40 protein-coding genes are annotated in these 45,926 nt (G+C 73.0%); 22 read left to right on the forward strand and 18 right to left on the reverse strand.

The genetic code is table 11. The features are described from left to right. A partial coding sequence (locus ACFVS9_RS25035; protein WP_389935594.1) for a hypothetical protein occupies window positions 1-253 on the reverse strand: 253 nt, incomplete at its 3' end. Here ACFVS9_RS25035 and ACFVS9_RS25040 point away from each other — a divergent pair. The 6 genes from ACFVS9_RS25040 (at window position 252) to mug (ending at window position 6,751) form a co-directional block, all read left to right on the forward strand. After that, window positions 252-671 (forward strand): GNAT family N-acetyltransferase, encoded by a 420-nt coding sequence (locus ACFVS9_RS25040; protein ID WP_389935597.1) that lies wholly within the window; start codon window positions 252-254, stop codon window positions 669-671. The two genes, ACFVS9_RS25035 and ACFVS9_RS25040, sit on opposite strands and share 2 nt — an antisense overlap. A gap of 209 nt (window positions 672-880) precedes the next feature. Further along, window positions 881-2,218 carry a hemolysin family protein gene (locus tag ACFVS9_RS25045; RefSeq protein WP_389935600.1) on the forward strand — a complete coding sequence of 446 codons (1,338 nt, stop codon included), beginning with the start codon at window positions 881-883 and terminating at the stop codon, window positions 2,216-2,218. After that, entirely contained in the window at window positions 2,215-3,234 is a 1,020-nt protein-coding gene (locus tag ACFVS9_RS25050) for a hemolysin family protein (protein ID WP_383114711.1), read from the forward strand. Before ACFVS9_RS25045 ends, ACFVS9_RS25050 begins: the two co-directional genes overlap by 4 nt. Before the next feature lie 261 nt (window positions 3,235-3,495). Continuing rightward, window positions 3,496-4,332 (forward strand): SGNH/GDSL hydrolase family protein, encoded by an 837-nt coding sequence (locus ACFVS9_RS25055; protein ID WP_383114710.1) that lies wholly within the window; start codon window positions 3,496-3,498, stop codon window positions 4,330-4,332. A 396-nt stretch (window positions 4,333-4,728) separates the two neighbouring features. After that, complete coding sequence (purB, locus tag ACFVS9_RS25060; protein WP_389935603.1) at window positions 4,729-6,171, forward strand: adenylosuccinate lyase; 1,443 nt, start codon at window positions 4,729-4,731, stop codon at window positions 6,169-6,171. A gap of 19 nt (window positions 6,172-6,190) precedes the next feature. Next, window positions 6,191-6,751, forward strand: coding sequence for a G/U mismatch-specific DNA glycosylase (gene mug / locus ACFVS9_RS25065; protein ID WP_383114708.1), 561 nt, complete (start codon window positions 6,191-6,193; stop codon window positions 6,749-6,751). Between the two features lie 78 nt (window positions 6,752-6,829). On the opposite strand, the gene ACFVS9_RS25070 is transcribed toward mug, so the two are convergent. Then, a complete protein-coding gene (locus ACFVS9_RS25070) occupies window positions 6,830-7,267 on the reverse strand; it encodes a hypothetical protein (RefSeq protein ID WP_383114707.1) in 438 nt (145 codons plus the stop codon). Between the two features lie 855 nt (window positions 7,268-8,122). On the opposite strand from ACFVS9_RS25070, the gene ACFVS9_RS25075 reads away from it, so the two are divergent. Then, window positions 8,123-9,280 (forward strand): ROK family protein, encoded by a 1,158-nt coding sequence (locus ACFVS9_RS25075; RefSeq protein WP_383114706.1) that lies wholly within the window; start codon window positions 8,123-8,125, stop codon window positions 9,278-9,280. Between the two features lie 340 nt (window positions 9,281-9,620). On the opposite strand, the gene ACFVS9_RS25080 is transcribed toward ACFVS9_RS25075, so the two are convergent. Together ACFVS9_RS25080 and ACFVS9_RS25085 are read right to left on the reverse strand one after the other, a co-directional pair. After that, complete coding sequence (locus ACFVS9_RS25080; protein WP_389935607.1) at window positions 9,621-10,388, reverse strand: GntR family transcriptional regulator; 768 nt, start codon at window positions 10,386-10,388, stop codon at window positions 9,621-9,623. 450 nt (window positions 10,389-10,838) lie between these two features. Then, complete coding sequence (locus ACFVS9_RS25085; RefSeq protein WP_389935610.1) at window positions 10,839-11,723, reverse strand: RNA polymerase sigma-70 factor; 885 nt, start codon at window positions 11,721-11,723, stop codon at window positions 10,839-10,841. 185 nt (window positions 11,724-11,908) lie between these two features. Here ACFVS9_RS25085 and ACFVS9_RS25090 point away from each other — a divergent pair, with 185 nt between their 5' ends. The 3 genes from ACFVS9_RS25090 to ACFVS9_RS25100 all read left to right on the forward strand — a co-directional run bounded on the left by ACFVS9_RS25090 (window position 11,909) and on the right by ACFVS9_RS25100 (window position 16,163). Then, on the forward strand, window positions 11,909-12,742 hold the full coding sequence (locus ACFVS9_RS25090) for an alpha/beta fold hydrolase (protein WP_389935613.1): 834 nt from the start codon (window positions 11,909-11,911) through the stop codon (window positions 12,740-12,742). Window positions 12,743-12,960: 218 nt separating this feature from the next. Then, window positions 12,961-14,541: an alkaline phosphatase D family protein gene (locus tag ACFVS9_RS25095; protein ID WP_389935616.1), complete on the forward strand. Its 1,581-nt coding sequence runs from the start codon at window positions 12,961-12,963 to the stop codon at window positions 14,539-14,541. A 215-nt stretch (window positions 14,542-14,756) separates the two neighbouring features. Then, window positions 14,757-16,163: a GNAT family N-acetyltransferase gene (locus ACFVS9_RS25100; protein ID WP_383114747.1), complete on the forward strand. Its 1,407-nt coding sequence runs from the start codon at window positions 14,757-14,759 to the stop codon at window positions 16,161-16,163. Window positions 16,164-16,178: 15 nt separating this feature from the next. On the opposite strand, the gene ACFVS9_RS25105 is transcribed toward ACFVS9_RS25100, so the two are convergent. Continuing rightward, on the reverse strand, window positions 16,179-17,453 hold the full coding sequence (locus ACFVS9_RS25105) for a trans-sulfuration enzyme family protein (RefSeq protein ID WP_389935619.1): 1,275 nt from the start codon (window positions 17,451-17,453) through the stop codon (window positions 16,179-16,181). A gap of 59 nt (window positions 17,454-17,512) precedes the next feature. On the opposite strand from ACFVS9_RS25105, the gene ACFVS9_RS25110 reads away from it, so the two are divergent. From ACFVS9_RS25110 to ACFVS9_RS25120, 3 genes are all read left to right on the forward strand, one after another. After that, on the forward strand, window positions 17,513-18,043 hold the full coding sequence (locus ACFVS9_RS25110) for an Lrp/AsnC family transcriptional regulator (protein WP_383114700.1): 531 nt from the start codon (window positions 17,513-17,515) through the stop codon (window positions 18,041-18,043). A gap of 69 nt (window positions 18,044-18,112) precedes the next feature. After that, window positions 18,113-19,801: a DUF885 domain-containing protein gene (locus tag ACFVS9_RS25115; RefSeq protein WP_389935623.1), complete on the forward strand. Its 1,689-nt coding sequence runs from the start codon at window positions 18,113-18,115 to the stop codon at window positions 19,799-19,801. A 90-nt stretch (window positions 19,802-19,891) separates the two neighbouring features. Beyond that, window positions 19,892-20,758: an ATP-grasp domain-containing protein gene (locus ACFVS9_RS25120; protein WP_389935626.1), complete on the forward strand. Its 867-nt coding sequence runs from the start codon at window positions 19,892-19,894 to the stop codon at window positions 20,756-20,758. Window positions 20,759-20,881: 123 nt separating this feature from the next. Here ACFVS9_RS25120 and ACFVS9_RS25125 read toward each other — a convergent pair whose 3' ends face one another. Next, complete coding sequence (locus tag ACFVS9_RS25125; protein WP_389935628.1) at window positions 20,882-21,352, reverse strand: rhodanese-like domain-containing protein; 471 nt, start codon at window positions 21,350-21,352, stop codon at window positions 20,882-20,884. Between the two features lie 94 nt (window positions 21,353-21,446). Here ACFVS9_RS25125 and ACFVS9_RS25130 point away from each other — a divergent pair, with 94 nt between their 5' ends. Then, window positions 21,447-21,893, forward strand: coding sequence for an Lrp/AsnC family transcriptional regulator (locus ACFVS9_RS25130; RefSeq protein ID WP_383114696.1), 447 nt, complete (start codon window positions 21,447-21,449; stop codon window positions 21,891-21,893). Here ACFVS9_RS25130 and ACFVS9_RS25135 read toward each other — a convergent pair. The 3 genes from ACFVS9_RS25135 to ACFVS9_RS25145 form a co-directional block, all read right to left on the reverse strand. Beyond that, entirely contained in the window at window positions 21,883-24,927 is a 3,045-nt protein-coding gene (locus ACFVS9_RS25135) for an AAA family ATPase (protein ID WP_389935631.1), read from the reverse strand. The genes ACFVS9_RS25130 and ACFVS9_RS25135 overlap by 11 nt on opposite strands. Then, window positions 24,924-26,090: an exonuclease SbcCD subunit D gene (locus ACFVS9_RS25140; RefSeq protein ID WP_389935634.1), complete on the reverse strand. Its 1,167-nt coding sequence runs from the start codon at window positions 26,088-26,090 to the stop codon at window positions 24,924-24,926. Before ACFVS9_RS25140 ends, ACFVS9_RS25135 begins: the two co-directional genes overlap by 4 nt. Before the next feature lie 174 nt (window positions 26,091-26,264). Then, the gene (locus ACFVS9_RS25145; RefSeq protein ID WP_383114693.1) at window positions 26,265-26,891 is read right to left on the reverse strand and encodes a YigZ family protein; all 627 of its coding nucleotides are present in this window, start codon (window positions 26,889-26,891) and stop codon (window positions 26,265-26,267) included. Window positions 26,892-26,973: 82 nt separating this feature from the next. On the opposite strand from ACFVS9_RS25145, the gene ACFVS9_RS25150 reads away from it, so the two are divergent. After that, window positions 26,974-27,390, forward strand: a complete 417-nt coding sequence (locus tag ACFVS9_RS25150) for a CoA-binding protein (RefSeq protein WP_383114692.1) — start codon at window positions 26,974-26,976, stop codon at window positions 27,388-27,390. Between the two features lie 106 nt (window positions 27,391-27,496). Next, window positions 27,497-28,306 carry an aminoglycoside N(3)-acetyltransferase gene (locus tag ACFVS9_RS25155; RefSeq protein ID WP_389935638.1) on the forward strand — a complete coding sequence of 270 codons (810 nt, stop codon included), beginning with the start codon at window positions 27,497-27,499 and terminating at the stop codon, window positions 28,304-28,306. Window positions 28,307-28,584: 278 nt separating this feature from the next. Here the strand turns inward: ACFVS9_RS25155 and ACFVS9_RS25160 are convergent, their stop codons facing one another. Further along, window positions 28,585-29,139 carry a YbaK/EbsC family protein gene (locus tag ACFVS9_RS25160; RefSeq protein WP_389935641.1) on the reverse strand — a complete coding sequence of 185 codons (555 nt, stop codon included), beginning with the start codon at window positions 29,137-29,139 and terminating at the stop codon, window positions 28,585-28,587. A gap of 31 nt (window positions 29,140-29,170) precedes the next feature. Beyond that, the gene (locus tag ACFVS9_RS25165) at window positions 29,171-29,755 is read right to left on the reverse strand and encodes a helix-turn-helix domain-containing protein (protein WP_389935644.1); all 585 of its coding nucleotides are present in this window, start codon (window positions 29,753-29,755) and stop codon (window positions 29,171-29,173) included. A 92-nt stretch (window positions 29,756-29,847) separates the two neighbouring features. On the opposite strand from ACFVS9_RS25165, the gene ACFVS9_RS25170 reads away from it, so the two are divergent. Further along, window positions 29,848-30,714, forward strand: a complete 867-nt coding sequence (locus ACFVS9_RS25170) for an EamA family transporter (protein WP_389935647.1) — start codon at window positions 29,848-29,850, stop codon at window positions 30,712-30,714. A 118-nt stretch (window positions 30,715-30,832) separates the two neighbouring features. Here the strand turns inward: ACFVS9_RS25170 and ACFVS9_RS25175 are convergent, their stop codons facing one another. Then, window positions 30,833-31,585, reverse strand: coding sequence for an acyltransferase (locus tag ACFVS9_RS25175; RefSeq protein WP_389935650.1), 753 nt, complete (start codon window positions 31,583-31,585; stop codon window positions 30,833-30,835). Window positions 31,586-31,733: 148 nt separating this feature from the next. Between ACFVS9_RS25175 and ACFVS9_RS25180 the strand changes: the two genes are divergently transcribed. Next, on the forward strand, window positions 31,734-32,267 hold the full coding sequence (locus tag ACFVS9_RS25180; protein ID WP_383114686.1) for a gamma carbonic anhydrase family protein: 534 nt from the start codon (window positions 31,734-31,736) through the stop codon (window positions 32,265-32,267). 66 nt (window positions 32,268-32,333) lie between these two features. Here ACFVS9_RS25180 and ACFVS9_RS25185 read toward each other — a convergent pair whose 3' ends face one another. Together ACFVS9_RS25185 and ACFVS9_RS25190 are read right to left on the reverse strand one after the other, a co-directional pair. After that, window positions 32,334-32,996 (reverse strand): DedA family protein, encoded by a 663-nt coding sequence (locus ACFVS9_RS25185; RefSeq protein WP_389935653.1) that lies wholly within the window; start codon window positions 32,994-32,996, stop codon window positions 32,334-32,336. Between the two features lie 134 nt (window positions 32,997-33,130). Beyond that, a complete protein-coding gene (locus tag ACFVS9_RS25190) occupies window positions 33,131-33,568 on the reverse strand; it encodes a DUF4442 domain-containing protein (RefSeq protein WP_383114746.1) in 438 nt (145 codons plus the stop codon). A gap of 109 nt (window positions 33,569-33,677) precedes the next feature. On the opposite strand from ACFVS9_RS25190, the gene ACFVS9_RS25195 reads away from it, so the two are divergent. Then, window positions 33,678-34,721 carry a hypothetical protein gene (locus ACFVS9_RS25195; RefSeq protein WP_389935656.1) on the forward strand — a complete coding sequence of 348 codons (1,044 nt, stop codon included), beginning with the start codon at window positions 33,678-33,680 and terminating at the stop codon, window positions 34,719-34,721. Between the two features lie 67 nt (window positions 34,722-34,788). After that, a complete protein-coding gene (locus tag ACFVS9_RS25200; protein ID WP_389935658.1) occupies window positions 34,789-36,099 on the forward strand; it encodes an MFS transporter in 1,311 nt (436 codons plus the stop codon). Here ACFVS9_RS25200 and ACFVS9_RS25205 read toward each other — a convergent pair. The 3 genes from ACFVS9_RS25205 to tuf all read right to left on the reverse strand — a co-directional run bounded on the left by ACFVS9_RS25205 (window position 36,061) and on the right by tuf (window position 39,041). Next, window positions 36,061-36,906: a spermidine synthase gene (locus ACFVS9_RS25205; protein ID WP_383114682.1), complete on the reverse strand. Its 846-nt coding sequence runs from the start codon at window positions 36,904-36,906 to the stop codon at window positions 36,061-36,063. The two genes, ACFVS9_RS25200 and ACFVS9_RS25205, sit on opposite strands and share 39 nt — an antisense overlap. A gap of 40 nt (window positions 36,907-36,946) precedes the next feature. Continuing rightward, a complete protein-coding gene (locus ACFVS9_RS25210; RefSeq protein ID WP_389935661.1) occupies window positions 36,947-37,801 on the reverse strand; it encodes a patatin-like phospholipase family protein in 855 nt (284 codons plus the stop codon). A gap of 70 nt (window positions 37,802-37,871) precedes the next feature. Continuing rightward, on the reverse strand, window positions 37,872-39,041 hold the full coding sequence (gene tuf, locus ACFVS9_RS25215; protein ID WP_383119016.1) for an elongation factor Tu: 1,170 nt from the start codon (window positions 39,039-39,041) through the stop codon (window positions 37,872-37,874). Window positions 39,042-39,635: 594 nt separating this feature from the next. Here tuf and ACFVS9_RS25220 point away from each other — a divergent pair. Together ACFVS9_RS25220 and ACFVS9_RS25225 are read left to right on the forward strand one after the other, a co-directional pair. After that, on the forward strand, window positions 39,636-40,382 hold the full coding sequence (locus tag ACFVS9_RS25220; protein WP_389935664.1) for a TVP38/TMEM64 family protein: 747 nt from the start codon (window positions 39,636-39,638) through the stop codon (window positions 40,380-40,382). A gap of 204 nt (window positions 40,383-40,586) precedes the next feature. Continuing rightward, window positions 40,587-41,459, forward strand: coding sequence for an undecaprenyl-diphosphate phosphatase (locus ACFVS9_RS25225; RefSeq protein WP_383119014.1), 873 nt, complete (start codon window positions 40,587-40,589; stop codon window positions 41,457-41,459). A 70-nt stretch (window positions 41,460-41,529) separates the two neighbouring features. Here ACFVS9_RS25225 and ACFVS9_RS25230 read toward each other — a convergent pair whose 3' ends face one another. Continuing rightward, the gene (locus ACFVS9_RS25230; protein ID WP_389935667.1) at window positions 41,530-45,642 is read right to left on the reverse strand and encodes a molybdopterin-dependent oxidoreductase; all 4,113 of its coding nucleotides are present in this window, start codon (window positions 45,640-45,642) and stop codon (window positions 41,530-41,532) included. Window positions 45,643-45,926 lie beyond the last annotated feature (284 nt).

Genomic DNA, 45,926 nt, shown 5'->3' on the forward strand with positions numbered 1-45,926 from the left:
GCGGGTCCAGCGGGTCCAGCGGGTCCAGCGGGTCCAGCGGGTCCAGCGGGTCCAGCGGGTCCAGCGGGTCCAGCGGGTCCAGCGGGTCCAGCGGGTCCAGCGGGTCCAGCGGGTCCAGCGGGTCCAGCGGGTCCAGCGGGTCCAGCGGGTCCAGCGGGCGGATCGTAGGGCGTGCGGGCGGGCCGCGTACCGGGAGACGCGGGCCCGGAATGTGGTCGCCCGCCCGGCGAGCTCTCTGGTTGGCTCTGCCCATGACCGATCTCGACATCCGCTGCGCCGGCCTCACGGACATCGGCGCCGTACTGCGATTCTGGCGCGAGGCGGCGGAGGGCACCAGCATCACCGACGACCACGACGGGGTCGCCCGGCTGATCTCACGGGACCCCGAGGCGCTGCTCCTCGCGGAACGCGACGGCCGGATCGCCGGTACCGTGATAGCCGGTTTCGACGGGTGGCGGTGCTCCGCGTACCGGCTGGCCGTACACCCCGACTGCCGCCGGCAGGGAATCGCCGCTGCGCTGATGGACGCCGCCGAGCGACGGTTCCTCGCCCTGGGCGGGCGCCGGATCGACGCCATGGTCCTGGAGTCCAACGCGCAGGCGCATCACACATGGGGCGCGGCTGGCTACCATCGCGAGGACCACTGGCGGCGCTGGATCAAGTCCCTGTGAACCCGACCCGAACCGCCAGGAGCCGTCGACCCACCGCAAAGCCGCACGCCGGACGAGGTTTTTTGCCGGTCCTTTACTATGGATCCTCGACCGTCCGACCCTTTCGAAAGGTGTGAGCGTCCGCCCATGGGCGAGCCCCCCAGTAGTCGACACCGCCGACATCGCGCGATCCCCCTGCCCCTGCCCGACCACGGGGCGGAGGTGAACCGATGACCGAAGTGCTCCTGCTCGTCGTGGCGCTGCTGCTCTCCCTCGCCTGCGGTGCCTTCGTCGCGGCCGAGTTCTCCCTGACCACCGTGGAGCGCGGCGACCTCGAACGGGCCGTCGAGCGAGGCGACCGGGGCGCGGCGGGAGCGCTCAAGGCCGTACGGAGCCTGACCTACCAGCTCTCCGGCGCACAGCTCGGCATCACCGTCACCAACCTGGTCGTGGGCATGCTCTCCGAGCCGTCCATCTCCAAGCTGATCCAGGGGCCCGTGGAAGCGACCGGGCTGTCACCCGGCGTGTCCTCCTCACTCTCTCTCGTGATCGGCACGGCGCTGTCCACCGTGGTCCTGATGGTGGTCGGTGAGCTCGTCCCGAAGAACTGGGCGATCTCCTCGCCCCTGGCCGTCGCCCGGACGGTCGCCGCACCCCAGCGCGTGTTCACCGCGGTCTTCCGGCCGTTCATCAGCCACCTCAACAACACCGCCAACCGGATCGTGCGGCGCTTCGGCCTCGAGCCGGCCGAGGAGCTCGCCTCCGCGCGCAGCCCGCAGGAACTGGTCGCTCTCGCACGCCACTCCGCGAAGGAGGGCGCACTCGAAGCGGACACCGCGGAACTCTTCGTACGCACCCTCAACCTGTCCGAACTGACCGCGGAGAACGTGATGACCCCCCGCGTCCAGGTCACCGCCCTCGAGGTGCAGGCGACCGCCGAGGACGTCGCGAACGCCACCCGGGCGACCGGTCTCTCCCGCTTCCCCGTCTACCGGGGCAGCCTGGACACGGTCGTCGGCGTCGCGCACATCAAGGACGTGCTGGCCGTTCCCGCGGAGCAGCGGCCCCGGAAGCGGGTCTCGGACATGCTCCGCGAGCCGCTGCTCGTGCCGGAGACCCTCACCGTGGACCGGCTGCTGGACCGGCTCTCCGGAAAGCTGGCCATGGCCGTCGTCATCGACGAGTACGGCGGCACGGCGGGGGTCGTGACGCTGGAGGACATCGTGGAGGAGGTCGTCGGCGAGGTGCGCGACGAACACGATCCGCACGAGACCCCCGACCTGGCCCCCGCGGGCGAGGATGCGGACGGGCGCACGCTGTGGTCCGCCGACGGGGCGGCCCGCACGGACCAGCTCCGCACCATCGGGCTGCGTGTGCCCGACGGACCGTACGAGACACTGGCCGGGCTCATCGCCACGGAGGTCGGCCGCATTCCGGTGGTCGGCGACACGGTCGAGCTCACGGGCTGGCGGATCGACGTGGTGGACGCTTCGGGGCACCGCGCCGCGCGTGCGCTGCTGCACGCGCCGCTTCCCGGCAGCGACGAGCCTGCGGAGGATGAACGATGACCGCCGTACAGCTCTTCATCGGCCTGCTGACCCTGGTCGTCAACGCCTTCTTCGTCGGCGCGGAGTTCGCGCTGATCTCCGTACGCCGCAGCCAGATCGAGCCCGCGGCGGAAGCCGGGGACCGACGGGCGCGCAGCGTCATCTGGGGCCTCGAGCACGTTTCCGCGCTCCTCGCGGCGGCCCAGCTGGGCATCACGCTCTGCACCCTGGTGCTGGGTATCGTCGCCGAGCCCGCCATCGCCCACCTGCTGGAGCCGGTCTTCGACTCGGTGGGGGTGCCGCACGGGCTGGTGCACCCGATCTCGTTCGTCATCGCCCTGACCGTGGCGACGTACCTGCACATGCTCCTCGGCGAGATGGTGCCGAAGAACATCGCGCTCGCCGAGCCCGCCCGCACCGCGCTGCTGCTCGGCCCGCCGCTGGTGACGCTCGCAAGGGCGCTGAAGCCGGTGATCTTCGCGATCAACGCCTTCGCGAACACACTGCTCAAGCTCCTGCGGGTGGAGGTCAAGGACGAGGTCTCCGCGACCTTCTCCGACGACGAACTGGCACGCCTCGTCAAGGACGCCGAGGACTCCGGGCTCGTCGACGACCGCTCCGCGGACCGGCTGCGCCACGCGCTGGAACTGGGCCGCCGACCGGTGCGGGACGTACTCCTGCCGGTCGACCGGGTGATGTACACCAGGGTCGGCACGACTCCGGAGGAGCTGGAGCGGCTCTCGCACGAGTCCGGCTTCTCGCGCTTCCCGGTGATGGACAGCGAGCAGCGCATCATCGGCTACCTCCACGTGAAGGACGCGCTGGACGCCACGCCGCGTGACCTGCCCTTCCCCGTGACGGCCCTGCGGCCGATCGCGCGGGTGCGGGCGGCGACGCCGCTGGACGACGTGCTGACCGCGCTGCGGCGCAGTCGTACGCATCTGGCGGCCGTGCTCGACGAGGACGGCAGGCTGGCGGGCATGATCACGATGGAGGACGTACTGCGTGAGCTGGTCGGCAGGAGCCAGACCCGCTGACCTGACGTCGGCGTTCCGGGGACACCGGGCGTGAGAAGAGGGGCGCGGCCACTGCCGTGCCCCTCTTCATGTGCGCGCCCCGGTCCCCTCGGCCCCGCCGTGCGGGGCGCCCGGTGCGTACGACGCACACGCCTCGAACCAGGGGAGCTTCGTGCGTTTCGACTCCGGCCGGCAGCGCTGTACGGGCAGCGGTCGCCCCTGGACCCTCATCGCCGGGGACTCCGTACGGGGAGCGTCCGTCGCGGTACGATCGGCAACGCCATGGAAATGAATGCCTCCTACACCAGTCTCGTCGCGGTCGGCGACTCGTTCACCGAGGGCATGTCGGATCTGCTGCCCGACGGTTCCTACCGCGGCTGGGCCGATGTCCTGGCCGCCCGCCTCGCGGCCCGCACGCCCGGATTCCGGTACGCCAATCTCGCGGTCCGAGGAAAGCTCATCGGCCAGATCGTCGACGAGCAGGTCACGGTCGCCGCGGCACTGCGACCGGATGTGATCACACTCGTCGGCGGGCTCAACGACACGCTGCGCCCGAAGTGCGACATGGGTATGGTCCGCGGCCGGCTCGAGGAAGCGGTGGAGCGTCTCGCTCCGGCGTGCAAGACCCTGGTACTGATGCGCAGCCCCGGCCGCGACGGCCCGGTGATGGAACGCTTCCGGCCGCGCATGGAGGAACTGTTCTCCCTGGTCGGCGACCTGGCCGGGCGGCACGGCGCACTGGTGACCGACCTGTACGGCGCGCCGTCGCTCGGCGATCCACGGATGTGGGACGTAGACCGGCTGCACCTGACGGCCGAGGGACACCGCAGAGTCGCGGAGGCGGTCTGGCAGACACTCGGTCTGCCCGCGGAGAGCGACTGGCAGACCCCGATGCCCGTGTCGGCACCCGCGCGGTGGACGCGGCGACGGATCGACGACGCCCGCTTCGCCCGGCAGCACCTGATGCCCTGGATCGGACGGCGCCTGACCGGGCGCTCCTCCGGCGACGGCCGGGCCGGCGCCCAGTTCGACGCGGGGCTGGGGAAGGCGTTCTGGATCACTCCCGAGGACGGTTCGGCCCCCGGGCCGGTGGCAGGCTGGCGTCGGCTGGAGGGCTGACCCCTTCCGCTGCCCCCACCCGCACGCGGAGTCTTGACCTCCTTCCTCCGGGTCGGAGGCAGGACGCGGCTGCCGCACCCGGCTGGTGCGGCGAGGGGGACAGCACCGTCCGGCCGGCACCGGCGTCCTCGGGCCGGGTCCCGGATCCGCACTGCGGCAGGCGCCGAACCCGGACCGGGCTGGATCGGGCCGGCCGGCCATGGCTCGGACCGGAGCCGGGCGCAGGCCGGCGCACGGACCGAGGCCTGGCGCCGGCAGGTCAGGCACGTTCGGGTCAGGCCTGGTCGGCCCCCGCACGGCCCGCCACGTCGGTCGGCACGGGACCGCGGCCTCGTAGGAAGCCACATACCGGACGGCGGCGCGGACCTGCAGAAACCGCCAGTAGAATCGGGACACGTGACTGCTGTGTCTGCGAAGCCTCGCATCCCCAATGTCCTGGCCGGCCGCTATGCCTCCACGGAGCTGGCCGTCCTCTGGTCCCCCGAGCAGAAGGTGAAGCTGGAACGTCAGCTGTGGCTGGCGGTGCTGCGCGCTCAGAAGGACCTCGGGATCGAGGTGCCCGACGCGGCGCTGGCCGACTACGAGCGGGTGATCGACCAGGTCGACCTCGCCTCGATCGCCGAGCGTGAGAAGGTCACCCGGCACGACGTGAAGGCCCGGATCGAGGAGTTCAACGCCCTCGCCGGTCACGAGCAGGTCCACAAGGGCATGACGTCCCGGGACCTGACGGAGAACGTCGAGCAGCTCCAGATCCGGCTCTCCCTCGAACTGATGCGTGACCGCACGGTGGCGGTCCTCGCGCGGCTGGGCAAGCTCGCGGCGGAGTACGGCGAGCTGGTCATGGCGGGGCGTTCGCACAACGTCGCCGCGCAGGCGACGACGCTCGGCAAGCGCTTCGCCACCGCGGCGGACGAGCTCCTGGTGGCGTACGGGCGGCTGGAGGACCTCCTGGGCCGCTACCCGTTGCGTGGCATCAAGGGGCCCGTCGGCACCGCGCAGGACATGCTGGACCTGCTCGGAGGCGACGCGGGCAAGCTCGCCGACCTGGAGCAGCGCATCGCCGGGCACCTCGGCTTCGCCCACGCCTTCACCTCCGTCGGCCAGGTCTACCCCCGCTCCCTCGACTACGACGTGGTGACCTCGCTGGTGCAGCTGGCCGCCGCGCCCTCCTCCGTCGCCAAGACGATCCGGCTGATGGCCGGACACGAGCTGGTCACCGAGGGCTTCAAGCCGGGCCAGGTCGGCTCGTCCGCGATGCCGCACAAGATGAACACCCGTTCCTGCGAGCGCGTCAACGGCCTGATGGTCATCCTGCGTGGTTACGCGTCGATGACGGGCGAGCTGGCGGGCGACCAGTGGAACGAGGGCGACGTGTCCTGCTCCGTGGTCCGACGGGTCGCGCTGCCGGACGCCTTCTTCGCGTTCGACGGTCTGCTGGAAACCTTCCTCACGGTGCTGGACGAGTTCGGGGCGTTCCCCGCGGTCGTGGCGCGTGAGCTGGACCGCTACCTCCCCTTCCTCGCCACGACCAAGGTGCTGATGGGCGCCGTACGGGCCGGGGTCGGCCGTGAGGTCGCGCACGAGGCGATCAAGGAGAACGCGGTCGCTTCGGCTCTCGCCATGCGGGAGCAGGGCGCGGAGCGGAACGAGCTGCTGGACAAGCTGGCCGCCGACGAGCGGATCCCGCTCGGCCGTGAGGAGCTCGACGCCCTGATGGCGGACAAGCTCTCGTTCACGGGCGCGGCGGGCGACCAGGTGGCCGCCCTGGTCTCCAGGATCGAGGAGATCACCAAGCAGCACCCGGAAGCCGCCGCATACGCCCCCGGCTCCATCCTCTGAGGGCGGGCTCCGCTTCCGGATGACGCCTGAAGAGCTCCTGGCCGCCCGTGACCACGTCATACCCGACGTGGTCACGGGCGGTCTGCGCGTACTGTTCTGCGGAATCAATCCGAGCCTCATGTCCGCCGCCACAGGGCACCATTTCGCCCATCCGGGCAATCGGTTCTGGCCGGTGCTGCATCGCTCGGGCTTCACCCCCAGGCAGTTGAAACCCTCGGAGCAGGACGAGCTCCCCGGCTACGGACTGGGCATCACCAATGTGGTGGCCAGGGCCACGGCTCGCGCGGACGAGCTGACCCCCGATGAGTTCCGTGAGGGCGGCAGGGTGCTGTCGGCCAAGGTGGCGGAGCTGAGGCCCCTCTGGCTGGCGGTCGTGGGTATCACCGCCTACCGCAGCGCGTTCGGTGAACGCGGTGCGCGGATCGGAGCCCAGGAACGGACCGTCGGCGGAGCCCGTGTCTGGGCGCTGCCCAATCCCAGCGGCCTGAACGCGCACTGGACCGTGAGCACCATGGCGGACGAGTACGCCCGCCTGCTGGCGGCGGCCGGCCAGGACGACGCTCGGCGCGCCTCGCGGTAGCCCGCGGGGCCGAGGGCGGGCTTCCCGCGGAATCCGGAGGGTGCCGGCACGGTGCACGGACGCCGTCCTCGCGGACACCTACGGCGGGTCCACCACGGTGACCAGGGCGCCCAGTTCACAGCCGGGACCGTCGTCCTCCTCGTAGAGCACGAGGGCGACCCACCGCCCCTCCGTCCGCCACAGGGGGAGGTGTTCACAGCTCGCGACAGGTTCGTCCCAGGGTTCGGCTATCGCCTCGCCCGCGATCATCCGTGCCTGTGCGCTCCACAGGCTGATCAGCTGGGGTTCCCCCCATCGCAGGGTGAGCAGGGCGAGGAGGGCGTCGTGTTCCGCCCTGCACCGCGCCCGGCGTTCGAGGCGGTCGGCCTGGTCGCGGTCACCGCATTCCTCCTCTCCCAGGAGAAGCGCCGTGTGGTATCCCGGTCCGCTGGTTCCCGAGCCCGACGGAACACGTTCCAGAGGGAATTCCCTGGTGCGCATCCCGTCGATGAGCCGGAGGTACTGTGCGGTGGTCATACCGTCAGTAAACCTTCCCCCACTGACACATGGCGGCCGATCGAGCCCCTGCGGGCTCGCTTCCGGAGTTCACCGGCAGCCCGTCTCCTGACCTCGTGGCCCTCCGAGCGGTGGACACCCGCGATGTCGCTTCAGGCGTCTCTCCTCCACAGGGTCCGCCCACCCGCGAGAAAGCGCGACCACCTTCCATGACGCGATGACTGGAGCGCCAACTCCCCCTTCTTGTAAGGCAGATACCGGGTGCTTCGTGTTGATCGTCTCCCCTCACGAAGGAGACGATCAGCAAGAGGGGGATGCGCACGCTGAGCACGGGGATCGCACCGCGCAGAAGCGCCGGCGTCCCTGCGGCGAACAGGGCGATCAACGCGTAGAAGGCGGGGGACGGCTGCTCGTACGCGGGGTCGCTCGCGTTCGCCCCCGGCCGGCCGGTGGCGAACGCGAGCACGGACGCAGCCACAGCCACAGCCAGCGTCACGGAAAGGACCGCTCGGTGCGAGCACACGACGGACCGTGCGCGCGGTGCGGCTGACGGCGGGGGGCGGGACGCTGCTCTTCCCCACCGCGGTCCGGCATCTCGCCGCCGGGTACGGCACGAGCGGGGCGCGGCCGCGGTGGACCGGGCGGCGCTCCCGGACCGCGCGGCAGCGACGCTCCCGTCTGGTGGCACGGGGTTTGTCCGACGCGGAGATCGCCGCCTGCGCGTCCGGCTGCGGCGCTCCGCGCCGACCCGTGTCACGTGCGCCCCGCGCCTGCTCCGGCACGCGTTCCGGTTGCCTCTCTCCAGGTGCCGGTCGCCGCCGTGGGGGGCAACGAGTACGATCCGGCAGACATGCGCGCGACCTGGGAGGACACACGGTGGGCCGGCTGACCGGTGGGGACCCGTCTCTGCTGCGGAGAATCAATTCCGCGGTGGTGCTGCACGCCCTGCGAGGGGCGGATTCGCCCACGCTCACGGACCTGACCCGGATCACAGGTCTGTCACGTCCCACGGTGGAAGGCGTTGTCGAAGGGCTCTTCGGGGCGGGGCTCGTGGTGGAGGCCCTGCCTGACGAGAGCGGGGCCAGGCGCCAGGGCCGCCCCGCCAGACGCTTCAGGTTCCGTGCCGAGGCCGGATATCTGCTGGGCGTCGAGATCGGCTCGCACCGCGTCTCCGCCCTGCTGTCCGGTCTGGACGGCAGGATCGTGGGTGCGGGGTCACGCGATGTCTCGGAGTCGGCGTGTGCGGACGACAGGCTCGACCAGGTCAGAGCGGTGATCGCCGACGTGCTCCGGCGTACCGGGGTGGCGCGCAGCAGCCTGCGGGCCGTCGGGGTCGGCAGCCCCGGGATCGTCGAGGCCGACGGCACCGTACGCCTGGGCACGGCTCTGCCGGACTGGACGGGGCTGGCGCTCGGCGAGCGGCTACGGCGTTCCTTCCGCTGCCCCGTCCTGGTGGAGAACGACGCGAACGCCGCTGCGGTGGCCGAACACTGGAAGGGTGCGGCGACCGAGTCCGACGACATCGTCTTCGTTCTGGCGGGCCTGAGTCCCGGCGCGGGTTCACTGATCGGCGGGCGGCTGCACCGCGGCTTCGGCGGCGCGGCCGGGGAGATCGGCGCACTGCACCTCCTGGGCCGCGACGTCACACCGGAGCACCTGCTCTCCACGACGGACACCCCGCTCGACCCCTTGGACGAGCGGGCCGTCGCAGCGGTCTTCGCCCAGGCAAGAGGGGGCGAGGCGGGGGCACAGGCCGCCGTCGCCCGTTTCATCCAGCGGCTGGTGCACGATGTCGCGGCTCTGGTACTGGCGCTCGACCCGGAACTCGTCGTGATCGGGGGGTGGGCGGCCGGGCTGGACGGTGTCCTCGACCCGCTCCGCGACGAACTGGCCCGCTACTGCCTCCGGCCGCCCAGGGTGACGCTGTCGCTCCTCGGGGAGGCGGCCGTGGCCACCGGCGCGCTGAGACTGGCGCTGGATCACGTGGAGGAGCAGCTCTTCGCCGTGGAGGGAACGGTGACGGCCCGCCGCTGACCGCGAGGGGCCCGTCCGCACCGGAGATCTCCGGAACCGGACAGTGGTAGCCGCCAGGGCTTTCCGCGGAAATCTCGGCGAGGGCACCGCCCGGACACCGGGCCCCCTGGAGCCCACGCCCCGGAACAGCTCCCAGGGTTACGGCCACCCGGAACAGCTCCCAGGCCGGCGGCTCCCCGGGGCAGGAGTTCGGCTCCCCGGGGCAAGGGCTCGCGACGCAGGGTGCGGAGGGACGGTGGCGACCGCCCGGGCGGGGGCCCGCGCGGCCAAGCGGGAACCGGAGCTCCCGGGGCAGCGCCCCGAGGCGTCGGGCGTCAGGGCTGCCGGTCACCCCCGGCGTTCAGGAGGCCTTGCGCTCCTGCTCGTCGTGGCTGATCTCCAGGTCGCCGGAGTCACCGAAGGTGAGCCGGCACGTATCGGCCCGGTAGGTGGCGACCGAGACGGCTGCCGTACCTGCGTCAGCGAGATACCGCGTGGTGACCACGAGTACGGGGGCGCCGGGGAGCCGGTCGAGTTCCTTGGCGTCGTCGGCGCGGGCGGAGCCGAGTTCGACCGAGCGGTCCTGTCCGTCGAGGGCGTGACGGTGCAGTTCCCTCAGGACGCTCCGCGCCCGGGCCGGCCCCGACGGCGCTTCGATGGCGGAGAGTTCCGGCACGGAGGACGTCGGAACGTACAGCAGTTCGGCCGCGACGGCCTGCCCGTGGGCGACGCGGATACGGCGTACGACGTGCACGGGCTCCGCGGCGTCGATGTCCAGCATGGCGGCCACGGGGCCGGGCGCGGTCGCCGTCGCGCATTCGACGGGCTGCCACGCCTCGTCCGGCTCGCCACCCGCCCAGCCGTGCCGCGCACCTGCGACGGCCACACCGACCCGGGGCGGGGCGACGGTCGTGCCCACGCCACGGCGGCGCTGGAGCCTTCCTTCGAGCTCGAGTTGCTCCAGTGCCTGACGGAGCGTCGCCCGGGCGACGCCGAAGCGCGACGCGAGCTCCCGCTCGTTGGGCAGCACCTCGCCCACCGCGAAGTCCGAGTCGAGCGCCTCACTCAGCACGGTCTTGAGGTGCCAGTACTTCGGCTCCTGCACCGATTCCAGCTGCGTGGTCCCCACCCTGTCCTCCGCATCCGCCCGGTGGCTTGTTTTCCGCGACGTTATTTATTAAAGGTTCCTGCCTTATCGTTCAGACCTTAGGACGGCGAACCACCTTGGTCAAGACCAATCCTCGCCCAGTGACGCAGCGGAACGACCCACTGCCGCAGAGCGTTCACGGGACGTTCGCGTGACGGTGAGCCCAGGCAACACAAAGCCCCCGAGGGACGCGGAGTGCTACGGCGGGGCACCGGGTCGCGCGAGGTACACCGTCCTGCCGAAAAACACCGGGACCTGCCGAGGGACGCGCGGTGCCGCCGAGGGACACCGGGTGCCGCTGGCGCGCGCCGGCTCCCACCCGCGCACCTGCCCCGAAGGCCCGTGGCACAAGGGCCCATGGCCTGGCGACCGCTGCCCGCGAGGCGCGGAGCCAGGACGCGAAGAGGCCCCCGTGAACCGAACCGGGAATCCCTAACCCGCGCGCACCCCCGCCAGCTTGTCCGGGTTGCGGATGACGTAGACGCACCGGATGACCCCGCCGTCGACCTCGGTCTGGAAGACGGTGTCCGCCTTCCCGTCCACGTCGAACACCAGGGCGGGACCGCCGTTGAGCTCCAGGACCCGGACCTCGAAGGGGGAGGGCCAGTCCTGGGCCACGGCGAAGAGGAAGCGGCCGACCTTGTCCGCGGTCTCGATGATCCGGCGCGGCGCCTTCGCCTTGCCTCCGCTGTCGCTGACGAGGCGCGCGTCGGGAGCGAGCAGGGCCAGGAGTTGCTCCAGGTCCCCGCCCGAAGCGGCCGCGAGGAACCGTTCGGTGAGGTCGCGCCGCACGGCCGGGTCCACGTCGTACCGGGGCCTGCGCTCCTCCACGTGGCGTTTGGCGCGGCCGGCGAGCTGCCGTACCGCCGCCTCGGACCGGTCGAGGGCGGCGCCGATCTCCGCGTAGGGGAAACCGAAGGCCTCGCGCAGGACGAAGACCGCGCGCTCCAGCGGCGAGAGGGTTTCGAGGACGACGAGCACGGCCATGGACACGGAGTCCGCGAGCACCGCGCGTTCCGCGGAGTCGGGGGCGGCCGGGCCGAATTCGGTGATCACCGGTTCGGGCAGCCAGGGCCCCACGTAGGCCTCGCGCCGGGACCGCAGATGGCGCAGCCTGTCGATGGCCAGACGCGTCGTGACGCGCACGAGGAAGGCGCGTGGCTCGCGGACGTCGTCCCGGTCGGCCGACGACCAGCGCAGCCATGCCTCCTGCACCACGTCCTCGGAGTCGGCGACGCGGCCGAGCATGCGGTAGGCGACGCCGGTCAGGAAGGGCCGGTGTTCTTCGAAGAGGTCGGTCACGGTGTCGGCAGTCACTTTCCCATCCCAGCCGACGCACCTGAGCGTGTCCAGCGGGAATCACGCTGTCCCCCTTGAACTCCAAGCTACCCGGTAGTAGTCATTGTTGACGGGGCGTCTCGTTCGGGTGCGCCCCGTCCGGTCCTCTCCGCCGAGCGTCCAACCGGCCGTCCTCGCGCGGCCGACTCGTCCCGAGGAGCAGCATGGCCATCACCACGGTCCCGTTCGCGGCCGGATCCCCCGTCGGCCGGTACTCGGTCGATGTCGCCCATGAACGGACGGGTTCGGGTGAGCCGTTGGTCCTGCTGCACGGGATCGGTCACCACCGTCAGGCGTGGGACCCGGTCCTGCGCATCCTGGCGGCCGAACGGGACGTCATAGCCGTGGACCTGCCCGGCTTCGGAGCCTCACCGGCGTTGCCGTACGGGCTCACCCCCGACCTCCGGACCACGGTGGGGGTGCTCGGATCGCTCTTCGACGCACTGGGCGTGGTGAGACCGCACGTCGCGGGGAACTCCCTGGGCGGCCTGCTGGCGCTGGAGTTGGGCCGCCGGCGGATGGTCCGGTCGGTGACGGCGCTGTCCCCCGGCGGGTTCTGGACGCGTGGCGAGCGTCGCTACGCGTTCGGCGTGCTGCGGGCGATGCGCGGAGCCGCCCTCGCGATGCCGATGCCGCTGGTGGAGGGGCTTTCACGGAGCGTTCCCGGCCGCGCCGTCCTGACGAGCACCATCTACGCCCGGCCCGGGCGCCGTTCACCTGACGCGGTCGTGTCGGAGACCGTGGCCCTGCGCGAGGCCACCGGTTTCCGTCGGACTCTCGACGCCGGTCTGACCGTCGCGTTCACCGACGACGTGCCGGACGTGCCGGTCACCATCGCCTGGGGTACCGAGGACCGGCTGCTCCCGCGTCGGCAGGGTGTCAGGGCCAAGCATCTGATCCCGGGGGCCCGGCTCGTCCGCCTCCCCGGCTGCGGTCACGTACCGATGAGCGACGACCCCGCCGCGGTGGCGCGGGTCATCCTCGACACGAGCCGCTGACGCGCCACCGCCATCCCACGCCGGAACCGGAATACGCGCGCCCGGCCGGGCACCGGGGCGGGCGGCACGACGGGCGGGAACGGGACAGGCACGGCCGACCCCGCTGTTCATCTGCGGTTGGCGTGCGCGCCGCCGCCGGGGACTAGGTATGGGTGCGCACATCAAGCCCGTACCGACCCGCTGTTCCGGCGGGCCCGTTCGTCCTCGGAGGCGCATCGATGTCCGACCGTCCGTTCGTACCTGCCCCGGGGCGCCGCACCGTGCTGCGCGGCTCGCTCCTCGCCTCGGCCGCGGTCGCCGTGCCCGCGGCGGTCACCGCCGCACCCGCCTTCGCGCTGTCCGGCCGCCCGAGCGCGTCGTGGGGTGTGCAGGTCGGTGACGTGACGGCGTCGTCCGCCCTGGTGTGGGTACGTTCGGACAGGCCCGCCCGGATGGTGATGGAGACCTCCGCGACCGAGTCGTTCCGCCGCGCCCGCGCCTGGCACGGCCCACTGATCGGTGCCGGGACGGACTTCACGGGGACGACCCCCCTCCACGGACTGCCGGCGGGCGAGCAGGTGCACTACCGGGTCACGCTCGCCGACCCGCACGACCCCCGCCGCACCGGCCGGCCGGTGTACGGGACCTTCCGCACCGCTCCGGCCAGGCGCCGCGACGGGGTGCGCTTCCTCTGGTCCGGTGACATCGCGGGGCAGGGATGGGGCATCAACCCCGACATAGGCGGCTACCGGGTCTACGACGAGATGCGCCGCCTGGACCCGGACTTCTTCCTGTGCAGCGGGGACAACATCTACGCGGACGGGGTGATCGAACCCAGCGTCACGCTGCCCGACGGGCGTGTCTGGCGCAACATCACGACCCCGGAGAAGTCGAAGGTCGCCGAGACCCTGGACGAGTACCGCGGGAACTTCCGCTACAACCTGCTCGACGAGAACCTGCGGACGTTCAACGCGCAGGTTCCCTCCCTGGTCCAGTGGGACGACCACGAGGTGCGCAACAACTGGTACCCGGGCCAGATCCTCGACGACGCCCGGTACACCGAGAAGAACGTCGACCTGCTGGCGGCCCGGTCGATGCGGGCGTTCCGCGAGTACTTCCCGGTCTCGACGCTGCGGGGCGCCCCGGGCGAGCGGCGGGTGCACCGGGTGGTGCGGCACGGTCCGCTGCTCGACGTCTTCGTGCTGGACATGCGGTCCTTCCGCAACGCCAACTCCCCCGGCCGCCAGCCCGACGACACCACCGGCATCCTCGGCGCGGAGCAGTTGGACTGGCTCAAGCGGGAACTCTCGCGGTCGCGTGCCGTGTGGAAGGTGATCGCCGCCGACATGCCGCTCGGGCTGGTCGTCCCGGACGGCGCCACGGACTACGAGGCGGTCGCCCAGGGCGATCCGGGCGCGCCGCTGGGGCGGGAGCTTCAGATCGCCGAACTGCTGCGCCACATCAAGCACCGGAGCATCACCGGTACCGTCTGGCTCACGGCCGACGTGCACTACACCTCCGCCCAGCACTACGCGCCCGAGCGTGCGGCGTTCAAGGACTTCGCACCGTTCTGGGAGTTCGTCTCGGGCCCGCTGGCGGCGGGCGGCTTCCCCGCGAACGCCCTGGACGGCACGTTCGGCCCGGAGCAGGCCTTCGTACGGGCGCCGGACCGGGCGAACGTGTCCCCCATGGAGCAGCCTCAGTTCTTCGGGGAGGTGGACATCGACGGCGGGAGCGGGGAGCTCACGGTGCGGCTCCGGGCACAGGGCGGCACCGTCCTGTTCAGCAAGGTGCTCCAGCCGGGGCGCACGGGGCAGTGAGCCCGGGGGCCGGGGCAGGGGCAGGCCTCCGGGGCGGGGCCCGGACCACAGGGGCGGGCAGAGGCCCCGCGCGGGTACGAAGGCGAGGGAACAGGGGACGAATGGACAGCCCAGGGAAATGGTGCTGAAGACGACCAGATCCACACGTAACCCATCAGTCACAATGCGTTCGTGATCAGGCAACACCGTTGCGTCACAGTGAGGGCATGACTGATGTGACATCCGCGAAGAGTGCCCGCCGTCCGCACCACTGGCGGCGGGACCTGATCGAGCTGGCAGCCCTGTTCACGGCCGTCGCCGTGGCCGACGCGATCGCCAACCTGATCGGGCACCAGCCCGACGGCCCCTATCTGCTCGTGGCCTCGGCCGTGGCCCTGGTCGCCACGGCCGCCTTCCACACCTGGTGGGCACGGAGGCACAGCCACGCGCCACCTCCTGATTCCGATACCGGTGCCGGGACGGAGGCTCCCCCCGCCGGCGCCGAGGAGGCCGTGGAAACGGTGCTGTGGCGGATGCGTACGACCGTGCGGGACGCCCCCGGCACCCTGGCGGCCCTCTGCATCGCCCTCGCCCGCCACCGGATCGACATCCTGACCCTTCAGACCCATCCGCTGGCCGACGGCACGGTGGACGAGTTCCTGCTGCGCGCCCCGGCCGCGCTGCCCGCGCAGCAGCTGACCCGGGAGATCTCCGCCGCCGGCGGCAGCGCGACGTGGATCGAGCGGGCGGACGCCCACGACCTGGTGGACACCCCCACCCGGGTCCTCGGACTGGCCACCCGGACGGCGCTGGACGCGGCCGAGCTCCCGCTGGCCCTGCGCCAGCTCCTGGGCCGGTGCACCATCCACTCGCTGCCCGCCCTGTCGGTCACCGGCCGCCCCACCGGGGAGAGCGCTCCGGTGGAGGGCGTCCTGGAGGACACCGTGATGAGGCTCCGCGATCCGTCGGGCGGAGTCATCACCGTCGAACGCCCCCACCTGCCCTTCACCCCGACGGAGTTCGCCCGCGCCCGGGCCCTGGTCGAGCTCGACGCACGGCTCGGCCCGCGCGTGCCGCGCGGTGAGGACGTCCTCACCCTGCCGGAGGGCAAGGAGATCACGGTGCGCCGCGCCGACCATGACGATCTCGACGCGGCGCTGGCCATGCACGACCGCTGCTCCGAGCGCACCCTCGGCCTGCGGTACCACGGTCCGGTCCGTGACGCCGACCGGTATCTGGACCACCTGCTGAGCCCCCGCTTCGGCCGCACACTCGCCGTGCAGACGGCCTCCGGCCGGCTGGTGGCTCTCGGCCATCTGCTCTGGGACGGCGACGAGACCGAGGTCGCCCTCCTGGTCGAGGACGACTGGCAGCGCCGCGGCATCGGTTCCGAACTCCTCGGCCGGCTCGTGGCCCTCGCCGTCGAGGCCGGGTGCGAGAGCGTGTACGCGGTGACCCAGGCCCACAACACGGGGATGGTGGCGGCCATGCGGGCGCTCTCGCTCCCCCTCGACTACCAGATCGAGGAGGGCACCCTGGTCATCACCGCCCGGCTGTCGCAGGCTCCCGCGCAGCAGCCCGTGCCGTCGACGGACCCGGTGACCCGGTCGGGCGCGCCGGGTCCGTCCCGGCCGCTCCCGTAGGTCCGGGGCCCGGGGTCAGGCCGGACCGGGCTGGACCGGGGCGTGTGCCCGGCGTGATCCGGACGGGAGCACGTGGTCGCCCCGTCCGGTGGGTTCCTCCTCACCGGACCGGGCGGCCGGAGCGGCGCCTCCGTCGCCGAGCGCCAGGCACAGGTCCGCCCAGAGGTCCTCGACGTCCTCCAGGCCGACCGACATGCGCAGCAGCCGGTCACCGACGCCGGCGGCCCTCCGGTCTCCCTCACCCACGATGCGGTGGCTGATGGAGGCCGGATGCTGGATGAGCGTGTCCACGCTGCCGAGGCTCACGGCGGGCGTGATCAGCCGGACGGCGGCGATGATCCTGTGGGGGTCCCCGTACACCTCGAAGGACACCATCGCGCCGCCCACCTCCGGGTAGTGCACCCGCGCGACGCGGGGGTCGGCCGAGAGCCGCCGGGCCAGCTCGGCGGCGGAGGCCGACGCCGCCCGGACCCGTACGGGCAGGGTGGACAGGCCGCGCAGCAGCAGGTAGCCGGCCATGGGGTGCAGGACGCCCCCGGTGGCGAACCGCACCTGCCGCAGGGTCGCGGCGAACTCCTCGTCACAGGCGACGACACCGCCCATCACGTCACCGTGACCGCCCAGGTACTTCGTGGCGCTGTGCAGCACGATCCGGGCACCGTCCTCGATCGGCCGCTGCAGTACGGGCGTGGCGAAGGTGCTGTCGACGAGGAGCGGCACGGAGCCGCAGGAGTGCGCCACCGCCCGGACGTCGATCTCGGCCAGGGTCGGGTTGGCCGGGGTCTCGACCATCACCAGGCCGGTGTCCGGGCGGATCGCGTCGGCGATGCCCGCCGGGTCCGTCCAGGTCACCTCCGTGCCCAGCAGGCCCGCGCCCAGCAGGTGGTCGCTACAGCCGTAGAGCGGCCGCACGGCGACGACGTGGCGCAGCCCCAGGCTCGCGCGGGCCAGCAGGACGGCGGTGAGCGCCGCCATTCCGCTCGCGAAGGCGACCGCGCTCCCGGCACCTTCCAGCCGGGCCAGCGCCGTCTCGAAGCGCGCGGTCGTCGGGTTGTCCAGCCGTGCGTAGACGGGCGGGCCGTCGGGCCTGGCTCCGGTGGCCGCGAAGGCGTCGATGCGCGCGGCCTCGCCCCGGGAGTCGTACGAGGGATAGGTGGTGGACAGATCGATCGGCGCGGCGTGCAGTCCGAGAGAGGGGAGATCGTCGCGTCCGGCGTGCACGGCTTCGGTGGCGAGCGCTCTGGACCGGAAGGGGGGCTGGGATGTCAGCGAGGTGGCTTCGGTGTCCATGCCACCAGCCTGAACAACCACCGGCTCCTGGCACCGGTTTGCCGTGCTACGTTCGCCCGATGTCTGAATCCGTCGCTCTGGATCCGGTCGATCTGCACATTCTGCGCCTCCTTCAGAACGATGCCCGGACGACCTACCGTGAGCTCGCCGCCGAGGTCGGGGTGGCGCCGTCCACCTGCCTGGACCGCGTGGCGCGGCTGCGCCGGTCCGGGGTGATCCTCGGGCACCGGCTGCGGCTCGATCCTGCGCGGCTCGGCCGGGGTCTCGAGGCGCTCCTGCTGGTCCAGGTGCGGCCGCACCGCAGGGAGCTCATCGGTCCGTTCGTCGAGCGGATCAGGGCACTCCCGGAGTCCCGGGCGTTCTTCCACCTCACCGGGCCCGACGACTACCTGGTGCACGTGGCGGTCTCCGATCCGACGGATCTCCAGCGGCTGGTGCTGGACGAGTTCACCTCACGGCGCGAGGTGGCGCGCGTGGAGACCCGGCTGATCTTCCAGCAGTGGGAGTGCGGCCCGCTGATGCCGCCCTCGGCGGGCACGGGGAACGCGGCCGACGGCCCGGAGACGCGTCGCTCCTCCCCCACGCCGTGACAGGTCCTCGCGCGGCCGAAGTCCTGTGCCCCCGTGACGGGACGGCCTCCGGCGTTAGAGGATGTCCACATGTCAGACACATCGAGCAGCGCACTGCCGCGCCAGGTCGCCGACGCCTACGTCGACGCTTACATCGAACTCGACCCGATCACCGGTACCTACCTCGGTGTCGCGGAAAGCTCCCGCCGGCTGCCCGATTTCTCGCCGGCCGGCCAGGAGGCCTCGGCCGCTCTCATCCGCTCCACCCTCCGGCAGCTCGACGCCGCGGAGCGGGTCCCGGGTGCGGACGCGGACGAGGAGAGGCGTTGCGCGCGACTGCTGCGGGAGCGCCTGACGGCCGAACTCGCCGTCCATGACGCCGAGGAGGGGCTGCGGGCCGTCTCCAACATCCATTCCCCGGCACACAGCCTTCGTGATGTGTTCACGGCCACGCCGACGGCGACGGACGACGACTGGGCCGCGATCGTGGACCGCCTGCGGGCGGTACCCGCCGCGCTGGAGGGGTACCGTGCCTCGCTCGCGCTCGGTCTGGATCGGAAGCTGTACGGCGGCCCCCGCCCCACGGCGACGTTCGTCGGCCAGCTGGGCGCCTGGGCGGGGGAGGACGGGGACCCCGGCTTCTTCCAGGACTTCGTGACCGACGGCCCGGACGCGCTGCGCGCGGAGCTCGACGAGGCGGCCGGGCAGGCCGCCGCCGCCCTGGTGTCGCTGCGGGACTGGCTGAGGGACGTGTACGCCCCCGCGATCGAGGGCGCTCCCGACACCGTGGGCCGGGAGCGCTACGCCCGCTGGGCGCGCCACTTCAACGGCACGGACCTGGATCTCGACGAGGCGTACGCCTACGGCTGGTCCGAGTACCACCGGCTGCTGGCCGAGATGAGGACCGAGGCGGACAAGATCGTGCCGGGCGCGGGCCCCTGGGAGGCGCTCGCCCATCTCGACGTGCACGGCAGGCACATCGAGGGCGTGGAGGAGGTCAGGGTCTGGCTCCAGGGCCTGATGGACGAGGCCATCGAGGCGCTCGACGGCACCCACTTCGAACTCGCCGAGCGGGTGCGGACGGTGGAGTCCCGGATCGCTCCGGCGGGCGGCGCCGCCGCTCCGTACTACACCGGCCCTTCCGAGGACTTCTCGCGGCCCGGCCGCACCTGGCTGCCCACCATGGGCGAGACCCGCTTCCCTGTGTACGACCTGGTGTCCACGTGGTACCACGAGGGCGTTCCGGGCCATCACCTGCAGATCGCGCAGTGGACGCACGTCGCCGACAGCCTCTCGCGCTACCAGGCATCGGTCGGCCAGGTCAGCGCCAACGCGGAGGGCTGGGCGCTGTACGCGGAGCGGCTCATGGACGAGCTGGGCTTCCTGCCCGACGCGGAGCGCCGCCTCGGGTATCTGGACGCGCAGATGATGCGTGCCTGCCGGGTGATCGTCGACATCGGCATGCACCTGGAGCTGGAGATCCCCGCCGACTCGTCGTTCCACCCGGGTGAGCGGTGGACGCCTGAACTGGCCGAGGAGTTCTTCGGTGCCCACAGCGGCCGGCCCGCCGACTTCGTGGAGAGCGAGCTGACCCGCTATCTGTCGATGCCGGGGCAGGCCATCGGTTACAAGCTGGGCGAGCGGGCCTGGCTGCTGGGCCGGGAGAACGCCCGGAAGGCCCACGGCGACGCGTTCGACCTCAAGGCCTGGCACATGGCTGCCCTGTCGCAGGGGTCGCTCGGCCTGGACGACCTGGTGGACGAGCTGTCCAGGCTCTGACCGGGCTGCGGCCGGGGCCGGTGTGCGCGGGTGCGCTCACCGGTCCCGGCCCGCCGCTCCTCCCCGCCGGCTCTCCGAGGGACGTGCCGCATGACTCCGCCCGGTTTCCTGTTCTGCCGCGATCCGCTGCGTCCGCGCCGGCCCGACTCCCTCTTCGCAGCCGAGGAGGCGGCGGTCCGGCGCGCCGGTGCGCGGACCGTACTGACCGATCACGACGCGCTGCTCGCCGGGGACACGGAGACCGCCGTCGGGCGGGTGCCCCGGGACTCGGGGGCGTACTGGTACCGGGGCTGGATGGTGCCGTCCGGCCGTTACGCGGAGCTGGACCGCGCCCTCGCCGCCCGTGGCTGTTCGCTCCTCACCGGCGCCCGCGCCTACCGGGCCGCGCATGAACTCCCTGGCTGGTACGAGGCGTTCGCCGGGCTCACTCCCCGCAGTGTCTGGCGTCCCCTGCCCGTGGGCGGGGCTCTGCCGGATCCCGCGGTCTGGTCCGCTCTCGCCGGGGCCCTGGGATCCGGCCCCGGCATCGTCAAGGACTTCGTGAAGTCCCGTAAGCACGAGTGGCACGAGGCGTGCTTCGTGCCGGAGCTGGAGGACACGGACCGGCTCTCCGCCGTCGTCGGCCGGTTCGTCGGACTCCAGGGGGACTCCCTGGCCGGCGGGGTGGTGCTGCGCGCGTACGAGCCGTTCGTGCCGGGCGGTGAGGCGCGGGTGTGGTGGGTGGACGGTGAGGTGGTGCGGGTGACGGCCCATCCGGACACACCGGACCGGCTGCCCGCCCCTGACCTCGACACCGTCGGCGAGGCCGTACGCGCCCTCGGCTGCCGGTGGGTGACCACCGACATGGCGCTGCGGGAGGACGGGGTGTGGCGGGTCGTGGAGGTCGGTGACGGCCAGGTCAGCGGCCTGCCGGCGGGCGACGACGGCGAGGGCCTGTTCCGCGCGCTCCTGGGATAGTCACCGTGCGGGGCACCACGCCACCGCTCCCCCGCGCGGCCCCGGCGTCCGGTCCGGAGACGGTCCGCCGCGCCTCGCACCCGGCCCGGTGGTCCCGTGGCCCCGCCCGTGGGGGCGCGGGGCTCAGCAGCCGCAGTCGTCGTCCACGGGTGCGGTGAGCGGGTCGGCGGCGTGCCGCCGGGCGCCTTCCCGGGTCTCGAAGGCGAGTCCTTCGCGCACCCAGTACTCGAACCCGCCGATCATCTCCTTGACCCGGTAGCCGAGTCCGGCGAGCGCCAGAGCGGAGCGGGCCCCTCCGTCGCAGCCCGGCCCCCAGCAGTAGGTGACCACGGGCACGGCCGGATCCAGGAGTCCGGCCGCCCGCGCCGCGATCAGGGCGGTCGGCAGGTGGAGCGCGCCGGGCACGTGGCCCTGGTCCCAGGAGGCGGCCGACCGCGAGTCGAGCACGACGAATCCGGGGTCACCGGCCTCCAGGGCGGCGGCCACGTCGGACACGTCCGCGTGGAACGCCAGCGAGGCGCCGAAGTACGCGGCGGCCGCTGCGGGGGAGGCAGGGGGTACCCGGAGGACGGGGTTGGGTGTCCGAGAGGTCATGACCGGAAAACTACGGTGGGTCGACCTCGGCCGGAAGTAGTGATCCACGGCACATCGCTTGATTCTCCGGGGATTCCTCTGTTGTGTGGCGGTCATGACCGAGTATTCCCCGGACGCCACCGACTGGCGCATCCTCGACGTCCTGCAACGCGACGGACGCGCGACCTTCGCCGAGCTGGCCCGCGCCGTGGCGATGTCCCCCAGCGCCGTCACGGAACGGGTACGCCGCCTGGAGGAGGCGGGGGTGATCAGCGGGTACGCAGCCGTGGTGGACCCGGAGCGGCTGGGGCTCCCGGTCCTCGCCCTCGTACGGCTGCGCTACCCCCACGGCAACTACAAGCCGTTCCACGATCTGACGGAGAGCACCCCGGAGATCGTGGAGGCCCACCACGTGACCGGGGACGACTGCTTCGTGCTGAAGGTGACCGCCAGGTCGATGCGTCATCTGGAGGAGGTCACGGGAAGGATCGGCGCCCTCGGGTCCGTGACCACCAGCGTCGTGTACTCCTCGCCCCTTCCCCGGCGGCCGATCAGCCGCTGAGCGGGCCGGCCGCCCGGTGGACCACGGCCGATCCGTGCCGTTCCTTCACCACTTCGAGCTGGGCGGGGATCCGGCGCCTCAGATCGGCCACGTGGCTGACGATGCCGACGCTCCGGTCGCGTTCGCGCAGCGAGTCCAGGACGTCGAGCACCTCGTCCAGCGTCTGGTCGTCCAGGCTGCCGAAGCCCTCGTCGATGAAGAGCGTGTCCAGGCGTACGCCGCCCGCCTCGTCCGTCACCACATCGGCGAGGCCGAGCGCGAGGGCGAGCGAGGCGAAGAAGGTCTCCCCGCCGGAGAGGGTCGCGGTGTCGCGCTCCCGGCCCGTCCAGGCGTCGACGACGTGCAGACCGAGCCCGGCCCTGCGGCCCCCGCTGCGCTCGTCGGAGTGGACCAGCGTGTAGCGGCCCGACGACATCCGCTGGAGACGGGCCGTCGCCGCGGCGGCGACCTGTTCGAGGCGGGCGGCCAGGACGTACGCCTCCAGCCGCATCCTGCGTTCGTTGTCCGCGGAGGTGCCCGCGGTCAGCCCGGCGAGCCGTGCCACCCCCTCGTACTCCTCGCGCAGCGGCCCCAGGGCGCGCACCTCGTCCTCGGCACGGCGCGAGAGGCGGTCGAGCTCCGCGCCGCGCTCCTGCGCGGCGGAGTGCGCGGAGGCGCTGTCACGGAGCACCCGCACGGACAGGTCGTAGGCCCTCTGCGCCTCGTCCGGCAAGGCGGGCGGGCGGGCCGCGGCAGCCACGGCGTCCTCCTCGGCGAGCCGGTCGGCGACCGTGGCGGCCTCCGTCTGCCAGGCGTCGACACGGTGCTGGAGCTCCCGCTGCGCGGCGTCGCCGAGGAGCTTCGCGGCGGCGGCCTGCGGGGTGTCGAACCCGGCCCGGAACGCGGCGTCGGCGAGCCTGCCGTCGGCCTCCTTGAGGCGCCCGGCGGCCTCGTGCTCGGCACGGAGCACCTCGGCGGCGTCGGCGAGCAGTCCGGCACGCCGCTCCAGCAGCCCGGCGTGCTCGGCCACCGAGGCACAGGCACCCCGGGCTGTGACCAACTCGGCTTCCAGGGAGGCCTGTTCGCGGTCGAGTGCTTCGCGCTGCGACGTACGCGCAGCCGTACGCCGCTCCGCCCGCCGCTGGTCCTCGATCCGGCCGAGGTGTTCCCGCTCGGCGGCGGCGAGGGCTTCCCTGGCCGCGTGCGTCCCCGCCGCGAGGCGGTGGGCGTCCGCGTGCTCCCGGGTCAGCCGGTCGACGACCGCCCGCAGTCCGGCGACGGAGACGGCGGCGCGGCCGGCCGGCTCGGCCCCCTCCTGGGGGTCCGCGGCCTCCGCCCGCGCCGCCGCGAGGCGCTCCCGCAGGACGCCCCGTTCACCCTCCGCCCGTGCACGGGCCTGTTCGGCCCGCTGGTGGGCGGCGAGCGCCGCCTCCTCCGTGGCCCGGTCCACGTGCCCGGCGCCCGCACGGGCCGGCGCCGGGTGCTCGGCCGAGCCGCACACCGCGCAGGCCGCACCGTCGACGAGCTGACCCGCCAGTTCCGCCGCGACCGAGAGCAGCCGCTGCTCCCGCAGCGCCAGCCACGTCTCGTGCGCGTCCGCGGCGCTCTCGCGGGCGGCGGTCAGGGCCGCCGCAGCCGTCTCCTCCTGCGTGGCGAGAGCGTCACACCGCCGTGCCGCCTCCAGCCTCCTCCGGGCGGGCTCGAGCCGGCCGGCCAGCTGTTCGGCGCGCGTCGCGGCGTCCCGCGCCGTCTCCACCCGTTCGGCGAGGCTCCGGTGGGTGGCGTCCCAGCCCGCCAGCCACTGCGCCGCCTCCTGGATCAGTTCGTCGTCCGAGCGGGACTGCCGGTCGAGCCCGCCCCGCTCGTCGTCGATCTCCCGGCTGCGCCGCTCGGCGCGGCGTGCGGCGTCGAGCGCGCCGAGCTGCGCCCGGAACCCGCGCTCCCGGTCGGCCAGTTGGTCCAGGCCCGCGTCGGCCAGTTCGTGCGGCAGCCCGGCGCGCGAGCGCACGCGGGCCTCGGCAGCAGCGCGGTGGGCCCGCTCGGCCCGGTCGCGCAGATCGAGCGCCGGGGCCACCAGGTCCGCCTTGCGCGCACGGGCGAGCTGTTCGTGGCAGCGGTCGCGTTCGGCGCGCCGCTCCTCCAGCCCCGCGGCGCGGCGGCGGGTCTCGGCGTACCTCCGCTGAAGGCGGTCGAGTTCACGCTCGGCCTCCAGGGCGCGGCGTGCGGCGGAACTCCGCTCCTCCGCCGCGGCCAGGCCGCAGCGCGCGATGTCGAGCCGTTCGCGGGCTCCGCCGCGCGCGACAGCCGCCCAGCTCAGGACCGCCTCGGCGAGACCGGGCTCGCCGGGCTTCGCCTCGGCCGGAAGCGCTTCGTCCGCAGCCGGTCCGGCCGCCTGGGCGATGCGGTGGGCCAGGGCGAGGATCTGCTCGTCGCCCGACCTGACCCGGGCTTCGGCGGCCCGCCGCTGCTCGGCCAGGCGTTCCTCGACGGCCGCGAAGCGACGGGTGTCGAAGAGCCGGCCGAGCAGTTTGCCGCGCGCCTCCGCGTCGGCGCGCAGGAACCGTGCGAAGTCCCCCTGGGGCAGCAGCACCACCTGGCAGAACTGGTCCCGGCTCATCCCGACGAGCCCGCCGATCTCCTCACCGATCTCCTGGTGGGAGCGGCTCAGCGCCTTCCAGCCGTGCTCGGGGGCGTACTCGCGCAACAGGCTCTGCGCCTTCTCGGTCGTGTGACCGCCACCGCGCTTCTTGGGGCGGGGCTGGGCGGGCCGCCGGGTGACCTCCAGGCGGCGGCCCCCGACGGTCAGCTCCAGGCACACCTCGGTCGGCCGGTCCACCGGGGCGTGGTCGCTGCGCAGGGAGGTGCCGGGGCTCTGCCGTGCACCGGGCACCGCCCCGTACAGGGCGTAGCAGACGGCGTCGAGGACGGAGGTCTTGCCGGCGCCGGTCGGGCCGTGCAGCAGGAAGATCCCGGCGGAGGACAGCGCGTCGAAGTCGACCTCCTGGGTGGCACCGAAGGGGCCGAACGCCGTCAGGGTGAGCTTGTGCAGCCTCAACGGGACACCTCCGCGGCCGCGTCGTCGACCCGTACGTCGTCGAAGGCGGCGCGCAGCACGGTGCGTTCCCGCTCGCTGGGTCCGCTTCCCCCGCGCACATGGGCCACGAAGTCCTCCGCCACCTGCTGGTCGTCGCGTCCCCTGAGCCGCTGGGCGTACGACGCGAGGGGGTCCTGGGGGGTCCGCTCGGGGTCGAACACCAGGCTGAGGGTGTGCGGGAAGCGGTCGAGCAGACGGGCCATCGGCTCGTCCGGCCGGGCGGGGTCGGTCAGGGTGGCCTCCACCCACGATCCCCGGTGCCGTTCGAGCGCCGGGTCGTCGAGCAGGGTGTCCAGCCGCCCGCGCAGCCGGGCGAGCGGACGCGGCACCGGGCAGTCGACGCGTTCGGCCCCGATGCCGCCGCCGGGGGCGAGTTCGACCAGCCACATCGTCTTGCGGTGCGCGTGCTCGGAGAAGGAGTACGCGAGCGGCGAGCCCGAGTAGCGCACGCGTTCGGTGACCGTCTGGCAGCCGTGCAGGTGGCCGAGGGCCACGTAGTCCACCCCGTCGAAGACTCCCGCGGGGACGGCCGCGACGCCGCCGACCGTGATGTCGCGTTCGCTGTCGCTGGGTTCACCGCCCGCCACGAACGCGTGGGCGAGGACAACGGAGCGGGTGCCGTCCGGCCGGGACGCGAGATCGGCCCGTACCCGGTCCATGGCGGCCGTGAGGACGGCCTCGTGTCCCGCCTTCGCGGCGCCCAGGCCGTCCTTGACGAGAGCGGGCTCCAGGTAGGGCAGCCCGTAGAACGCCACGTCACCGTGCGCGTCCGGCAGCACGACCGGGATGCCGCAGTCGGCGGGGTCGGTACGCAGATGGATACCGGCCCGCGCGATCAGTCCGGCGCCGACGCCCAGTCTGCGGGCCGAGTCGTGGTTCCCGGAGATCATGACGGTCGGCACTCCGGCGGCGGCGAGCCGGTGCAGCGCGTCGTCGAACAGCTGGACGGCCGACAGCGGTGGTACCGCCCTGTCGTAGACGTCGCCCGCCACGACGACCACGTCGACGGCGTTCTCCCGCACCGTCCCGACGAGGTGGTCGAGGTAGGCGGCCTGGGCGTCGAGCATCGGGACGCGGTGGAACGACCGCCCCAGGTGCCAGTCCGAGGTGTGCAGGATCCTCACGCCATCACTCCGACCACTCCGGCCCGCATGTTCCGCTTCCCCCGCTCCGGGACACCGAAGGTCCCCACGTCCTGCCGTACCGGCCCCGGTCCGCCGCCACGCACCGCCCCGTCACGGGATGCCGCCGCGACCCGGCCGGACCCGTCCCCGGAGCTCATGATCCCGTGACCCGGCTCAGACATCCCCGTACGCCTCGCCGCCCGGTTCGAAGGTCGCGGATCCCGCGGTGGCGTCCGCGAGCCAGGCCCTGAAGCCGTCGACGTCGGCGTCCGGCAGCCCGATGGCGAGGGTCACGGCCTCCGCGTAGGTCACCTCGTGGACGGCCACGCCGGTGGCGCGCAGATCGTTCTCCAGCTTCCCCGCCCGCTGGTGGTCCACCGTGACGGTGGCGAGGCGGTACCGGCGGCGGGTGATCGTGCCGAGCTCGTCGAGCGCCTCACCGACCGCCCCTCCGTACGCCCGGATCAGACCGCCCGCGCCGAGCTTGACACCGCCGAAGTAGCGGGTGACGACGGCGACGGTGTACCGCACCTCGCGGCGCATGAGCATCTGGAGCATGGGGACGCCTGCCGTCCCGCCGGGCTCCCCGTCGTCACTGGCCTTCTGCACGGAGGCGTCGGCGCCGATGACGTAGGCGAAGCAGTTGTGGTTGGCGGTGGGGTGCTCCCTGCGGACGCGCGCGACGAACTCCTGCGCCTCCTGCTCGGTCGCGGCGGGGGCGAGCGCGCAGAGGAAGCGCGATCGGCCGACCTCGGTCTCGTGCACGCCCGGGCCGGCGACTGTCCGGTACTGCTCCTGCATCGGTCCACCCTATGCTCCGCGCCGCTCGGCGTTTTCACCCTCCCGTGGGGAATGGCGGGGCGGGATCGTCCGTTGTCCGGGCATGTACGCAGACGATGAGACGATTCGCAGGATCCTCCGGGAGTCGGGTGACACCTGGGCGGTGGTCGGTCTGTCCACCAACCGGTCCCGCGCGGCCTACGGGGTGGCCGAGGTCCTGAAGCGCTTCGGCAAGCGGGTGGTGCCCGTCCACCCCAAGGCGGAGCCGGTCCACGGCGAACAGGGATACGCCTCGCTGGCGGACATACCCTTCCCCGTCGATGTCGTGGACGTCTTCGTGAACAGCGACCTGGCGGGCGATGTCGCCGACGAAGCGGTGGCGGCCGGTGCCAGGGCCGTCTGGTTCCAGCTCGGCGTGATCGACGAGGAGGCCCTCGCCCGCACCCGCGCCGCGGGCCTCGACATGGTCATGGACCGTTGTCCGGCGATCGAGATACCTCGGCTGAGCCCTCTCGGCTGACCCCTGCGCCACGTCCTCCCCGGCCCCTTTCCTCCCGCGTGCCACAGCGGCGGGGAGGAGGGGCGGCGCGAAGGCGTGGTGTCGCGAAACCTCCGGTGCGGGGAGAATGTCCGTCGTGAGGCAGCATCTCCTCCTCGGCGGTGAACGTGCCGCCGTCCAGTTGCGCGAGCTCGGTGTGCGGCGGGGCGGTGTCCTGCTGGTGCATGCCTCGATGCGCGCGGTGGGCGGGGGGACCGGGGACATGGTGCACGCGTTGCTGCGCGCCCTGGGGCCGGAGGGAACCCTGGTCGTCCCTGCCTTCACCCCGGAGAATTCCGACACCTCACGCGCCTACCTGGACCGTGTCCGTGGCCTGGGCGCGCGGGACCGCGCGGCAGTGCGCGCGGCGATGCCCGCGTTCGACCCGGCGGTCTCCCCTGCGCCCACGGCGGGAGTGCTCGCCGAGACGGTGCGGCTGGCGCCCGGCGCCCTGCGCAGCGGCCATCCGCAGACCTCGTTCGCCGCGCTCGGCCCGGCGGCCGGGCGGCTGCTCGCGGGCCACCGCCGGGACTGCCATCTGGGCGAGGAGTCCCCCCTGGCCCGGCTGTACGAGGCCGGTGCGCAGGTCCTGCTGCTGGGCACCGGCTTCGGCAGCTGCACCGCCTTCCACCTCGCGGAGTACCGCCGACCCGACCCGCCCCGCCGCCGGTACCGCTGTGTGGTGGGGTCGGAGGACGGACCGCGCTGGTGGGAGTACGAGGACATCGCTCTGGACGACGGCGACTTCTCCCCTCTCGGGGACGACTTCGTCCGCACGCGGCCCGGAGCGGTCGCTGCCGGGCGGGTGGGGGCGGCGCACAGCCGGCTGTTCCCCCTCCGGACCGCGGTGGACTTCGCCGTGGGATGGTTCGAGGACCATCGGCCCGGCGGCGCCTGAGCGATCCGGCGCGGTGCCGGTCACGGCCGACGTGCTCGGGGTGCCCGTCACAGCGGTGGGGGCGGGTCACGGCGGGCGGTGCTCGGCGCAGCTGCCGGCCCTGGTCGCGGCAGCAGTCCTGGCCACCGCCTCGCTGCCGGTCACGGCCGTCGGCCCCGGAGGGCTCGCCCAGGAGCGTTCACGCGCACGGCGCACGGAAATCCGGGGGCCCTGCCGGATCCGGCAGTGCGGCCTCGGACCCCGGGAAACCAGGACCCCGCCGGATCCGGCAGGCGGTCTCAGACCCCGAGCCCGTCCAGCAGGACCGCTCCGGGCAGTGCCGCCAGCGCCTTGCCGGGGACGATCAGTTTGCCGCGGCGGCGGCCGCTGCCGATCAGGACCCATTCGGTGTCCGCCACGGCCGGGTCGAGCAGGAAGGGCCAGGCCGGGGGGAGGCCGACCGGGGTGATCCCGCCGTACTCCATGCCGGTCCCGCCCACCGCCACGTCCATCGGCGCGAAGGACGCCTTACGGGTCCCCAGGTGCTTGCGTACCGCTCCGTTCACGTCCACGCGGGTGCGCGACAGCACGACACAGGCGGCCAGCGTGGTGTCGCCGCCCCGCTTGCCCGCGACGACCACGCAGTTGGCGGACGCGTCGAGCAGTTCGGGGCCGTAGTGCGCCACGAAGGCGGCCGTGTCGGCGATCTCGGGGTCGGTGTCGACGTAGACGACCGACTCGGCGGGGATACCGCCCCAGCCGGCCGCCACGGCCTCCGCGACGGGCGTCGTGAGCAGGTCCAGCCGGTCCGCGGCGGGAGAGGCATCGCCGAAGGTACCCAGGGGTGCGCGCATGCCGCTCACGCTACCGTCCCGCGACGGCCGCTCACCTGGCCTCCCTGCGGACCGGCGGGATCGACACGGCCATCGTCAGATCGGCGGGCTCGGATCCGTCGTTGCGGTAGCTGTGCGGCACATGGGCCTCGAACGTCGCGGAGGTTCCCGCGGGCACCAGATGGGCCTCGCCGTCGACGATCAGGGTCAGTTCACCCGTCGTGACGTGCAGGAGCTCCACCGTCCCCTCGGGGTGCGGGTCGGAGGCGCTGCTGTCGCCCGGCACCAGGTGCCAGGACCAGAGTTCGATCGGCCCGCGGGCCTCCGTACCGACGAGCAGGGTGGTCGAACTGCCCGCCTCCGTCGACCACATGCGCACCGCCTGGCTCTCGGGCACCAGCCGCACCTGGGATCCCTGCTCGTAGTCGAGCAGGGTGGTGATGCTGACCCCCAGCGCGTCGGCGAGCTTGACGGTGGTCCCGACGCTCGGGTTGGTACGCGCCTGCTCGATCTGGATGATCATGCCCCGGCTGACCCCCGCTCGGGCGGCGAGGGCGTCCAGGGTGAAGCCGCGCTCACCCCGCCAGCGCTTGAGGTTGCGCGCGAGCGACTGGGTGAGCTGGTCGAGGTCAGACACATTCCGTCCAATATCCTGGATGACAGAGTCGAAAATACTGCACTACGGTGTGGTGCACCCACCGACCACCGCACTGTACTGCGAGGCGCCTGATGACAGCACTGTTCGCCCTGGCCACGAGCCTGCTCTGGGGGCTGGCCGATTTCGGCGGCGGACTGCTGACCCGGCGCGTGCCCGCTCTCACGGTGGTGGTCGTCTCCCAGTGCGTCGCCGCCGTGGTCCTCGGGGCCGTCGTGGTCGCGACCGGCGCCTGGAGCGAGGCCGGGGGCCGCCTCTGGTTCGCGGTCGCGGCGGGGGCCGTGGGGCCGGTCGCGATGCTGAGCTTCTACAAGGCACTGGCCCTGGGCCCGATGGGAGTGGTCTCCCCGCTCGGCTCCCTCGGCGTGGTGGTTCCGGTGGGAGTGGGCCTGCTCCTCGGGGAGCGCCCCGGGCCGATGCGGTTCGCCGGGGTGGCGGTCGCGGTCACGGGGGTCGTCATGGCCGGCGGGCCACAGCTGCGCGGCGCGCCGGTGCAGCGCCGGGCGGTCGTCCTGACCCTGGTGGCCGCCCTCGGCTTCGGAACGGTGATGGCGCTGATCGCGGAGGCGTCCACGACCGTGACCGGTCTCTTCCTCGCCCTCTTCGTCCAGCGGGTCACGAACATCGCGGTCGGCGGAACGGCCCTGTACGCCTCCGTGCGGCGCGGTGGCCGCGCGCTGCCCGAGGAGGGAGGCACGGCGGCCGTCCGGGCCGCGCTGCCCGCGCTGGCCTTCGTCGGACTCGCCGATGTCGCGGCCAACGGCGCCTACTCCCTCGCCGCCCGGCACGGCCCGGTCACGGTGGCCGCCGTACTCGCCTCGCTGTATCCCGTGGTGACGGCGCTGGCGGCCCGGGGCCTTCTCGGCGAGCGGCTCCGCGGGGTCCAGGCTGCGGGCGCGGGGCTCGCCCTGCTCGGAACGCTCCTGCTGGCGACGGGCTGACGGGCACCACACGCCCGGCCGGCCCACCCGCAGGCCCCCACGGACAGCCCTTCGCCCCCCTGGGCCCGTCGGCACGGCGCCGGGAACGGAGGCCGGCCCCGCACCGTGCCCGTTCAGGTCAGGCCCCGTCGGCCCGGCCCTCCAGCAGCAGCGCCACGGCGGCCAGCTGCTCGGGCGTGACCCCGTCGGGAACGGGTACGGGCGCCGGCGTGCGCAGGGGCGGCTGCCAGCCCTTCTCGGGGTCCCAGCTCCGTACCACGCGCGCGGGCGCACCCGCCACGACCGCGTGGTCGGGGACCTCTCCGCGCACGACGGCCCCCGCGGCGACCACCACGTTGCGGCCGAGCCGGGCCCCCGGCAGGACCACCGCTCCCGTGCCGATCCAGCAGCCGGGTCCGATCACCACCGGCTCCATGCGCGGCCACTGCTTGCCGACGGGCTGCTGGGGATCGTCGTAACTGTGGTTGGTCGAGGTGATGTAGACGTACGGGCCGCAGTAGGTGTCCGAGCCGATCGACACGGTCGTGTCGGCGATGACATGACTGCCCCGGCCCAGCACCACACCGTTGCCCAGCGTCAGGATGGGTTCGGATCCCAGGTCCAGATCGGGCATCAGCCCTGCCGTGAGCGTCACCTGCTCACCGATGATGCAGTGGTCGCCCAGCTCGATCCACGGCTCCCCGAAGACCGTGCCCTGCGGGAAGGCGAGCCTGGTTCCCGTGCCGATACGGCCGAACCGGAGCCGTCCGGGGTGCTGGGCGGTGACCGCTCCGGTCTCCCGCACCCACGCCCACACACGGTGCACGGCGCGGGACGCGACACCACGCCGCCGAGCGGCCAGGGAGGAGAGCGGGTTCCGGTTCTTCGGCACCCGCTCACGGTAGTCGGCCCGGCCGGAGCGGGTCCGGGTGACGGGCTGTGATGTTCACCCCACCGGCCCGGGGCTGCGGGACCGTCCACTACGGTTCGTGCGGAGCAAGGGGTGCCGAGCGCACCACGACTCACCGGAGGAGCGGACGATGGCAGAGCGGGCATGGGTCACCGGCATCGGCGGCAAGGAGCCGGACATCGATCCGGACGCCTTCCTCGCACCGACCTCCGTCGTCGTCGGCGAGGTGTCCCTGGCCGCGGGCTCCAGCGTCTGGTACCACGCCGTCCTGCGCGGCGACGGCGGCCCCATCTCCCTCGGCCCCGACAGCAACATCCAGGACAACTGCACCGTGCACACCGACCCCGGCTTCCCGATGACGGTCGGCGCCAGGGTCTCGGTCGGGCACAACGCCGTTCTGCACGGCTGTGTCATCGAGGACGACGTCCTCGTCGGCATGGGCGCCACCGTGCTCAACGGCGCGCACATCGGGGCGGGTTCCCTGATCGCGGCGCAGGCGCTCGTCCCGCAGGGCATGCGGGTGCCGCCGGGCTCCCTGGTGGCGGGTGTGCCTGCCAAGGTCAAGCGGGAGCTGACCGCCGAGGAGCGTGCGGGCATCGCCCTCAACGCGGCCGGCTACGTGGAGCTGGCGAAGGCTCACCGCGCGGCCCACCAGGAGCGCTGACCGAGCCCCAGGGCCGCCGTACCGGGGCCGGTCCCAGGACCGGCCCGCCGGACGTCCCGGACCGGGTCAGTCGGTCGCGGGGACGGCGTCCGGCTCGGGCGCGGCCACCGGCCGCTCGGCCTCTTCCGCGGCCTTCTTCGCGCGGTTCTTCAGCACGAGCATCGAGACGACACCGATGAGTACGGCGGCGAGCAGCCCCAGCCAGGAGAAGCGCTTCAGCCACGCCTCGGCGACGACGCCCACCGAGTAGATGACGGCGGTGGTGCCGCCGGCCCAGAGGATCCCGCCGAGCACGTTGGCGATCAGGAACTTCCAGTACGGCATGCGCAGCACGCCGGCCAGCGGGCCCGCGAAGATCCGGAGCAGGGCGACGAAGCGGCCGAAGAAGACCGCCCACATGCCCCACTTCTCGAACGAGCGCTCCGCCAGGGCGATCTGGGGAGCCCCGAAGTGCTTGGGGAACTTCCCGCCGAGCCAGGCCAGCAGCGGGCGCCCTCCCCTGCGGCCGATGGCGTAGCCGATCGAGTCGCCGATGATCGCTCCGGCCGACGCACAGGCGCCGAGCACCACGGGGTCGATCTCGCCGTGCTGGGAGGCGAGGAGCGCGGAACTCACGAGGACGATCTCGCCGGGCAGCGGGATGCCGAGGCTCTCCAGCCCGATCACGACCCCCACCAGGAGGTAAATGCTGACCGCCGGTACAGTCTCGAGCCACTCCTGGACGTGCATCGCCGGTCCTCCCGTAAGAAATCTTCCGCCGCGCACCACGGGTGGTACACGGCGTGAAGCCTACCGGGCCCGACGTGCGGAGCAGCCGCCGCGGCCCCCGTGCGGGGTCGCGCGCGGCCGGCCGGTACGGGTGGTCAGCGGTTCGGGCGCAGGGTCCAGACCACGCTCATCTCGCTGGTGACGGCACCGTCGGCACGCCGGATCTCGACGCGCACGGGAAACTCCGGGCGCTTGCCCTCGTCCAGCTCCGCGACGACCTCCGCCGCCGGGCGGTCCAGGACCGCCGTGGCGGTCAGATCGCCCATGGCGACCTTCCTGAAGGCCATCTCCGTCGTGACGGGCAGCGGGACGGCCCGGGCCATCTGGTCGCCGAACGCGGCGACGACGATCGCGCCGCTCGCCGACTCGGCGAGGGTGAACATCGCTCCGGCGTGGGGACCGCCGAGGTGGTTGCGGTATTCGGGGCGGTCGGGGAGCGAGAGGACGGCGCGCTCCGCGGTCGTCTCCAGGTAGGTGATGCCGAGGGTCCGGACCATCGGCACGCTCGCGGACAGGATGTCGCCGACTGTCATCTCTTCAGTGCTCATGGCCGGGATGTTACTTGTCAGTAGAACTCTTTGGCCATCCCCTCACAGGGGCGCTCTTAGCGCGGGGCACCGGCCACCTCTATGGTTACTGGCCATGTGGCCAGGACAGCAGCCGCCCGGGGGCGAGCAGAACCCGCAGGACCAGAACCCGTACCAGCAGCCGGGGTACCAACAGCCGAATCCCTATCAGCAGCCGGGATACCAGCAGCAGGGGTATCAGCAGCAGGGGCAGCCGGGATACCCGCAGCCCAACCCGTACCAGCAGCCCACCGTGCCGCACTACGCCGTACCGGGCGGGCCCGGCGGTCCGCAGCAGCCGGACGACAGGAAGAGGACGACGGTCGTCGCGGTCCTCGCGGCCACCGCCGTCGTCATCACGGCGGTCGTCACCGGTGTCGTCGTGATGAACAAGAAGGACGACAAGGGCGGCGCGGACGTGGCCGACGGCAAGGCGTCCTCGTCGCCGACCGCGACGGGGTCCGACGCCGCGACCTCCCCGGCGCCGAACCCGCGGGGCGGTGAGGACGCGGCGCCGACGGTTCCGGGCTGGAAGGTCGTGACCAATCCCAAGTGGGGCACGCAGTTCGACGTGCCCGGCGACTGGGAGGTCGGCGGCGCCGGTGTGATCGCCGGTTTCGAGGACGTGAAGGACCCCACGGGGCCGCCCGCGGTCGGTTTCTCCGCTCCCGCGCACTACAAGACGAAGTGGTGCAGCGACGACACGGACAAGGACGGCAAGCAGGAGGACACCAGCCTGGCCGGTGTCGGCACCAAGGGCGCCCAGGGGGCCAAGAGCGCGGACGAGGCGGCGACGAACGAGGCCGCCAACTGGGTCTGGGCGGCCTACGGCCAGGAGGACCCGAAGGAGAAGGTCAAGACCGGCAAGCCCGCTCCGTACACGACCAAGTCGGGCCTCTCGGGCAGCGTCGTCACGGCCACCGCCACCGGTCTGGCCAACAAGAACAAGTGCGACACCGACGGCAAGTCGATCGCGTTCACCTTCAAGAACGCCAAGGGCGACTTCTCGACCTGGGTGCTCTACGCCAACGCCGGTGTCGACGACGAACTCCCCGACGCCACCATCCAGAAGATCCTCAGCACGGTGCGGCTGGCGGAGGGCGCGGAGAGCACGTCCTGAGTCCCCGGCGCGCACGGCCGGGGCCGCCCATTTGGCGGGAGGAGGCCGGGACGGGGATAGTCCCCTGGTGACTTCCGCCTCCGCCTCCCCCGCCTCCCCGCCGCGTCCCCTGCCGGCGGGCCGCAACTTCGGCCTGCTCACCGCCGCCGCGATCATCACGAGCCTGGGTACCAACGGCGCGATGATCGCGGCGGCGTTCGCGGTCCTGGAGGCGGGCGGCGACGCCGGCGACGTGGGGCTGGTCGCCGCCGCGCGTACGGCACCGCTGGTGCTGTTCCTGCTGATCGGCGGGGCGGTCGCCGACCGGCTCCCGCGCCACCGGGTGATGGTGGCGGCGAACGCCCTCAACTGCGTCTCGCAGGCGGTGTTCGCCTGGCTCGTGCTGACCGGCGACGCCGAGCTGTGGCACATGATGCTGCTGACGGCGCTCTGCGGTACCGGACAGGCCTTCTTCGCCCCGGCCGCCGAGGGCATGCTGATGTCCAGCGTCAGCGGTGAGCAGGCGGCCCGTGCCTTCGCCTTCTTCCGGATGTCGATGCACGGTGCGGCCATCGGCGGCGCGGCGCTCGGCGGCGCCATGGTCGCGGCCATGGATCCGGGCTGGGTACTGGCGGTCGACGCGGCGGCGTTCGCCGTCGCCGGTGTGCTCCGGGCCTTCCTGGACGTGAGCCACATCCCGGCGCGCGCACCGGGCGGCGGGCTGCTCGCCGATCTCCGGGAGGGCTGGCAGGAGGTCGTCGGCCGCCCCTGGCTGTGGGCCGTCGTGCTCCAGTTCTCCGTGGTCGTGGCCGTCGTCGGGGCCGCGGAGGCGGTGTACGGGCCGCTGGTGGCCCGTGACGAGCTCGGGGGCGCCCGTCCCTGGGGCTTCGCCCTCGCGGCGTTCGGTGTCGGCACGCTGGGCGGGGCGCTGCTGATGATGAGGTGGAAACCCCGCCGGCTGCTGCTCGCCGGAACCCTCTGCGTGTTCCCGCTGGCCCTGCCGTCCGCGGGGCTCGCGATCCCGCTGCCGGTGGCCGGCCTCTGCGCGGTGATGTTCGTGACCGGTGTCGCCATCGAGGTGTTCGGGGTCTCCTGGATGACGGCTCTCCACCAGGAGATCCCGGAGGACAAGCTGTCGCGGGTGGCGGCGTACGACTGGTTCGGCTCCGTCGCGATGGTGCCGCTGGCCACGGCGGCCGCGGGTCCCGTCGAGGCGCTCGTCGGCCGCGGCGCGGCCCTGTGGGGCTGCGCCGCGCTGATCGTGCTGGTGACGGCCGGCGTGCTGTGCGTTCCCGACGTACGGAACCTGACCCGGCGCGGCTCGGTGAGGAAGATCGGCGTGCCGGAGCCCTCCCGTGGGTCAGCCGATGCTGAAAGCTCCCTCGGGGGGCTCGGGTGAGGCCACCGCCTCACTGTCCGGCACCGGCTTCGCGCCGCCGATGAGCCGGGTGAGCGCCGCACCGTGCTCGACGCGCGCGGGGAAGGCGTCGGCGGCGCACCGCCTGGTGAGCGGCGCGAGGTCGAAGAGGGTGCGGGAGGCGAGGAGCACGGCGTTGCCGAACCGCCGGCCGCGCAGGACGGCCGGTTCCGCGATCAGGGCCAGCTCGTCGAAGACCTCGGCGAAGTTGGCCAGCTGCGAACGCAGGAAGGCGAAGGGTGCGCCGTCGGCCAGGTTGGCCGCGTAGACGCCGTCCGGCCGCAGCACGCGTGCGGCGGCCCGCGCGTACTCGGCGGAGGTGAGGTGCGCCGGTACCCGTGCGCCGCCGAACACATCGGCTATCAGGAGGTCGGCGGAGCCCTCCGGTGCCTCTTCGAGCCAGCCCCGGGCGTCGGCGCCGTGCACCGTGATGTGGGCACCCTCGGGCAACGGCAGGTGCCCGGAGACCAGTTCGGCAAGCCCGCGGTCCGCCTCGGCCACCTCCTGCCGCGATCCGGGGCGGGTCGCGGCGACGTAGCGGGGCAGGGTCAGCGCGCCGCCGCCGAGGTGCACCACGTCCAGCGGCGCACCCGGGGCACCCGCCAGGTCCACGACATGGCCGAGCCGTCGTACGTACTCGAACTCGAGGTGTTCGGGCTCGTCGAGGTCGACGTACGACTGCGGGGCGCCGTCGACCGTGAGCAGCCAGGCCCGCTCCCGGTCGACGTCGGGCAGCAGCCTGGCGGTGCCGCCATCGGTGGCGCGGATGACGGGTACGGGCTCGTTCACTCCCCCATTGTGAGGGGCGCCGGGCCGTCCTCCCGCCGGGTCAGCCGTTCCAGAGTGCGGCGACGGCTTCGGTGTGGGCCACGGACTGGGCGAGGCCGGCCCTGGCCGCCGCCGCCCGGCGGGCCGGATCGAGGGAGTCGCGGCCGATCGCCTTCTTGGTGGCGGCGTCCGGGGTGATGACCTCGACCCGGGCGCCGGCGGCCTCCAGTTCGGCGGCCTGCGCGCGGGGCGAGACGATCACCTTGCTGCCGGTGGCGGTGGGGGCGATCACGACCACGCGTTCGTAGCCGGAGGCCAGTTGGGCGTTGGCCGGGGAATGCACTCCCCCGTCGATCCAGCTCCCGCCCCCGGCGTCGGCGACGGGCCAGAGCATCGGGATCGCGCAGCTGGCGGTGACGGCGTCGGCGAGCGGCACCGTGCCCGTCCTGTCGAAGGTGTGCAGTGCGCCGGTGGTCGCGTCCACGGCGGTGACCAGCAGGTGCCGTTGGGGCCATTCGGACGAGGGGAGCCAGCCGGCGATCATCTCCCGGCGTTCGGCAGCGGTCGCCGCGGGCCGGCTCTCGCGGGCCAGCGCGCCGAGCTTGCGGCCGTACTCCTCCGGCGTACGGGAGGAGAGCACCGCTCTGGCGTAGCGCAGGACGGTGACGGGGCCGAGGCGGCCCGCCGCCACGCGGTTCCCGCTCTCCGGGGAGGCGAGCTGCCGTTCGTAGAGGTCGTCGGCACCGGCGGGCCCGAAGGCGAGCTGGGCCCCGACGACGGCGCCGGCCGAGCTCCCCACGATCAGATCGGCGGTGGAGAGATCGACGCCCGCCTTGGCGAGCCCGTGCAGGATGCCGCTTTCCCAAGCGGTGCCGGTCACGCCTCCTGCACCCAGTACGAGAGCTGTGTCTGCCATGGCCCCCAGTCTGCCGCAGCGGGCGCGGCCCGCCTCCCCGGGGTTCGGGGAGGCGGGCCGCGCGGGGGCCTCAGAGCAGGCCGGTGACCGTGCCGGCGCCGACCGTGCGGCCGCCCTCGCGGATCGCGAAGCCGAGCCCCGGCTCCAGCGGGACGTCACGGCCGAGCTCGACGGTCATGGTGACCGTGTCGCCGGGCCGCGCCACCGCCGTCCCGCCGAGGTCGACGTCCCCGACGACGTCCGCGGTCCGGATGTAGAACTGCGGACGGTATCCGGTGGTGACCGGCGTGGTCCGGCCGCCCTCCCGGGCCGACAGGACGTAGACCCGCGCGGTGAAACGCCGGCTCGGGGTGACGCTTCCCGGCGCGGCCACCACGTGGCCGCGCCGGACCCGGTCACGCTCGACCCCGCGAAGCAGCAGCGCGACGTTGTCGCCCGCCTCGGCGGACTCCATCGGCTTGCCGAAGGTCTCCAGGCCGGTGACGACCGTCTCGGTGTCCGCGCCGAGCACCGACACCCGGTCCCCGACGCGCACCGTGCCGCGCTCGACGGCGCCGGTGACGACCGTGCCGCGGCCCGTGATGGTGAGCACGTTCTCCACGGACAGCAGGAACGGCGCGTCGGTGTAGCGCACCGGCATCGGTACGTACGTGTCGACGGCGTCCAGCAGCCCCTCGATCGACGCGGTCCACCGCGGGTCGCCCTGGAGCGCCCCGAGCCCGGACACCCGTACGACGGGCACGGTGTCCCCGCCGTAGCCGTGCGCGGTGAGCAGCTCGCGGACCTCCAGCTCGACCAGGTCGGTCAGCTCGGGGTCACCCGCGTCGGCCTTGTTGAGGGCCACGACGATGTGGTCGACGCCGACCTGACGGGCCAGCAGGACGTGCTCCGCGGTCTGCGGCATGATCCCGTCGAGCGCGGAGACGACGAGGATCGCCCCGTCGAGCTGCGCCGCTCCCGTCACCATGTTCTTGATGTAGTCGGCGTGGCCGGGCATGTCGACGTGCGCGTAGTGCCGGGTGTCGGTCTCGTACTCGACGTGCGCGATGTTGATGGTGATGCCGCGCCGCGCCTCCTCGGGGGCCCGGTCGATCCGGTCGAACGGCACGAAGGTGCCGGTCCCCCGCTCGCTCAGCACCTTGGTGATGGCGGCGGTCAGGGTGGTCTTGCCGTGGTCGACGTGGCCCATGGTGCCGATGTTCAGGTGTGGCTTGGTGCGCACGTATGCCGTCTTGGGCATGGCTCGTTCCTCGGTGTTCGAAGCTGAGAGAGAAGACCCCAGGGCCCCGCCGACCCTCCCCTTGCGGGGTCCGCCGGACTGTCGGGGGAGGGTCAGCTTCGGGCGCCGCCGAAGGGCGCCGCGGCAGCGGCGAACGCTGCGTCGGCGGCTGCCGCCGGTGCGGTCGCGGGGCTCACGGCAGCCTTCGGCGTGTCCGCGACTGCGGACGGCGCTGTGAGGAAGGCGTACCGGAACATGCACCCGAGGATGCCGGAACGGGCCGGCGGCGTCGAACGGTTTTCCCGTGGCGCGAGCCGTCCGGCGGGCTCCCGTCCCGGGTCACGGGGCGGGAGTCGCACGGGGGCGGGCCGGGCCGGTCCCTTCCGGGGCGTGCGGGCGCGGCGCCCGACGAGGTCGCACGCGACTCCGTCCGGCCGTGTGCCCCGCGACCGTGCGGGCGGACGGCGGCGGGTTCCGGCCCCCGGCGGGCGGTGCGGCGGCCGTCTCCGACCGGTTCGGCGGGCCCTTCCGCGCGTCGACCGCACCGGAACTGACTCCTCGTCCGCCGCCCGCACATTACGGCGATCACACACACGTTTCGGTTACGCTCCCCAGATGTTCGACCCCGTCCCCGCGACACGGCCGTCCGACGGCCTCGCAGTGCGCTGTACGAGGGCGCTGCTCTCCCCCTGGTCCCGGTTCTCCCTGCTCGTGGCGGTCCTGCTCGCCGCCGCCCTCACCATGCTGCTGTTCGAACCACAGCGGCTGCTGGCCTCCGGCTGGCCCCCTCAACTCACCGGCTCGGCGGCCGCGATGCTGTTCGGGCTCGCGTACGGCGTGTGCACCGTGGCGTTCGTGCCGCGCCCGCTGCTCAACCTGGCGGCGGGCGCGCTGTTCGGTACCCAGGCCGGGCTGGCGGCGGCGCTGGCCGGCACCGTGCTCGGCGCGGGCGTCTCCTTCCTGCTGGGCAGGGTGCTGGGGCAGGACGCGCTCCGGACGCTGCTGCGCGGCAAGTACCTGACGGCGGCGGACGGGCTGCTCAGCCGGCACGGGTTCCGCTCCATGCTGGCGCTGCGGCTCTTCCCCGGGGTTCCGTTCGCCGCGGCCAACTACTGCGCGGCCACCTCGCGCATGGGCTATCCGCCGTTCCTGCTGGCCACCGGGATCGGCTCGATCCCGAACACGGCGGCGTACGTCGTGGCGGGCAGTTCGGCCTCCTCCCCGACGTCACCGGTGTTCCTGGGGGCGACGGCGTTCATCGTACTGACCGGCGCCGGCGCGGTGCTGGTGGCCTGGCGCAGGCGTCACCGGCTGACGGGCACGGACGGCGGGGCGTCGCAGGAGGCGGACGGCGCGGCATAAGGTCCTCCGGCCGGGTCCGCACGGGCCTCCGGCCAGGGGCAGGCGGAAGCCCGTTCACCCGCAGGCGATACGCTGCGCGCAACCGACAGAGGATGTCCGGGGCCGTGGCGTCCCGTCCCCCTTTTCTGACCGCATCCGCACGTTGCCGACGGCCTTCGCGTCCGTCGGCCGTTGCATGAGTACCTCCGGGATGGCCTAAGCCCCATGAGCTGGTTCGAATCATTCGTCCTGGGCCTCGTTCAGGGACTGACCGAGTTCCTGCCGATCTCCTCCAGCGCGCATCTGCGGCTGACCGCGGTGTTCGCGGGCTGGCACGATCCTGGAGCCGCGTTCACCGCGATCACCCAGATCGGGACGGAGGCCGCGGTCCTCATCTACTTCCGGAAGGACATCGCCCGGATCCTCTCGGCCTGGTTCCGTTCCCTGACGAACTCCGCGATGCGCAGCGACCACGACGCCCAGATGGGCTGGCTGGTCATCATCGGCTCGATCCCCATCGGCGTCCTCGGTGTGACCCTCAAGGACCAGATCGACGGTCCCTTCCGCGATCTGCGCCTCATCGCGACGACGCTGATCGTCATGGGCGTCGTCCTGGGCGTGGCGGACCGGCTCGCGGCGCGCGACGAGACCGGCGGCAAGCACCGGGCGATCAAGGAACGCAAGTCGCTCAGGGAACTGAGCGTCAAGGACGGCCTGATCTTCGGTTTCTGCCAGGCGATGGCGCTGATCCCGGGCGTCTCCCGCTCGGGCGCGACGATCAGCGGCGGTCTGCTCATGGGCTACACCCGTGAGGCGGCGGCCCGTTACTCCTTCCTGCTGGCGATCCCCGCGGTGCTGGCCTCCGGCGCGTTCGAGCTGAAGGACGCGGGCGAGGGACACGTCGTCTGGGGGCCGACGATCTTCGCGACGGTCGTCGCGTTCGTGGTCGGCTACGCGGTCATCGCGTGGTTCATGAAGTTCATCACCACGAAGAGCTTCATGCCGTTCGTGATCTACCGCGTGCTCCTGGGCGTCGCGCTGCTGGTCCTGGTCGGCATGGGTGTGCTGAGCCCGCACGCGGGCGAGTCCGCGGGCTGATCAGGACGGCCGCGCGGCCGGCTCCCGGACCGTCCCGGTCCGGGAGCCGGCGTGTTCTCGGGCCACCGGCTCAGTACACGTCGCGCACGTACCGCTTGTCCGCGGCGAGCTGTTTCACGTACGCGGCGGCCCCGTCCTCCGGGAGTCCGCCGTGCGAGACGGCGATGTCCCTGAGCGCGCGGTCCACGTCCTTGGCCATCCGGGAGGCGTCGCCGCAGACGTAGAAGTGGGCGCCCTCCTGGAGCCAGGACCAGAGCTGGGCGCCGTGCTCGCGCATCCGGTCCTGCACGTACACCTTGGCGCGCTGGTCGCGGGAGAAGGCCGTGTCGAGCCGGGTCAGGGTCCCGTCGCCGCGCAGGGAGTCGAGTTCGTCGCGGTAGTAGAAGTCGGTGGCCCGGTGCTGTTCGCCGAAGAAGAGCCAGTTCGGGGCCCGGTGCCCGCGGGCCCGCCGCTCGTCGAGGAATCCGACGAAGGGGGCCACTCCTGTCCCGGGGCCGACCATGACCATGGGGGTGGCCGGGTCGGCCGGCGGCCGGAAGTGCGGGGCGCGCTGGACGAAGAGGGGGACGGGGCTGTCCGCCTCGGCGTCCGCGAGGAAGGTGGAGGCCACCCCCTTGCGGACGGCGCCGTGCCGGTTCTCGTAGCGCACGACGGAGACGGTGAGCCGTACCAGGCCGGGGTCGGTGAGCGGGCTGGAGGATATGGAGTACAGCCGGGGCCTGAGGCGGGTGAGGGCCGCCGTCCACTCGGCCGCGGTGGCGCGGGCGGAGTGTTCGGCGATCACGTCGACGGCCTGCCTGCCCCAGGTCCACTGCGCGAGCTCACCCTTGTTGTCCGGGCGCAGCAGCTTCCTGAGGGTCCGGTCCCCGGTGCGGTCGGCGACCAGGCGCAGCAGCCCGGGAGTGATCCGGGCGATGTCCAGGTGGCGGTGGAGGGCCTCGCCCAGCGGCACGCTCCCGGCGCCGGGCACCTCGACGGGCCCGTCGGGGTCCAGCCCGGTGACGGCCAGCCATTCCGCCACGAGGTCGGGGCAGTTGAGCGCTTCCACGCCCAGTGCGTCACCCGTCTCGTAGGTGAGCGGTACGGGGCTGTCGGTCGTGTCGAAGGTGAACCGGCGCACCTCCTTGGTGGCGCCGGGGAGGCTGAGCAGGTCGTTGCCGACGAGACGCCCGGTCGAGGTGCGGTGCGACCGGGCGGGGGCGACGGTGCCGGCCGGCCCGGCGGGGGCCACGGGGGCGCCCAGCGCGGCGAACACCTCGTCGAGCCACTTCCCGGCCGGCTCCTCGTAGTCCGGCTCGCAGTCCGTACGGGGGACGAGCCGCACGGCGCCCAGTTCGCCGAAGCGTTCGTCGAGCCGCCGGCCGTGTCCGCAGAAGTCGTCGTACGAGGAGTCCCCGAGGGCCAGTACGGCGTAGCGCACCCCGTCCAGCCGGGGCGTGTCGGGTGCGTTGAGCGACTGCCAGAACCCGGAGCCGTTGTCCGGGGCGTCGCCGTCGCCGAACGTGCTGGTGACGACGAGCAGATCGGCTGTGCGCGGCAGGCCCTCCAGGGGGCCGTCGTCCATCCCGAGGAGCGTCGCGGGCCGTCCTTCGGCGGTCAGCCGCCGCGCCGCCGCCGCGGCCACCTCCTCCGCGTTCCCGGTCTGGGACGCCCACAGGACCACGACCTGCCTGCCCTGTACGGCGTCGGACGCCCTCGCGGGGTCCGGGCGCCGGGGAGCGCCGTCCGGTGCCCGGGAGAACATTCCGGCCAGCACTCCGTCGACCCACCGGGCGTGGTCCGGTGCGAACGGCGCGTGCGCCGGAAGGACGGGGACGCCGGCCGGTCCGGCGCCGAGTCCGGCGAGGAAGCCCGAGAGATAGCGGCGCTCGCCTTCGGCCAGTACGGGCGCGGCGGTGTCCGCGATCCCGAACATCCGGGCCAGGGCGGCGACGGGGGCCGGGGCGTCCCCGGCCCCCGGGTCCGCGGTGCCGCCGGGTGCCGGGCCGGCGGCGACCTTCGCCAGGGTCACCGCGCAGGCCTTGAACTCGGGCTGGAAGGACACCGGGTCGACGGCGTCGTTGGTGACCGCGTTGACACTCAGGTACTCGCCGAAGAGGTCGTTCCAGTGGAACGGCGCGAAGCAGTCCCCCGGCCGGACCCGGTCGGTCACGACGGCGGGCAGCACGGCCCGGCCGCGCCGCGAGGCGACCTCGACCGGGTCGCCGTCCGCCAGCGCGAGGGCTGCCGCGTCGCTCGGGCTGATCTCCACGAAGGGGCCGGGGTTCAGCCGGTTGAGCTTGGCGACCTTCCCCGTCTTGGTCAGGGTGTGCCACTGGTGCTGGAGGCGCCCGGTGTTGAGCACGAAGGGGAAGTCGTCGTCGGGCATCTCGGCCGGCGGCATGTGCGGGCGGGCGAAGAACACCGCCCGGCCGCTCTCCGTGGGGAAGGCGAGCCGGGGCACGCTCCCGTCGGGGCGTACGGTCAGGGTCTGGCTGACGCCGTCGTTCAGGTAGCGGACCGGGTTGCGTCCGGGGCCGTCGGGGGCGGCACTGGGCCACTGGACGGGGGCCCGGCGAAGCCGTTCGTAGGTCACTCCGCGCAGGTCGTATCCGGTCCTGGGGTTGTGGGCCCGTCTGATCTCCTCGAAGACCTCCTCGGCGCTGTCGTAGCCGAAGGCGTCCGCGTAGCCCATCTCGCACGCGATGCGCGCGATGATCCGCCAGTCCGGCCAGGCCTCCCCCGGCGGGTCGGCGGCCTGCCGGGAGAGCGTGAGGTTCCGCTCCGAGTTGACCATGACGCCCTCGGCCTCGCCCCAGAGGGCGGCGGGCAGGGCCACGTCGGCGTACGCGTTGGTCTCGGTGTCGGCGAACACGTCCTGGGTGACGACGAACTCCGCGGCCTCCAGCCCCTCGATGACGGTCCGCCGGTTGGCCACGGACGCGACCGGGTTGGTGCAGATGATCCAGCAGGCCTTGATCGCGCCCTCGGACATGCGGCGGAACATCTCGACCGTGCCGGTGCCCGCCGCGTCGGTGCGCAGGGTGCCCGGCTCGATGCCCCACAGCTCCTCGACGCGGGCCCGGTCGTCGTCGGAGTGCAGCACGCGCTGGCCGGGGAGGCCCGGGCCCATGTAGCCCATCTCCCGGCCGCCCATGGCGTTGGGCTGGCCGGTGAGCGAGAAGGGGCCGCTGCCCGGACGGCAGATCGCGCCGGTGGCCAGGTGCAGGTTGATCAGGGCGTTGGTGTTCCACGTGCCGTGGGTGCTCTGGTTGAGGCCCATGGTCCAGCAGCTCATCCACTCACCGGCCTCGCCGATCCAGCGGGCGGCGAGGCGGATGTCCGCCTCCGGGATGCCGGTGGTCGCCGCGGTCGCCGCGGGTGTGCAGTCCCGCAGGAAGGCGGGCATCGCCTCCCAGCCCTCGGTGTGCTCGGCGATGAAGGCCGGGTCGGTGTGGCCGTTCTCGACGAGGAGGTGCAGGACGCCGTTGAGCAGGGCCAGGTCCGTGCCCGGCCGTATCTGGAGGAAGAGGTCGGCCTTCTCGGCCGTGGCGTTGCGCCGGGGGTCGACCACGATGAGTTTCGCGCCGGCCTTCACCCGCTCCATGAGGCGCAGGAAGAGGATGGGGTGGCAGTCCGCCATGTTCGAGCCGATGACGAGGAAGGTGTCGGCGTGCTCGAAGTCCTCGTACGACCCGGGCGGACCGTCGGCGCCCAGCGAGAGTTTGTAACCGCTGCCCGCACTGGCCATGCAGAGGCGGGAGTTGGACTCGATCCAGCTCGTGCGGACGAAGCCCTTGGCCAGTTTGTTGGCGAGGTACTGCGCCTCCAGCGTCATCTGCCCGGAGACGTAGAGGGCGAGCGCGTCGGGTCCGTGCTCGTCGACGGTCGCCCGGAGCCGCCGCGCGGTCCTGGCGATCGCCTCCTCCATGGGCAGCGGTGCGGGCGCCTCGCTGCGCTCCGCCCGCACCAGGGGCGTCGTCAGCCTGCCGGGGGCGGCCAGCATCTCGGCGCTCGTCGCCCCCTTGGTGCAGAGCCTGCCGCCGTTCGTGGGATGCGCCTTGTCGCCCGTGGCCTTCAGGACGGTACGCCGCCCGTCGGGACCCCTGCCGATGTCGAGGACCATCCCGCAGCCGACACCGCAGTACGAGCAGACCGTCCGTACCTGGGCGGGAGTGTCCGGCTGCGGATCCGGCGGGCTCATGGACGGCCTCTCCTGGGGGACGTGGTTGTCGCGACGGTACGAAACGTCCGTTTCCTGGGTGTCACGCCGGGCGATCAGGCGTGGTTACGTCCCCTGCACAGTCGTCCGGGTGCCCCGGTGAGGCCCGTGGCGCGGGCCCCCGGTCCGGGCGCCGCCCCCCCGGGCCCCCGGCCGCGGGGGGGGGCCCGGGGGGGGGGCCCCCGGGGTTCCTGACGGCCCCGGGCCCCCCCCCCGCCGCGCGTAACCACTTGCACCGGGAAGTCTGTCTCTTGCATGCGGGGGGC

The organism is Streptomyces sp. NPDC058008 (assembly GCF_042886395.1).
Classification (GTDB): Bacteria; Actinomycetota; Actinomycetes; order Streptomycetales; family Streptomycetaceae; genus Streptomyces.

Coding starts and splice junctions, on each gene's coding strand:
- ACFVS9_RS25040 (WP_389935597.1), top strand. CDS start 252: ATGACCGATCTCGACATCCGCTGCGCCGGCCTCACGGACATCGGCGCC.
- ACFVS9_RS25045 (WP_389935600.1), top strand. CDS start 881: ATGACCGAAGTGCTCCTGCTCGTCGTGGCGCTGCTGCTCTCCCTCGCC.
- ACFVS9_RS25050 (WP_383114711.1), top strand. CDS start 2,215: ATGACCGCCGTACAGCTCTTCATCGGCCTGCTGACCCTGGTCGTCAAC.
- ACFVS9_RS25055 (WP_383114710.1), top strand. CDS start 3,496: ATGGAAATGAATGCCTCCTACACCAGTCTCGTCGCGGTCGGCGACTCG.
- mug (WP_383114708.1), top strand. CDS start 6,191: ATGACGCCTGAAGAGCTCCTGGCCGCCCGTGACCACGTCATACCCGAC.
- ACFVS9_RS25070 (WP_383114707.1), bottom strand. CDS start 7,267: ATGACCACCGCACAGTACCTCCGGCTCATCGACGGGATGCGCACCAGG.
- ACFVS9_RS25090 (WP_389935613.1), top strand. CDS start 11,909: ATGGCCATCACCACGGTCCCGTTCGCGGCCGGATCCCCCGTCGGCCGG.
- ACFVS9_RS25095 (WP_389935616.1), top strand. CDS start 12,961: ATGTCCGACCGTCCGTTCGTACCTGCCCCGGGGCGCCGCACCGTGCTG.
- ACFVS9_RS25105 (WP_389935619.1), bottom strand. CDS start 17,453: ATGGACACCGAAGCCACCTCGCTGACATCCCAGCCCCCCTTCCGGTCC.
- ACFVS9_RS25110 (WP_383114700.1), top strand. CDS start 17,513: ATGTCTGAATCCGTCGCTCTGGATCCGGTCGATCTGCACATTCTGCGC.
- ACFVS9_RS25115 (WP_389935623.1), top strand. CDS start 18,113: ATGTCAGACACATCGAGCAGCGCACTGCCGCGCCAGGTCGCCGACGCC.
- ACFVS9_RS25120 (WP_389935626.1), top strand. CDS start 19,892: ATGACTCCGCCCGGTTTCCTGTTCTGCCGCGATCCGCTGCGTCCGCGC.
- ACFVS9_RS25125 (WP_389935628.1), bottom strand. CDS start 21,352: ATGACCTCTCGGACACCCAACCCCGTCCTCCGGGTACCCCCTGCCTCC.
- ACFVS9_RS25130 (WP_383114696.1), top strand. CDS start 21,447: ATGACCGAGTATTCCCCGGACGCCACCGACTGGCGCATCCTCGACGTC.
- ACFVS9_RS25145 (WP_383114693.1), bottom strand. CDS start 26,891: ATGCAGGAGCAGTACCGGACAGTCGCCGGCCCGGGCGTGCACGAGACC.
- ACFVS9_RS25150 (WP_383114692.1), top strand. CDS start 26,974: ATGTACGCAGACGATGAGACGATTCGCAGGATCCTCCGGGAGTCGGGT.
- ACFVS9_RS25155 (WP_389935638.1), top strand. CDS start 27,497: ATGTCCGTCGTGAGGCAGCATCTCCTCCTCGGCGGTGAACGTGCCGCC.
- ACFVS9_RS25160 (WP_389935641.1), bottom strand. CDS start 29,139: ATGCGCGCACCCCTGGGTACCTTCGGCGATGCCTCTCCCGCCGCGGAC.
- ACFVS9_RS25170 (WP_389935647.1), top strand. CDS start 29,848: ATGACAGCACTGTTCGCCCTGGCCACGAGCCTGCTCTGGGGGCTGGCC.
- ACFVS9_RS25180 (WP_383114686.1), top strand. CDS start 31,734: ATGGCAGAGCGGGCATGGGTCACCGGCATCGGCGGCAAGGAGCCGGAC.
- ACFVS9_RS25185 (WP_389935653.1), bottom strand. CDS start 32,996: ATGCACGTCCAGGAGTGGCTCGAGACTGTACCGGCGGTCAGCATTTAC.
- ACFVS9_RS25190 (WP_383114746.1), bottom strand. CDS start 33,568: ATGACAGTCGGCGACATCCTGTCCGCGAGCGTGCCGATGGTCCGGACC.
- ACFVS9_RS25195 (WP_389935656.1), top strand. CDS start 33,678: ATGTGGCCAGGACAGCAGCCGCCCGGGGGCGAGCAGAACCCGCAGGAC.
- ACFVS9_RS25210 (WP_389935661.1), bottom strand. CDS start 37,801: ATGGCAGACACAGCTCTCGTACTGGGTGCAGGAGGCGTGACCGGCACC.
- tuf (WP_383119016.1), bottom strand. CDS start 39,041: ATGCCCAAGACGGCATACGTGCGCACCAAGCCACACCTGAACATCGGC.
- ACFVS9_RS25220 (WP_389935664.1), top strand. CDS start 39,636: ATGTTCGACCCCGTCCCCGCGACACGGCCGTCCGACGGCCTCGCAGTG.
- ACFVS9_RS25225 (WP_383119014.1), top strand. CDS start 40,587: ATGAGCTGGTTCGAATCATTCGTCCTGGGCCTCGTTCAGGGACTGACC.
- ACFVS9_RS25230 (WP_389935667.1), bottom strand. CDS start 45,642: ATGAGCCCGCCGGATCCGCAGCCGGACACTCCCGCCCAGGTACGGACG.